Genomic DNA, 55,575 nt, shown 5'->3' with positions numbered 1-55,575 from the left:
CCGTGTCTTGCAGCATTTGCTGCTCTTCGGTCAGTTTGAAGTCCATGGTCAGAGCCCCTTACAGTTCGAGAATCATCTTGGAGACGATATTTTTCTGAATTTCGTTGGAGCCGCCGAAGATCGACAGCTTGCGCAGGTTGAAATACTGGCTGGCCAACGCCACGCTGTAGTCGGCGTGCAGGGGTTCGCCCGGGTAATCCAGGTCCAACTCTTCTTCCAGAAACGGCAACGCGTACGGCCCGATCACCTTGCGCAGCAAGTGGCTGATCGCCTGGCGGACTTCAGTGCCCTTGACCTTGAGGATCGAACTTTCCGCCCCCGGCACCCCACCGTCCTTGGCCGCAGCCAGGGTGCGCAGCGTGCTCATTTCGGTGGCCATGAGTTGCATCTCCACTTCCGCGACCTGGGCGCGAAACAGCGGATCGTCGAATATCGGCCGGCCTTCGCTCATCTGCTTGCGGGCAATGCGCTTGAGGTGGGCCAGCGCGGCCTTGGACGCGCCGATCCCCGCCAGGCCCGTGCGCTCATAGGTGAGCAGGTATTTGGCGCACGTCCAGCCATGGTTTTCTTCGCCAACCAGGTTCTGCACCGGCACTTTGACGTTGTCGAAAAACACCTCGTTGACTTCGTGCTCGCCATCCAGGGTGATGATCGGCCGCACGCTGATGCCTGGGCTGCTCATATCGATCAACAGGAAGGAAATACCCCGCTGTTTCTGCGCCTGCGGGTCGGTACGCACCAGGCAAAAAATCATGTTGGCGTACTGGCCCAGGGTGGTCCAGGTTTTCTGGCCATTGACGATGTAAACGTCACCCTCGCGCACCGCACGGGTTTTCAGCGAAGCCAGGTCAGAACCGGCGCCTGGCTCCGAGTAACCCTGGCACCACCAGTCCTCGCCGCTGAGGATGCGCGGCAGATAGTGGTCTTGTTGCTGTGGCGTGCCGAACTTGATCAGCACCGGGGCCACCATGTTGACCCCAAACGGAATGCTGCGCGGCGCCCCCACCAGCGCGCATTCCTCTTCGTAAATGTGTTTCTCAACTGCACCCCACCCAGTCCCACCAAAGGCCACTGGCCAATGGGTGGCATACCACCCCTGAGCGTTCTGCACCGCCTGCCAGCGCAAGTGGTCATCCTTGGACAAGGGCTTGCCCAGGCGCACCTTGTCGGCCAGATCCCGGGGCAGTTTGTCCTTGAGGAAGGACCTGACTTGATCGCGAAACGCCAGTTCTTCAGCGGTAAAATGAATATCCATGTTGTTTCTCCAAGCCGTTGATAGACCGTGAAGCAGGCCGTTATGAATCCAGTTTCCAGTCGGCGAAGCGCCGCCCTTGCGCTGCCAGTTCTTCCAGCAGCGGCGCCGGCTCCCACCAGGCGCCAAAACGTTGGTGGAACTCGCGAATGCGGGCCAATACCTTGTCCAGGCCAAGGCTGTCGGCATAAAACATCGGGCCTCCCCGCCAGGCGGCAAAACCGTAGCCGTTGAGGTAGATCACATCGATGTCGCTGCTGCGCCGGGCGATGCCTTCCTGAAGAATTTTTGCGCCCTCATTGATCAAGGCGAACACGCAGCGCTCGACGATGTAGTCATCACTCAAGGCGCGGCGCTCGATGCCTTTCTCGCGGGAGACGGCTTCCAGCAACGGCAACAGTTCAGGGTTCGGCTCGGGACGGCGGGAGCCGGAGGCGTAGCAGTAGAAGCCCTGGCCGGTCTTCTGGCCGAGCATCCCGGCCGCGTACAACGTGTCGAGGACCCCGGGCAGCGGGTAGTTCGATGGCAGCGTGGCGCGCTGGCGTTGGCGAATGCTCCAGCCGATATCCAGCCCGGACAGGTCGCGCATGGCATGCGGGCCCATGGCCAGGCCGAAGTTGCGCAAGGCTGTATCGACCTGCTCCGGGGTGGCGCCCTCCTCCAACAAGAACTCGGCCTCACGGCCATACTGGAAGATCATCCGGTTGCCGACAAAACCATCACAGACGCCCACCACCACGGCAATCTTGTTCAACCTCTTGCTCAGTTGCATCACCGTGGCCAACACCTCAAGACCGGTGTACCGACCGCGCACGACTTCAAGCAGCCGCATGACGTTGGCCGGGCTGAAAAAGTGCAGGCCCACCACGTCTTCAGCCCGTGAAGTGAAACTGGCGATAACGTCCAGATCCAGCGACGAAGTGTTGCTGGCGAGGATCGCGCCGGGCTTGCACACCTGATCCAGGCGTTCAAACACCTGGCGCTTGACCTCCAGGCTTTCAAACACCGCTTCGATCACCAGGTCGGCAGTGGCCAGTTCGCGGTAGTCCACCCCGCCATGCAGCAGTGCCAGGCGCTGCTCCATCACGGCAGGGCTCAAGCTGCCACGGGCGACGCTGGCTTCACAGGTTTCTCGGGCACGCTGCAAGGCGCGCTGCAGGGCGGGCTCGTCGACTTCCATCAAGATCACGGCAATACCCGCGCTGACAAAACTCAAGGCGATGCCCACGCCCATGGTGCCGCCACCGATGACTCCGACACGCTCAATGGCACGCACGGGTGTGTCCTTGGGCAAGCCGTCGATATGAGCGCATTGGCGCTCGGCAAAAAAACCGTGTACCAGGGCCGCACGTTGCTCGGAGGCCAGGCATTCCTGGAACAGTGCGCGCTCGCGCTGCAAACCTTCGGTCAGCGGCAACAAAGTCGCCGCTTCTACGGCGGCGACACAACGGGGCGGAGAAAAGAACCCCGGTAAACGCTTGGCGACGTCGGCGCGCTTGGCGGCGATCAATGCGGCGTTGTCGACGCCCTCGAGTGCCGCAGCCTGCTCGCCGGTACGCCGCACGCCTAGGCCGCTGTCCAGGATCCGTTGAGCAAAAGCGATTGCGGCGGCGCGGGGATCGCCGTCAAACAGCTCATCGACAATGTGATGTTCGTAGGCTTGAAGGGCATTGATGGGCTGGCCTGAGACAATCATCTCCAGCGCCTTGGCCACCCCCGCCAAACGGGGCAAGCGCTGCGTGCCACCCGCCCCCGGCAGCAACCCGAGCTTGACCTCCGGCAGGCCGACCTTGGCATCGCGGCGCGCGATTCGATAGTGACAACCCAGAGCCATTTCCAGACCGCCGCCCAGGGCCGTGCCATGGATCACCGCTACGCAGGGCTTGTCGCTGTGTTCGTAGGCATTGACCACTTCCGGCAGGCTCGGCGCCTGAGGGGGTTTGCCGAACTCCTTGATATCCGCCCCGGCAATGAACGTGCGGCCACTGCACAGCAACACCAGTACCTTGGCCTGCGTGTCGATCTGGGCCTGGTGCAAGGCCCGCAGCAAACCTTCGCGCTGGGCCTGGCCAAGGGCGTTGACCGGCGGGTTGTTGAGGGTGATCAGTGCAACCTCGCCTTGACGCTCGTAGTTGACGCTGGAATTCATCTGAGCCTCGACACATTGTTTTTATTGGAACCATATTCCGCGCTGCGGAACATATGAGTCAATATTATCAAAGAGACATGTTTTGGCAAACGGTTTATGGAAAGATCTCCGCTTAAAAAAAAGCTGACACCTCGGAAGGTGTCAGCTTGGCCAGCGGGAGAAATTGAAGGCTCAGGCGTCAGCCGCCGGCACCTGCCGGCCAGGCACCACCACGGTGGGATCCTTGGGTGCCCAGCTTTTCAGGCGCTCCAGACTCTCGCGGTATGAGCGCAGGCCAACCGTCAAAATCACCACCGCCAGCACCAGGGAGATGCCGGTCACCACGGCCAACGAATAACCCAGTGCCGAATCACTGCCAAACACGTAATCCGTCCCCAAGGCTACGGCGGTCGGGCCGATGCCCAGGCCGATCAGGGTCACGGCAAACTGATAGAGCGCCGATGCCTGCCCGCGCATCGGGCTGGGCACGACTTCCTGGACCGCCAGGGGGCCGACACCGAACGGCATGCTCACGGTAAACACGTGAAACGCCATCAGCACCAAAGCCAGGTTCTTGTCATCAACCAGGTAGCCCAGGTTTGATGGCAATGTCAGCACTGCGGCGAGGATCGCGATGCGCAGCGGTGCATCCCGATGACCACGCTTGACCAGCCAGTCACACAGGCGCCCACCCACCAGCAGGCCGAGGGAGCCGCAGATCGCCAGCATGCTGCCGTAGATCACCCCGACTTGCGGCACGCTCATATCGAACGAACGCACAAAGAACGTCGGGATCCAGGCACTGCTGCCGTAGGCCGTGAAGGTCAGGCAGGCAAACCCGAGGTTGTGGCAGAGCATGGTCCGACGGTTTTTACGCAGGTAGTCGACAAACTCCGAGAACGGCAATTGCAGCCCCGCGCCAACCCCCTGGCGCACCGGCTCGCGCAGCAACAGCAGGCACAATGAGAAGACCACGCCAATGGCGCCAAGAATCAAAAACACCATCTGCCATGGGCGTACGATGCCAATCAGCGGCAACGTCATATCGCCCTGGCTGGTTGCAAAATGCACCGCGACGCCGCCGAGCAACAGCGCCACGCCCGATCCCAGGTAGATCGCCGTGGAGTACACGCTAAAGGCAGTGCCGCGACGCTCAGGCGTAAAGCTGTCGGAAATCATCGAGTAGGCACAAGGCGCCAACGATGCCTCGCCCGCCGCCACCCCGATACGGCAAAACAGAAACTGCCAGTACCCCTTGGCCATCCCGCACGCGGCGGTCATGCCACTCCACACCAGAATCCCGCACATCAGCAGATTGCGCCGGCTCTTGCTGTCGGCAATCCGCCCCAGGGGAATCCCGCAAAAGGTATAGAAGATCGCAAACGACAGGCCCATCAGCAGGCTCATCTGGGTGTCGCTGATGTCCATGTCTTGACGAATGGGCCCCACCAGCAGGTTGAGAATCTGCCGGTCCACGAACGATAAAACGTAGGCCAGCATCAGCACGCTGACAGTGAACCAGGCGCGTACCCGTGATGGATAAAGTGTGTTCTTCATAGCCGCTACGACCTCATTGTTGTTATGGACCCGCCCGGAAGGCTGTCATCGACTCGACTACAGGAGTGGCAAGGTGTAACTGATGATCAGGCGGTTATCGTCCAGATCACTGCCAAAGTGATTCATGCGCAGGGACGAGTTACGCCACTTCAGCCCCAGGTTTTTCAAGGTGCCGCTCTGGAATACGTAGGCGATATCGGTATCGCGCTCCCATTCCGAACCGCTCGGTTTGCCAGCACCCAGCTCAATCCCGCTGCCATAGATGTAGCGGGTCATGAAGGTCAGGCCCGGGATACCGACAGCGGTGAAGTTGAAGTCGTAGCGCGCCTGCCAGGACTGCTCGTCCCGATTGGCAAAGTCGTTATTGGAAACAAAGTTGGGCAGGAAGGCATCGGCGCCATGGATATAGGCATAGCCGGTGTCGCCACTCATTTTCTGATAGGCCAGGCCAAAGGCATGGCCGCCCAGGGTGTAGGTGAACATCGCCGCCAGGGCCGTGTTGTCGATATTGCTGTTGCCCTGGTTGGTCGACCTTGCGTAGCGCACGTCACTCTTGAGCGACTGGCCTTCGCCCAGCGGCAATAGATGCAACAGGCTGAAATTGTGCTGGCGGTAGAAACTGTCGAGCTCACCGTAGAAGTAATTGCCACTTAACTGGTTGCTCCACTTGTAGCCGACACCGGCGAAATTGAACTCATCGGTGGTCGCGCCCTTGGTCACACGGATGCCCTTGGCGTTGGCCACCGACGGCGCCAGGTCTTCACGGTTGGTCGAATCGCGCTGGGTCACCTGGCGGATCTGGCCCGCATCGACGGTCACATTGGCAAACTCCTGGGAGTTCAAATGCACGCCCTCGAACGTTTGCGGCAACAAGCGAGTGTCATTGAATTGCACCACCGGCAAACGCGGATGCAGCGTACCGATCCTGAGCAGGCTCCTGGACGCCCGCACCTTGGCCGTCAGGCCAAGGGCGCCACTTTCATCGACTGAACGGCCATCTCGTTGACGAGGCAACAAACCAGAACCGGCACGGTCCAGGCTGGAGTCAAGCTTCAAACCGGCCAAGCCGATTGCATCCAGCCCAAAGCCGACAGAGCCTGCCGTGAATCCTGATGCGTAACGCAGCAAAAAGCCCTGGGCCCACTCTTCTTGCTTGGACTGAGTGGTACTGGTCTGGCTGAAGTCGCGGTTGATGTAAAAATTGCGCAGCTCAATGCTGGCCTTGCTGTCCTCGAAAAAACCGGCCTGCGCCGATGCTGGCAGGCCGATCTGCCCAATGGAAAACAGCAGGCACGTGGCAATAACGCGGGAATGGCGTTCCATGATGCAGCCCTATTTTTGTTGTTATGTATGAAGCTCCTGCGGCTCCTTGCCAGGGGCAAAGGCACGCTACAGCTTTTACAACTCAATCAGTTTCGCTATGCGAAATCATGTTTTGAATTAACAACAAAATATAAGCACTTCAAAAAATTTAAGTAAAGCGCTCGCAGGAAAAAAGAATCGATTAATAGGTAACTCATTGTTTTATATTTATTATTTTTAATAAAAGCCTGGACATCATTTGACCGAGCATTTCGCCAGGCAAAACACTCAACGGTTTTAGACGAAAACCTGGAAGCCACAGCGCACAAACAAAAAACCCCTGAAAGGCTCAACCATTTCAGGGGCTATTGATTCAAGCCAGAACCCGCCAGGCGCAGTGGCGATTTAAATCGTCACAACAGGGCTTCGCGCCAAAAAATCAGCGCCCCTTGATCGCTCGGGTCACGCTCGCACTTAATAATGTCCTCCAGGGCACTGAGCAATGCCTCTGCCTGCTGGCGATGCCCCAATAAACACAAGGATTTGAGGATGCGAGTAATCCGTAGGTCGTTGTGGCTCTTCTTGAATGCCCAGTTCGGGCTACGCCTATCCCACTCGCGCGCCTTGTTGATGACTCCCGACGCCTCCTGACGCAGGCCGTAGAAACGCAGCATACGGTGCATAGCACGCTCCACCCCGGCCCTGACGCGCTTGTCGACGCCAAGCGCTTCAAACTCCGCATGACTCGCCACCGGCGCATGGAGGTTGAAAGCACTGGGTTCGGTCAGCGGAAACCACCACTGGACAAAATCATGGGTGCTTTCAAGCATCTCATCATCCCAAGCCAGAGACTCGTCCAATGTGCGATGCAAGTGATCCGGGCCTCCGTAGCCCAGATAACGACAAATGGAGTCCTTTGCATTCATAGCCTGTCCTTGCATTACGTTTTATTGGCCACCAGCTCTAGCGTCTTACGGATGCTTGCAAGCGTCACATCCGGCGAATCCAGCGGCGTTTTCTGGAAAACAACGATCGTGATTTTTTTGCGGCTCTGTCGGCCAACGCCATACCGAACGCCCTCCGCCAGTGCCAACACCAGCCCCGCGAGTGCCAGCGGCGGATCAATACCACCGTGTCCGGCCCCCAGCACAGGCATCACTACTTCATTGATCCGTTTGTCCGCCAATAACTTGAACAACTCCCCTACACCATCGAACACATAGGACATTCGCGCAGCCAGCCCCTGCCCGGCCGTTTGCGTCGTGGTAGAAACCAAAGCGATGCCCGCTACGTTATGCGAGGGGTCAGAAACAAAAATAGAGCGGCCCGAGCCATAGCTTTCGCTTAACTCACCCTCAGCCTTTTCCTTTAGAGTTCCTTCACCGAACTTCTCCTGACACTGCTGCCTGACCGATGCAAAAAAAACCGATGCGGTTGCAGCGCAATGTCGCTGGATATAGACACCCAGTGCGGTTCGGCTATCAGTCGCGCAGTGGTCTTCAAAATACTCATTGCAAGGCAATACGACGGCGGTTTCCCGCCCGGCCGGATACTCTTCGATACGCCCGAGCACAATGCTGATTTCGCTCTCGCCCACACGAGTGCGGTAACCACCTGCGCATTCCCAGACATTGTTGGAGTTATCTATAAACCGCACGATTTTTTCGATGAAATCACACAAGGTTCGGTGCTGGAGTGCCTGGGCACCCTCGGGCTTGGCGATGGAGAAATGATCCGACTGCGGCACCTTCAGCGCCTCGCCAAAATACGTAGCGCCACTGAACGGAGGCACGACTTGTTCGGCTCGAAACAAGCGCTTGAACGCCACAAACTGGTCTTCCACCAGTTCCCGGCCATGAATGACCAATTTGCGCAGTGCCAGTAGATTACGGAAGTCGCTATTAAGATCATTGAGCCAGGCATTGCTCTGGCAAAACGTCAAGGCCCGTCCCTGAGCATGCCCCATGACCTTGGCGATCGGCTCAAGCCAAGTGGCATAGGACGAACCCAATGAAGGCGAGGCAATCAGGAAAAGCCCCACCTGCGCACCACGCTCTACCAATTCATCAGAGCGTTGCACGATATAACGCCGCGCCACGATGCCGCCCATGCTGTGAGCGACAAGGATGATTTTTCGCGCCTGGTTGACACCATCAAGGTGCAGGCACTCCTTCAGGGCACTCACTACATCGCTCAGGCTGTAGGAACCACTAAAGATATCCGTGTGGTAGGTAAACTCGTAAACGCCAACGCCAGCCATGGTTGGGTGGTTGGAAAGCAGTTCTGGCCAGTAAGTACCATTCTCATGGCGCCAGCACGCTTCACCATCGGACAGCACCCCGTGTAAAAACACCACGGCCACTGGCGACACGGTATCGCCCATGCCCTTGATCCATCTTCCAGCCATTACGCGCCTCTCATTTCCATTTGATAGATGGGTAAATAGTTAAAATGCTTGCCTGATCAATTCAGGTAATAACTCCCCGGCCCGCCCCCTCAGGTTCCATGTGCAAACACCATCAAGTGCGCTTTCGACCAGGTTGATCTGAATGACCTTACGCCCTGCTTTTTTCGCATCCCTGGGAAGCCTCGCGGCCGGGTCAACCTTCCCCGAACAACCGACTACGATCAACAGATCGGATGAACGAGATGAGTTGAATGCCCCATCAAGAATGTCCGCAGGCAAATACTCGTCAAACCAGACGACGCCTGGCCGGACCAGCCCTCCACACGCCTGGCATTTTGGCGCAGGCACCCGCCAACCACCTGCGGGCTCTTCGGGAATACCATCAGGCAACACAAAAGGGTGCGCGCAATCGAAACAGCGCGGATGATGGAGGGAGCCGTGAAGGTGTTGCACATCGACGCTTCCTGCCCGCTCATGCAGGTTGTCCACGTTCTGGGTGAACAATGAAAGTTGCGGGACGCGACGAGCAAGCTCGGCGAGCGCCCGGTGAGCCGCATTTGGCTGCGCTGCAAGCACCTGCGAGCGCCGCCACTCATACCATCCCCAAACCAGGGACGGGTCGCCTAGGAACGCATCGGCGGTAGCAAGCGTGTGCGCATCAAAATTCTGCCAAAGGCCAGTTAATGCATCGCGGAATGTCGGGATGCCGCTTTCAGCGGATACACCCGCCCCTGTCAGCACGGTAATCCTGCGCGCACTTTGCAGAGCAGCGATTAATACGGGGTCAAAATCAGCGGACACTAGGGTACCTCCCTGACATTTTGCGCCACACATCAGGATGTGGAGCATCAGAATCCATTCTTGGAACCTGTGCGAATCAATCTAAAATCCGAACCTGCTTGCGCTTTTACAACCCGAGTGCAAATGGGCATACATTGTCAAGCAAGAAACAAAAAAGCCCCGTAAATCTTCATTTACGGGGCTTTCATTTGTATGGCGGAGAGATAGGGATTCGAACCCTAGGTACCGGTGAAGGTACAACGGATTTCGAATCCGTCCCATTCGGCCACTCTGGCATCTCTCCAACGGCGCGCATCATAACAGTCTGTTTCGTGGAAGCAAAGCGCCGAAGCAATTTTTTTCCGTGCTATCAGATGCTTGCGTCGATTACAGCGGTACGCCAAGACGGTTGGCGACTTCTTCGTAGGCTTCGATCACGTCACCGAGGCCCTGGCGGAAGCGGTCTTTATCCATCTTCTTGCGGGTGTCCTTGTCCCACAGGCGGCAGCCGTCCGGGCTGAATTCGTCGCCCAGGACGATGGAGCCGTCGTGGAATACGCCGAATTCCAGTTTGAAGTCCACCAGCAGCAGGCCGGCGTCGTCGAACAGTTTGCTCAGCACGTCGTTGACCTTGAGCGACAGTTCTTTCATGCGCGCCAGTTGCTCAGCGGTGCCCCAGCCGAATGCCACGACGTGGGATTCGTTGATGAACGGGTCGCCCTTGGCGTCGTCCTTGAGGAACAGCTCGAACGTGTAAGGGTTGAGCTTGAGGCCCTCTTCTACGCCCAGGCGCTTGACCAGGCTGCCGGCGGCGTAGTTACGCACGACGCACTCGACCGGGATCATGTCGAGTTTTTTCACCAGGCATTCGTTGTCGCCCAGCAGTTTGTCGAATTGGGTCGGGATGCCGGCCGCTTCGAGTTTCTGCATGATGAAGGCGTTGAACTTGTTGTTCACCATGCCTTTGCGGTCGAGCTGTTCGATGCGCTTGCCGTCGAACGCCGAGGTGTCGTTGCGAAACAGCAGGATCAAGCGGTTGGCGTCGTCGGTCTTGTATACCGACTTGGCTTTGCCGCGGTAGAGTTCTTCACGTTTTTCCATGATGGGCTCCGCTTGGTAAGTAGGTGGGCTAGGCGATATGTCGCCAGTCGAGCCCTGAATCTTGATCGGCCAGTTGCAGCCAGTCCGGGTCGCACCCGAGGGTGTCGACAAAACATTGCCGGGCAAGCTGCGGCAGGTTGTTCTTGCTGCTCAGGTGGGCCAGGACCAGGTGTTGCAGGTCTTGCCAGCCCAACTCATACACCAGGTACGCCGCCTGGTGGTTGTTCAAATGTCCCCGTTCGCCGCCAACCCGCTGCTTGAGAAAGTACGGGTAGTGACCGCGTGCCAGCAGGTCACGGCAATGGTTGGACTCGATCATCAAGGCATCGAGATCCCGATAGCCTTCGAGCACCTTGGCACAGTAGGAACCCAGGTCGGTCAGCAGGCCAAAACGGCGCTCGCCATCACTGAAGACATATTGCGTGGGCTCGTGGGCATCGTGGGCCACGGCAATCACGTCGATGCTCAAGGCCCCCACCTGCAGTTGCTCGCCACCGGCCAGGAAACCTGCGGGTTCAATGGGTTTGCGCATCCCGCGCAAGGTGCCGCGACTCAGGTACACCGGAAGATTGTAGCGCCGAGACAGCAAACCCACGCCATGCACGTGGTCGGCATGTTCGTGGGTCACTAGAATCGCGCTCAACTGCGCCGGGTGAACCCCCAGGCGCAGCAGGCGGCGCTCGGTTTCCCGCAGGGAGAAACCACAATCGACCAGGACATACGTGTCGTCGTGGGCTACAAGCGTGCCGTTCCCTTGGCTACCGCTGCCGAGAATAGCAAAACGCATCGGATCAGCCCAGGTTGTCCTGAATCACGCCCAACACTTTGCGCGCCGTTTCTGCTGGCGCCACGGTGTTGATGTTCTTCTCGACGGTGACTTGCACGTTGTCGCCGACCTTGCTCAGGCGAACCTGATAACGCTCGGCGCGGGTCTCGATCTCTTCCTTGGTCGGCTCGCTGCCGAACAACTTGCTGAAGAAACCACGCTCGTCGTCTTTCTTCTCGGCCTTTTCCGCCACGTTGATGTAGTACAGGCCCAGGCTGCGGTTGATGTCTTCGACACGCCATGGCCCTTGCTCCAGGGCACGGCCGACGCTGGCCCAGGCACGATCCAGGTCTTCACCCAGGTTGAGCACGACGTTACCGCTGCCGTCCTCGGTGAGGCTGACACGGCTAGGGGTGTCGTAGTCACGAGCGGCGAGCAGGGATACGGAACCGCCCTTCTCGGAGATGCGGCTCATGCTGGCAAGCATCTCGTCGACCAGCGCAGCATCGACACCGCTGTTGACCGAACGATTGGTGAACTCGACGTTGGCGGTGCTGCCGGCAGGACGCTCGGCGCTGACCACGTAGACTTCACTGGTATTGCGCTGCACGCCTGGCTCGATGCGCACGCGGATGCGGCTTTCGCCATCGGCGGCGACACCACCGGATTGCAGGCGCTTGGCCATGTTGGCCGATAGTTCGCTCGGTTGCTGCCACGCCGTGGTGAACTCACCGGTCTGCGGGCGTTGCTCGTCGAGGCGGAAGCCATTGTCCTGGAAGAACTGCACCGCCACCGGCCAGACTTCGGCAGGTGGGCGCTGGGCCATGATCCAGCGCGAATCGCCGCTTTTTTGCAGGCTGTAGTCGCTGGCATCGGCCTGGGCCGAAATCGGTTGCGGACGCGGCACTTCGTACTCGCCCTTGACGGTGTCGTCGGCCACGTTGCGCGGGATCGGCAACAGCGGGTCAAGGCGCTTGGCGACATTGACGTCCGGCGGCAATTGCATCGGTGCGGTTTGTTGTGCTTCCAGGTAATCGCTGCCGCGGTCACGGAAGTAGCCTTCCGGGCCCCAGATCCAACCGCAGCCACTGGTGCTGGAGATAATCAAGGCAAGTGCGGAAAGTCCGGCCAATCGCTTCATGCGTAGTGCTTCCTCAATTAAACCAGGACGCCGGACTGGCGCAGGGCCTGTCGCAGCGGTTCGTGACAGGCTGGGCTGAGCGGGGTGAGCGGCAGACGGATACCGTCCGGCATCAGGCCCATCTCATGCAGCGCCCATTTCACGGGAATTGGATTGGATTCGATAAACAGGGTTTTGTTGAGCGGCATCAGTTGCTCATGAATCGCCCGGGCCTTTACGGCATCACCGGCGATTGCGGCGGCACACAGTTCGCTCATGGCACGCGGGGCCACGTTGGCGGTCACCGAGATATTGCCCTTGCCACCCAGCAGGATCAGCTCCACCGCCGTGGCGTCGTCGCCGGAGTACAGCAGGAAGTCGCTGCTCACGCCGGCCAGGATGTCCTTGGCGCGTTGCAGGTCGCCCGTGGCTTCCTTGATACCGATGATGTTCGGCACGGTGGACAGGCGGATCACGGTCGCGGCCTGCATGTCGCACGCCGTGCGACCCGGCACGTTGTAGAGGATCTGCGGGATGTCGACGGCTTCGGCGATGGCCTTGAAGTGCTGGTACAGGCCTTCCTGGGTCGGCTTGTTGTAGTACGGCGTCACCAGCAGGCAGGCATCGGCGCCGGCTTTCTTGGCGTTTTTGGTCAGCTCGATCGCTTCGCGCGTCGAGTTGGCGCCCGTACCGGCAATCACCGTGATACGCCCTGCCACGCGCTTGACCACAAACTCGATCACCTTGATGTGTTCTTCCACATCAAGCGTGGCCGATTCACCTGTGGTGCCGACGGCCACAATGGCGTTGGTGCCTTCTTGCAGGTGAAAGTCCACCAGTTTGCCCAGGCTGTCCCAGTCGAGATTACCTTGTGCATCCATGGGTGTGACCAGTGCCACCATACTGCCCGCAATCATGCAACCGCTCCTGCCGGAAAAAGAGAGCCGTAATGGTACTGGCGCCAAGATGCTTGCACAAGCGAAGTACCCTCTGAGGAGGTGTTCTGGATCAACTTAGTTGCCAGCAACGCCCTCATTGGGCCAAAGCACGGCCAGATGCCGCTGAAGATGCAATGAAAACGCCACGTCCTAGCCCTTGGCGGCGCTTTTCGCTACCCTTGATCCTTTGATCGGTACCGCTCGTTCGTATCGACCGCTCATCGCTTTAGGAAGGCTGCATGTCCACCCCCACAGTCCGCGAACAATTCCTTGTTATCAGTGCCCTTGGCGCCAACCCCATGGAGCTGACTAACGTCCTGTGCCGCGCCAGCCATGAAAACCGCTGCGCCGTCGTGACCTCCCGCCTGACCCGCCATGGCGAGTGCAGCGCGCTGGTCCTGCAGATTTCCGGGAGCTGGGACGCCCTGGCGCGCCTGGAAACCGGCTTGCCGACCCTGGCCAAGAAGCACGACTTCACCGTCAATGTGGTGCGCAGTGCCGCCCTGGAGAACCGTCCCCAGGCGCTGCCGTACGTGGCTTATGTCAGTTCGGCCTACCGGTCGGACATCGTCAATGAGCTGTGCCAGTTCTTTATCGACCATAACGTCGAGCTGGAAAACCTGACCTGCGACACCTACCAGGCCCCCCAGACCGGCGGCACCATGCTCAATGCCACCTTTACCGTGACCTTGCCGGCCGGCGTACAGATCAGCTGGTTGCGCGACCAGTTCCTGGATTTCGCCGATGCGCTGAACCTCGATGCCCTGATCGAACCGTGGCGCCCACAGAACCCAATGTAAGGAAGTTTTTCATGGCGGTAGTCATCGACACACCGGTCGCCGATATCCAGGCCCCGGCGACCAGCGGGCAGACGTTCAGCCTTGCCGGGCTCAAGGGCAAGCAAGTGGTGCTGTATTTCTACCCGAAGGACAGCACCCCGGGCTGCACCACCGAAGGCCAGGGTTTCCGCGACCAGTACGCCGCCTTCCAGGCCGCCAACACCGAGGTGTTTGGGGTGTCCCGGGACAGCGTGAAGTCCCATGAGAATTTCAAGGCCAAGCAGGCCTTCCCCTTCGAGCTGATCAGCGACAAGGATGAGGCAGTTTGCCAGCTGTTTGATGTGATCAAGCTGAAGAAGCTGTACGGCAAGGAATACCTGGGTGTGGACCGCAGCACCTTCCTGATCGACAAGGATGGCGTACTGCGCCAGGAATGGCGTGGCGTGAAGGTGCCGGGGCATGTGGATGTGGTGTTGGCGGCGGCGCAGGCGCTGGACAAGGCTTGATGTTGTGGGTGGCAGTTAGATAGCTATCGCAGGCAAGCCAGCTCCTACATGGGATCGGTGCTCGACCAGACAACTCGGTAGTGGTGGGAGCCGGGCTTGCCCGCGATGGGGCCATCAGGCCTTGCGCAACCAGTAACGATACACACCGTTATCGGCTTCCTCGTGCAACAGCACATGCCCCGCCAGCCTGGCAAACGTGCGGAAGTCGCGCTGGGAACCCGCATCCGTGGCGATCACCTTGAGCACCGCACCACTGGCCAGCCGATTGAGTTCCATCTTGGCCTTGAGCAGTGGCAACGGGCAGTTGAGGCCACTGGCATCAAGCTCGGCGTCGTGGTTTACAGCAGCGGTCATGGTTTTGCTCCAGGCGGCGTCAGGGGCGCTTAGAATATCTGGTCCCGGGCTCAGTGTCCGGCTACAGTAATGTCTTTGTCGAAAGGCTTTGTGCATGACTTTTTTGCGCCCTACCCTGCTGACGCTCGCTTGCCTGCTTGCCTCTCCAGGCTTCGCCGACGACCTGCCGTCACTTGGCGACGCCAGTTCTGCCATTGTCTCGCCACAACAGGAACACCAACTGGGGCGAGCGTGGCTGGCGTTCCTGCGCGGCCAGGTCTCGGTCCTCAATGACCCGCAACTCAAGGATTACGTCGAGACCAGCGTCTACAAGCTGGTGGAGACCAGCCAGGTCAACGACCGGCGCCTGGAGTTCATCCTGATCAACAGCCCGCAGCTCAACGCGTTTGCCGCGCCGGGCGGGATTGTCGGGGTCAACGGCGGCCTGTTCCTCAACGCCCAGACCGAAGGCGAATACGCCTCGGTGATGGCCCACGAATTGGCGCACTTGTCCCAGCGTCACTTCGCCCGCGGCGTGGAAGCCCAGCAACGGATGCAGATCCCGATGATGGCCGCGTTGCTCGGCGGGATTATCGCCGCCGCCGCCGGTGCCGGGGATGCCGGGATTGCCGCGATTGCCGGCAGCCAGGCCGCCGCGATCCAGGAGCAGCGGCGCTTCTCCCGGCAGAACGAGCAGGAAGCCGACCGCATCGGCATCCTCAACATGGTCAAGGCCGGCTACGACCCGCGCTCGATGCCGACCATGTTCGAGCGCTTGATGCGCCAGTACCGCTTCGATGCCAAGCCACCGGAATTCCTGCTGACGCACCCGGTTACCGAATCGCGGATCGCCGACACCCGCAACCGCGCCGAACAGGCCAAAGCCGGCGGCACCGAAGACAGCCTGCGCTATCAACTGATCCGCGCCCGGGTCCAGCTGTATTACGAAGACACGCCCGGGCTGGCCGCCAAGCGCTTCCGTGCGCAGTTGGATGAGAACCCGAAAAGCGATGTAGCGCGCTATGGCCTGGCCATCGCCCAGATCAAGGGCACCCAGCTCAATGAGGCGCGCGAGACCCTCAAGCCGCTGCTGGCCAAGGCGCCCAACGATATCACCTACAACCTGGCGCAGATCGAGCTGGATATCACCAACAACCGTATGCCCGATGCGCAGCAACGCACTGACCGCATGCTGGCCCAGTACCCCAGCAACTACCCACTGAACCAGGTGCGTGTAGACCTGCTGCTCAAGCAGAACCGTACCGCCGACGCGGAAAAAGCCCTGGAAGGCCTGCTCAAGTCGCGCGCCGACGATCCCGATGTGTGGTACCAGGTGGCCGAGACCCGTGGCCTGTCTGGCAATATCATCGGCTTGCACCAGGCCCGCGCCGAATACTTCGCGCTGGTCGGCGACTTCCAGCAGGCGATCCAGCAATTGGACTTCGCCAAGCGCCGGGCCGGTAGCAACTTCCCGCTGTCGTCCCGCATCGATGCACGCCAGCGCGAGCTGATCGAACAGGAACGCATCGTCAAAGGCATGATGAGCTAAATCCGGTGCCACAAAAAAGCCCCGCTCTCGGCTTTCGAGAACGGGGCTTTTTATTGACCTGCCGCTAGCGGATTACTCAGCCAGCTTGAAGGTAATGAAGCTGGCACGCCCTTGACGCAGGACTCGCATCGACACCGAGCGATTCTTCGGCAACGCCTTGGCGATGTCGGTGAACTCCTTGGTGGTGTTGATGGCCTGGTTGTTCAAGTGGGTAATCACGTCGCCCGGCTGCAGGCCGATCAGGGCGGCCGGGCCGTCCTGGACTTCCTTGATTACCACACCGCTCTTGAGGTCGAAGCTCTTCTTCTGCTCGTCGGTCAACTCGACCACGGCGATGCCCAGGCGGTTGCTGCTGCGCTCGGCACCCGACTTGTTGAGGGCTCCCAGCTCCTGACCTTCCTCGGGAATGGCACCCACGGTCAGCTCAACGTTCTGGCGCTTGCCTTCGCGGATCACTTCCAGCCTGGCCTTGCCGCCAGCCTTGAGTGCGCCCACCAGGTGCGGCAGGTCGGCCGACATGACAATCGGCTGGCCGTTCATGCTCAGGATCACATCACCCACCTGCAAACCGCCTTTGGCAGCCGGGCCGTCGTCCTGGATCTGCGCGACCAGGGCACCGGCCGGTTTGTCCAGGCCAAAGGACTCGGCCAGGTCTTTGTTCACTTCCTGGATCACCACGCCCAACCAGCCACGGCTGACCTTACCACCGGCTTTCAATTGGTTGGAGACGTCCATGGCCACATCAATCGGGATGGCAAAGGAGACGCCCATGAAACCGCCGGAACGGGTGTAGATCTGCGAGTTGATCCCCACCACTTCGCCCGCCAGGTTGAACAGCGGGCCGCCGGAGTTACCCGGGTTGATCGGCACGTCGGTCTGGATGAACGGCACGTAGTTTTCGTTCGGCAGGCTGCGGCCGATGGCACTGACGATACCTTGGGTCACGGTGTGGTCGAAGCCAAACGGCGAACCGATGGCCACCACCCATTGCCCGGCCTTCAGGTCCTGGGACTTGCCCAGTTTCAGCACGGGCAGGTCCTTGCCTTCGATCTTCAGCAGGGCCACGTCGGAACGTGGGTCGGTGCCGACCAGCTTGGCCTTGAGTTCACTGCGATCAGCCAGGCGCACGAGGATTTCGTCAGCGTCGGCGATCACGTGGTTGTTGGTCAGGATGTAGCCATCAGGCGAAATGATAAAGCCCGAGCCCAGGGACTGGGCTTCACGCTGGCCACCACCGCCGCCACGCGGCGAACGTGGCTGGGGCATGCCGCGCTCGAAGAACTCCCGCAACATCGGCGGCAGGCCTTCAAGGTCGGGCATCTGCTGGTTCGAGACTTTACGATCCGGCAGCTTCTGGGTGGTACTGATGTTCACCACCGCAGGCGATGCCTGCTCTACCAGTTGGGTGAAGTCAGGCAGCTCCGCCGCTTGCGCGGTAACGGCCTGACCCAGCACCAGCACCGTGGCGACTATGGAAAGGTAAGACTTCAAACGTGGTATCGACATACAGCTCCCGTTACGACGAGCAGGGTTGGGCGACAAGGTTCAATAAACGCCAGAGACTACTGCTACCAGCGTCAAGATTGCGTGAACAAAACAAGGCCAGGGCCGAGAAGTTCTGACCTATAAAAAACATAAGGAGATTTTGCAAGTGAAAATACTCTCCAGACATTTCATGTTCTGTGCAGCAAAGCAGGCATTTCCTGGATCACTGTGAACGATCTGGATGAGCATAGGATTAACGGCTCACGGTTTTTCGGGCGCCGGGCCGCTGCGAACCGACAGGGCGATCCGTTCGGCGGTGCCCAGGGGAATCTCCCCGACCACCGTCGCCACGACCTCGCCTTGCGGGGTGTTCATCCGGCGCGAAACTGCAACCGTTGGCCCCAGTTGAACCCGACTCTCTGTCGCGGCCTCGCCACTGACAGGTTCAAGGAACAGCGAAAAACGCGCCAACCCATCCTCGTACATCTGGCTGTTTACCACCGCCTGGGTCCGGGAATCCTTGCGTGTCGTGCTGCGGACCAACTGGAAGCCCGGCGGCAGCCAGCTCGGATGCCACGCCTGGGCGGCCGGCACGTCATCGGCCTGGCTACTGGCGACCGACAATGGCTTGCAGTCCTTGCCGGGCTGCAAATCCCGCTCATCCGGGGCCTGGGTGCTCAATTGAGTGAACTGGAAACGTTCCAGCAACTGCCCTTTGTCATTGATCAATAATGATTTGAGCGGCAATGCGGTTTCTCGATCCAGGTGCAGCTCGAATCCGTAGCGGTACTGATCCCGTGGCGCCAGCGAGATAATCACCGCCTTGCGGCCAGCCACGCGTGATTCGCCGATAACGGCAAGCGTATAAAAAGAATTGAGTTTTTGTGGATCAAGAACCTGGGCTGAAGCGCCCGGGGAGTTGCCAAGCCCCGCCACCAGGCTGCCACTGACGCACTGGGTGCGCCCATCGACCCGGACAACTTCCTGGGCCGAACCATCGAGCTGCAACAGGCGTTCGCGGACCTGGCCATCCTGGACACGGTGCCAGATGTCATGGGTTGAGAAACTACCGTTACGCTCGTAGATAAACGTACCTTGGTAGCTTTGCTGCTGCTCTGCCCGCCCAAGACGCTTGAGCCAGTCTTGGGCTTCATCGGCATGGGCAGGTACGGCAAACCAGCCACTGAGCAAAAGCGCAAGGAGCGGTATGGCACGCATAAGGCTCCTTAGCGGTTTAGCGGTTTTCCAGGCTTGCAGCACGAGCGTATGGCAGCGCGCTTTCGGTGCCTTTTACCGCCGATTCCTGAGCGTGCTGGCGAAGGTAGCCTGGCAGACGCTGATCCTGCCAGCCGGACTGCCCCTGAAGCACACCATTGGCCATCGGGCCAGTTGCCTCAGCGCTTTCCTTGTAGCCCGCCAGAACCGCCGGACCCTTGACCTGCGGACCGGCCATGACCGGCTGCTGGGTTTGCTGGGCCAGTTCGGCACCGGCGATTTCGTCCTGGTTGTACAGGCGCACACCGGCCAGTACGGCCACAGTCACCGAAGCAGCGACTGCCAGGCGACCGAGGCTACGCCAAGGGCCACGTGCAGCTTTTGCCGGAACGGCTTCATCGGCCAGCGCAGCAGAAACGGCCGCAGCAATATCCAGACGAGGGATTAGTAGATCCTTGTGCATCACCGCCCGAGCGACTTGGTAACGAGACCAGGTATCACGGGTTTGGGCATCATCAAATGCGCTGAGCACTCGACGAAGTTCCAGTTCATCCGCTTCGTTATCCATCACTGCGGACAGCGATTCCTGCAGGGCATCACGACTCATGGCGGTTCCTCTCTTGGCTGTCGCCGCTGTCTTTAGTTTTCCTGCAACAACGGTTGCAGGGCTTTATCGATGGCTTCCCGAGCCCGGAAAATCCGGGAGCGTACGGTCCCCACCGGGCATTGCATGACGCTCGCAATGTCCTCGTAACTCAGACCATCGAATTCACGTAAAGTTAACGCCGTACGCAAATCTTCTGGCAGTTGCTGAATAGTACGGTGGACGGTGCCTTCGATCTCATCGCGCAGCAATGCACGCTCCGGCGACTCGAGATCTTTGAGGCCGTGATCACCATCGTAAAATTCTGCATCTTCCGAACTCACATCACTATCGGGTGGGCGGCGGCCGCGAGACACCAGATAGTTCTTCGCCGTGTTGATGGCGATGCGGTACAGCCACGTGTAGAACGCACTGTCACCGCGAAAATTACCGAGTGCACGGTAGGCCTTGATAAAGGCCTCCTGTGCAACGTCCTGCGCTTCATGGGTGTCGTGCACGAACCGCACGATCAACCCGAGAATTTTGTGCTGGTATTTCAGCACTAGCAGATCAAATGCGCGCTTGTCGCCGCGTTGAACGCGCTCGACCAGCTGCTGATCCTCTTCCTGGGTTAGCATGAACACTCCTCGTTGTACTTGCAGGAGGCGTGCATAACTAAACGATCAGGCTTGCAAACATAGACTAGGACTTTTCGCAAAAGTTCTCCCCCTTCAAGCAAGTTTCCGGTGGGCTCTGTTTTGGCACACACGAAAAACGCAGCGCGGGCATAGCCGGCTGCGTGAATAATCTTGTCGCCGGTTTTCTGACGCCCCATGTTCCAGGCCAATCAGTAAAACCAACGTTTTCCCAGCTTTCGGGCATCCTGTTATGGAGTCGGGGCGGATGCAAAAGTTCCCATCTCGACACCCGAGCGCCTCATCAAAGCCGTGCAGTTCGTTCACCGTAGTCTCACAATGCCACGAATGCCCGGCTATTGTGCCGATAGCCCCCTCTATATACTAGTGGGCCGTGTGACCCTTTGATTCGCCGATCCAGGCGTCCTGTTTGCGCCACCCCTCGGATCGCTTTTTGCGGAATCCCATAAATGAGCCAACAGTTTCAACACGATGTCCTGGTGATTGGTAGCGGCGCCGCAGGCCTGAGCCTTGCACTGACCCTGCCGAGCCATCTGCGCATAGCCGTACTGAGCAAGGGCGACCTGGCCAACGGTTCGACGTTCTGGGCCCAGGGTGGGGTTGCCGCCGTGCTCGATGACACCGACACGGTGCAATCCCACGTTGAAGACACCCTCAACGCCGGCGGCGGCCTGTGCAATGAAGACGCGGTGCGTTTCACCGTCGAGCATAGCCGCGAAGCCATCCAGTGGCTGATCGACCAGGGGGTGCCATTTACCCGCGATGAACATGCCGGCAGTGATGACGGCGGTTTCGAGTTCCACCTGACCCGCGAAGGCGGCCATAGCCACCGGCGCATCATCCATGCCGCCGACGCCACCGGCGCCGCAATCTTCAAGACCCTGCTCGCCCAGGCCCGGCAACGGCCGAATATCGAACTGCTGGAGCAACGGGTCGCCGTCGACCTGATCACCGAAAAACGCCTGGGCCTGGCGGGCGAGCGCTGCCTGGGGGCCTACGTGCTCAACCGCGCCAGCGGCGAAGTCGATACCTACGGCGCGCGCTTCACCATCCTGGCCTCAGGGGGCGCCGCCAAGGTCTACCTCTACACCAGCAACCCCGATGGCGCCTGCGGGGATGGCATCGCCATGGCCTGGCGCTCGGGCTGCCGGGTGGCGAACCTGGAGTTCAACCAGTTCCACCCCACCTGCCTGTATCACCCCCAGGCCAAGAGCTTCCTGATCACCGAAGCCCTGCGCGGTGAAGGTGCGCACTTGAAGCTGCCCAACGGCGAACGCTTCATGCAGCGCTTCGACCCGCGGGCCGAACTGGCGCCACGGGATATCGTGGCCCGCGCCATCGACCACGAGATGAAGCGCCTGGGCATCGACTGCGTCTACCTGGACATCAGCCACAAGCCCGCCGACTTTATCAAGACCCACTTCCCGACGGTCTACAAGCGCTGCCTGGCTTTCAATATCGATATCACCCAAGGGCCGATCCCGGTGGTGCCGGCGGCGCATTACACCTGTGGCGGGGTGATGGTCGACCAGCGCGGCCGTACCGACGTGCCGGGTCTGTATGCCATCGGCGAGACCAGCTTCACCGGCCTGCACGGCGCCAACCGCATGGCCAGCAACTCGCTGCTCGAATGCTTCGTCTACGCCCGCTCCGCCGCCGCCGACATCCTCGAACAACTGCCACGCATCCCGGTGCCCGCCGCCCTGCCCCGCTGGGATGCCAGCCAGGTCACCGACTCGGACGAAGACGTGATCATCGCCCACAACTGGGACGAGCTGCGGCGTTTCATGTGGGACTACGTGGGGATCGTGCGCACCAACAAGCGCTTGGCGCGTGCCCAGCATCGGGTGCGCTTGCTGCTGGATGAAATCGACGAGTTCTACAGCAACTACAAGGTCAGCCGCGACCTGATCGAGTTGCGCAACCTGGCCCAGGTCGCCGAACTGATGATCCGCTCGGCCATGGCGCGCAAGGAAAGCCGGGGCCTGCATTACACCCTCGACTACCCGCAGATGCTGCCCAAAGCCCTCGACACTATCCTGGTGCCAACCACCTACGGCGGCTGAACTTCAAGCGCACCCGCAGGCGCCGATGCACATCGGCGGCCTGCGAATCGCGCGGCACACAGATCGAGCGCACCCGCCAATCACCCGGCAACCGGTAGCGCAGCACCACCATCAGCGGCAATGCCAGGCTGTCGGGGCGCAACTGCACGGCGTGCCAGCCCCGTGCCGCGCTCCACAATTGCCAGCCGTCGGCATTGCGCCGCAGGCCACGAACCGACGAAGGGTGGGTCAAGCGAATATGCCGCGGTAGCGTCCACAGCCCATGAGCCAGGCACGCCAGCACACCGAGTGCAGCCATCGAGAAAGGTACAGCCAACAGGCACAGCGCACCGAGCGCAAGCACCTGGGCGAGGAGATACGCCGCCAGCAAGCGCCCACTGGCCTGCCAGCGGCACTCGAAGGTATTACTTGGGCTGGACACGATCCAGGATCATCCGCACCATGCGCTGCAGCTCCGGGTCTTCTGATTCGGCACGCTCCATAAACCAGCCGAACATGTCCTGGTCTTCGCAGGTCAGCAGCCGGACGTAGAGGTCGCGATCGACCTTATCGAGGGTCGCGTACACCTCTTTGGTGAACGGCACCAGCAACACATCCAACTCCAGCATGCCGCGACGGCTGTGCCAGTACAGGCGATTGATTTCTACATCTTCGACCATGGAGCGCTCCTCAAATAGGGCGCAAGTATACAGGCCCGCGCCCCTCGGAACAGTCGGCTTTGGTCGGGCTGATGAAACTACCCATTTGCCGGGCACCCCTCTATGATGCACCCATGACTTTCCAACTGCGATGACCCATGGCTGACTCTGCTTTCTTCTGTCCCCTGTCCCACGAAGGCGTCCTGGCCGTTCGCGGCGCTGACGCGGCCAAGTTCCTCCAGGGGCAACTGACCTGCAACCTCAACTACCTCAACGACACCCACGCCAGCCTCGGCGCGCGCTGTACCCAAAAAGGGCGTATGCAGTCGAGCTTCCGTATCGTGCTGCAAGGTGACGGTGTGCTGCTGGCCATGGCCAGCGAGCTGCTGGAACCGCAGTTGGCGGACCTGAAGAAATACGCGGTCTTTTCCAAGTCCAAGCTGACGGACGAAAGCGCTGCCTGGGCCCGCTTCGGCCTGGCCGATGCCGACCAGGCCCTCGCCAGCCTGGGCCTGGAACTGCCCGCCGAGACCGACAGCGTGGCGCGCCATGAAGAGCTGCTGGCCATTCGCGTCTCCCCCGGCCGCGCCGAACTCTGGGGCCCTGCGGCGCAAGCCGACACCCTGCGCAGCCAACTGGCCGCAACCCTTGCCGAAGGCGACCTCAATGCCTGGCTGCTGGGGCAGATCCGCGCCGGCCTCGGCCAGGTCATGGCCCAGACCCGCGAGCTGTTCATCCCGCAGATGCTCAACCTGCAGGCGGTCGGCGGCGTGAGCTTCAAGAAGGGCTGCTACACCGGCCAGGAAATCGTCGCCCGTATGCAATACCTGGGCAAACTCAAGCGCCGCCTGTACCGCCTGAGCCTGGACGGCACGGCATTGCCCGAGCCGGGCACGCCACTGTTTGCGCCCAGCCATACCAGCGCCATCGGTGAGGTGGTGATCGCCGCCCGGGCCGACGAAGGGATTGAACTTCTGGCGGTGCTGCAAGCCGAAGCAGCCGACAGTGGCGATGTGCATTTAGGTACGCTGGAAGGCCCGGGCCTCATGTTGCTTGACCTGCCTTACCGACTGGACCGCGATCGCGAGATCCAGCGTTAATTGCCGCACCCTTTTGCAACACCCTAGAGAGCATGAATGAACAAACTGGCGGAAAAAGTCCAACAGGCGTTGGTGACGGCCATCGATAACGATGACCTGGTTCTGCCCACGTTACCGGAAGTGGCCCTGAAAATTCGTCAGGCCGCCGAAGACCCCGAAGTCAGCATCAGCCATTTGAGCAAAGTCATCGGCCGCGACACCGCCCTGAGCGCGCGCCTGATCAAAGTGGTCAACAGCCCGCTGTTGCGGGCATCCCAGGAAGTCACCGACCTGCACACCGCCATCACCCGCCTGGGCACCAACTACAGCAGTAACCTGGCGATTGGTTTGGTGATGGAGCAGATATTCCATGCCCGCTCCGAAGTCGTCGAACACAAGATGCGCGAAGTCTGGCGCCGCAGCCTCGAAGTCGCGGGCGTCTGCTACGCCTTGTGCCGCAACCACAGCCAGCTCAAGCCGGACCAGGCGGCACTCGGCGGGCTGGTGCACCAGATCGGCGTGCTGCCGATCCTGACCTACGCCGAAGATCACTATGAACTGCTCTCCGACCCGGTCAGCCTCAACCATGTGATCGATAGCATCCACCCGCTGCTGGGGGACAAGCTGCTGCGCGGCTGGGACTTCCCGGAAATGCTGGTGAATGTGCCCGCGCACTACCAGGACCTTGAGCGCGAATCGGCCAGCCTGGACTATGTCGACCTGGTGCAAGTGGCCGTGCTGTATTGCCACAAGAACACCGAGCACCCGCTGGCCAATGCTGTGCTGTCGAACCTGCCGGCCTTCAAGAAATTGCGCATCGACCCGCTCAATGAAGCGGTGCGCACCGAACTGGACGAAGCGCGCTCGATGTTCGACTGAGCCCCCGTAGCCAGGCAGGTTTAACCTGCGATAAAGCTCACCCGCACCTTGAGCCCTTTGCGCTCGCCATCATGCAGGCTGATCTGGGCCAGGTGCGCGCGGCAGATTTCGCCGACAATCGCCAAGCCAAGGCCCGAACCTGCGCCCTGCTGATTACGCCGGTAGAAGCGCTCGAACACCCGATCCCGCTCGTCCAGTGGAATGCCCGGGCCATCGTCTTCCACTTCCAGCACCGCCGGCGCCGTGACCCGCAATATCACATTGCCGCCTGACGGTGTATGCGCCAGGGCGTTATCCACCAGGTTGCTCAACAGTTCATTCAGCAAGGTCGGCTCGCCACGCAACCACACCGGCTCATCGGCCTCCAACGCCAGCGCCACGCCCCGCGCATGCGCCAGGGGCGCCATGGCCATGCCCAACTCACGGGCCAATTGGCTGAGGTCGAGCAACTGCGCGCCACCTTCGGCAATCGCCCGCGCACCGTTTTCGATGCGGGCCAGGGACAGCAACTGATTGGCCAGGTGGGTCAAGCGATCCGTGCCTTGCGCCGTTGTTTCCAGGGTGCTGCGCCAGATCGCCGGTTCCTCGGCGCGCAGGCCCAACTCCAGCCGGGCCTTGAGGGCCGCCAGCGGGGTGCGCAATTCGTGGGCCGCATCGGCGATAAACTGGGCCTGGCGCTCGAACTGCCCGCGCAGGCGTTCGGTAAAGTGATTCAACGCTCGCACCAGCGGCCCGAATTCGTGCTGCACCTCAACCAACGGCAAGGGGCGCAGATCATCCGGCTGGCGCTCTTCCACTGCCGTGCGCAAGCGCTCCAGCGGGCGCAACGCCGCACTCACCGCGAACCACACCAGCAACAAGGCACCGACGGCCAGCATGCCCAGGCGCAGCAGAGTGTCGGCCATCAGGCTGCGGGCCATGCTGACGCGGGCTTCGTCGGTTTCGGCCACACGGATTTCGGCCATGCCGTTCATGTTCGGCTCCGACACCGCCTTGAGCAGGCTCACCACCCGCACATTCTGCCCCTGGTACTTGGCGTTATAGAACCGCGCCAGGGCCGGGTAATCGTCGGTGCGTGGCGTACCGGGCGGCGGGCCAGGCAGGTGTTCGTAGCCAGAAATCAGCTTCTGGTGAATATCATTGACCTGGTAGTAAATCCGCCCGGCACTGTCGTAGGCGAAGGTGTCCAATGCCACGTAGGGCACATCGGCGCTCAGGGTGCCGTCACGCTGGGACAACCCGGCAGCGATGGTGCGGGCCGAGGCCAGCAGGGTGCGGTCGTAGGCGGTGTCGGCCGCCTCGCGACCGTTCCAGTAGGCACTCAAGCCGCTGGCCAGCATCAGCACCACCAACAGCAATGCCAGGTTCCACAGCAAACGCCAACGCAGGCTGCTGTGCTTACGCATCGCGGGCTTCCAGCAAGTAACCAAGGCCGCGGAAGGTAACGATGGCAACCGGCTGGCCATCGAGTTTCTTGCGCAAACGGTGCACATAGATTTCGATGGCATCCGGGCTGGCTTCCTCGTCCAGGCCAAATACCTGGGACGCCAGTTGTTCCTTGCTCATGACCCGGCCAGGACGGGCGATCAGCGCTTCAAGCACCGCCTGCTCGCGGGAGGTCAGCGTCAGCAGTTCACCGCCGAGGGTGAAACGCCGGGTTTCCACGTCATACACCAGCACCCCACAGGTCTGCTGCCGCTCGCCGCCCAGTACACTGCGGCGCAACAGGGCCTTGACCCTGGCTTCCAGCTCGGTCAACTCAAAGGGCTTGGCCAGATAGTCATCGGCCCCCAGGTTAAGGCCATGCACCCGATCCTTTACATCGCTGCGGGCGGTGAGCATCAACACCGGCAGGTTTTTCCCACGGGCCCGCAAGCGCGCCAGCACCTCGAAGCCGTCCATGCGCGGCAGGCCCACATCGAGAATCGCCACCGCGTACTCCTCGCTGCTCAAGGCCAGGTCCGCAGCCACGCCATCGTGCAGCACATCCACCGTCAAGCCCGTGCTCTTGAGCGCTTGGGCCACACTTTCGGCGAGTTGCAAATGGTCTTCGACGAGCAGGACACGCATGGATTCTTACCTCGTTAAGGGGTGGCCGACGCCGCCCCGGGTTGACCAACTCGCGGCGCAGTTTACAGCCGCAGCCTGTGCTGTGAAGCCCGAAAACATGGAAAGGGCGTTGAAAGGTTAGTGAAAGGTTCGCCCATTAGCATCCAAAAACGGATGGTTATACCTTCCGAGCTATCTGACCTATAGCGCCCGAAAAACGCCCTGATGCGTTTTCGCCAAATAAAAACAATAAACGGAGTACACCCCGATGCTGCCTACACGGCCCAATACTTGCCCGTCTGTTCGTTTTTCCCGCCTGACCCAGACCGCCCTCGCCAGTGCCGCTACCCTTGCCGGCTTTTCGCCGCTGGCCCAGGCTGCCTTCTTTGAAGACAGTAGCGCGACCCTGGAAACCCGCAACATGTACTTCAACCGCGACTTTCGCGACGGCACCAGCGCCCAGCAATCCAAGCGCGACGAGTGGGCCCAGGGCTTTATGCTCAACCTGCAGTCGGGCTACACCGACGGCACCGTCGGCTTTGGCGTGGATGCGCTGGGCATGCTCGGGGTCAAGCTCGACTCCAGCCCGGACCGCACCGGCAGCGGCCTGCTGCCGACCCACGATGATGGCCGCGCCGCCGACGAATACTCGAAGCTGGGCCTGACCGGCAAAGTGAAAATCTCGGCCACCGAGCTGAAAATCGGTTCGCTGATCCCTGAGCTGCCAATCCTCAAGCCCAACGACGGGCGCATCCTGCCGCAGACCTTCAACGGCGGCCTGCTGACCTCCAAGGAGTTCAAGAACCTGACGTTCACCGGCGGGCGCCTGGACAAGGTCAAGGACCGCAACGACAGCAACTATGAGGATATCGCCCTCAACAACAAGAACGGCCGCTTCGTCAGTGGAGCCACCGGCAAATACTTCAACTTCGGCGGCGTGGACTACAAGTTTGCCGAAAAAGTCACCGGCAGCTACCACTTCGCCCAACTGGACGACGTGTACCGCCAGCACTTCCTCGGCCTGCTCACTTCCAGCCCGATGGGCCCCGGCACCTTCGCCGCCGACATGCGCCTGGCCATCAGCGATGACGCCGGCAGTGCACGCGCTGGCAACATTGACAACAAATCCTTCAGTAGCATTTTCAGCTACGGCCTCAACGGCCATAAACTGAGCGCCGGCTACCAGCGCATGTTCGGTGACAGCGCGTTCCCCTATGTGGATGGCAGCAACCCGTACCTCATCAACTTCGTGCAGCTCAACGACTTTGCCGGCGCCGAAGAACGCTCCTGGCAGGCCCGCTACGACTACGACTTCGCCAAGCTGGGGATTCCCGGCCTGAGTTTCATGAGCCGTTACATGTCCGGTGACAATATCCAGCTCAAGAACGGCGACACCGGCAAAGAGTGGGAACGCGACACCGAGATCAAATACGTGGTGCAAAGCGGCACCCTCAAGGACGTGGCCGTGCGCCTGCGCAACGCCACCTACCGCTCCAACTACTCGGCCCGGGACGCAGACGAAGTGCGCGTGCTGGTCAGTTACAGCGTCGCGCTGTGGTAACCGCTGAAAGTCATCTCCCCAATAACAACAATGACGGAGTTCCTCATGTCTTCATCCCTACGTAAATTTGCCCTGGCCGCCGGCTGCATGCTGTTTGCCGGTCAACTGCTGGCCGCCGAAGAACCCAAGCGCCCGGAATGCATCGCACCGGCCTCCCCCGGCGGTGGTTTTGACCTGACCTGCAAGCTGGTGCAAAGCGCACTGATCAACGAAAAGCTGCTGAGCAAGCCGATGCGCGTGACCTACATGCCCGGCGGCGTCGGGGCGGTAGCCTACAACGCCGTCGTGGCCCAGCGCCCCGCCGATGCCGGCACGCTGGTGGCCTGGTCCAGCGGTTCGCTGCTGAACCTGGCCCAGGGCAAGTTCGGGCGTTTTGATGAGAGCGCCGTGAAATGGCTGGCCGCCGTCGGCACCAGTTATGGCGCGATTGCGGTCAAATCCGACTCGCCCTACAAGAGCCTCGACGACCTGGTCCAGGCCTTGAAGAAAGATCCGAGCAAAGTGGTAATCGGCTCCGGCGGCACCGTCGGCAGCCAGGACTGGATGCAAACCGCACTGATCGCCAAGGCCGCCGGGATCAACCCGCGTGACCTGCGTTACGTGGCCCTCGAAGGCGGCGGTGAAATCGCCACCGCCCTGCTCGGCGGGCATATCCAGGTCGGCAGTACCGATATCTCCGACTCCATGCCACATATCCAGAGCGGTGATATGCGCCTGCTGGCGGTGTTCTCCGAACAGCGCCTGGACGAGCCGGAAATGAAGGATATCCCGACGGCCAAGGAGCAAGGCTACGACATCGTCTGGCCGGTGGTGCGTGGTTTCTACCTCGGGCCAAAAGTCAGCGATGAAGACTACGCCTGGTGGAAAGCCGCGTTCGACAAACTGCTGGCCTCCGAGGACTTCGCCAAGCTGCGCGACCAGCGCGAGCTGTTCCCGTTCGCCATGACCGGCCAGGAGCTGGACACCTACGTGAAGAAACAGGTGGCTGACTACAAAGTGCTGGCCAAAGAGTTCGGCCTGATCCAGTAATCGCCCCTCTGTGGGAGCGGGCTTGCTCGCGAAAAACTGCAACGATGACGCGTGCTGCCTGGATACACGCGATGTCCTGGCGTTCTTCGTGAGCAAGCTAGCGCCTACACGAGTCGCAAAGGAGTCCCTTATGCTCTTACAACGCATTTTCGCTGGCGTGATGTTGTTGGTCTGCATCGGCCTGGCGCTGATGGCCTGGCCCTATCAGGCGGCCTTTTCCTACGAACCCGTAGGACCCCGGGCGTTCCCGCTGCTGCTGCTCGGGCTGATGGGCCTGGCGTTGATCTACATGCTGATTCGTCCGCAACCCACCAAACATACTGAAGATGAACCGGCGCTGGACCGCCCGACCCTGGTCAAGATCGGGATCTGCGTGGTCTTGCTGCTGGTGTTTGCCGCCACGTTTGAACCCCTGGGTTTCATGCTCAGCAGCATGCTGATCGGTATTCCGATGGCACGGCTGTATGGCGGCCGCTGGCTGCCCAGTGCGGTGGTCATCACCTTGATGAGCGTCGGTCTTTATCTGCTGTTCGATAAAACCATGGACGTGCCGCTGCCCCTCGGTCTGCTCGACGTTCTGGAGAACTGATATGGATACTTTTGGCTATTTGGGCCAGGGTTTCGGCGTCGCGCTGAGCCCCTATAACCTGGTGACCGCACTGATCGGCACCCTGATCGGCACCGTGGTTGGGCTATTGCCAGGCCTGGGGCCGATCAATGGCGTGGCCTTGTTGATCCCCATCGCGTTCGCCCTGGGCCTGCCGCCCGAGTCGGCGCTGATCCTGCTGGCAGCGGTGTACCTGGGCTGCGAATATGGCGGGCGGATCAGCTCGATCCTGCTGAACATCCCGGGCGAAGCCTCCACCGTGATGACCACCCTCGACGGCTATCCGATGGCCCGTAAAGGCATGGCTGGTGTAGCGTTGTCGTTGTCGGCCTGGAGTTCGTTCATCGGTGCGTTTATCGCCACCTGCGGCATGGTGCTGTTCGCACCGCTGCTGGCCAAATGGGCGATAGCCTTCGGCCCGGCGGAATATTTCGTCCTGATGGTGTTTGCGATTGTCTGCCTGGGCGGCATGGCCGGTGACAAACCGCTGAAAACCTTTGTCGCAGCGCTGATCGGCCTGTTCCTGTCGGCGGTGGGTATCGACGCCAACAGTGGCGTGTACCGCTTCACTGGCGACAATATTCACCTGACGGACGGCATCCAGTTCGTGGTCCTGGTACTGGGCCTGTTCTCTATCAGTGAAATCCTCCTGCTCCTGGAAAAAACCCACCGCGGCCAGGAAGCCGTGAAAGCCACCGGACGCATGATGTTCAACGTCAAGGAAGCTTTGTCGGTGTTGACGGTGAACATACGTTGCGGCATCTCGGGCTTTATCATCGGCGTGCTGCCCGGTGCCGGTGCGACCATGGCCTCGGCCGTGGCCTACATGACCGAGAAACGTATCGCCGGCGCCAGTGGCAAGTTCGGCCAGGGCGACATGCGCGGCCTGGCCGCCCCGGAAACCGCCATCGGCGCTTCAGTCTGCGGCGCCATGGTGCCAATGCTGACCCTGGGCGTTCCAGGCTCGGGCACCACGGCGGTGATGATCGGCGCCCTGTCGCTGTACAACATCACACCTGGCCCGCTGCTGTTCCAACAACAACCGGACATTGTCTGGGGCCTGATCGCTTCGCTGTTTATCGCCAACATCATGCTGGTGGTCCTCAACATCCCGATGATCCGCATCTTCACGCGCATCCTTGCCGTGCCGAACTGGGCACTGGTGCCGGTGATTGCCATCATCACCGCCATTGGCGTCTACGCGGTCCACGCCACCACCTTCGATCTGTTCCTGATGATCGGCATCGGCATCTTCGGCTATATCCTGCGCAAGTTGGATTTCCCGCTGTCGCCACTGCTGCTGGGCTTTATCCTCGGCGGCCTGATGGAGCAGAACCTGCGTCGGGCGCTGTCGATCTCCAACGGTGCGCTGGAGATCCTGTGGTCCAGCCCGATCACCTTTGGCGTGTGGGTGCTGACTGCAATCATGCTGTTCGTACCGCTGCTGCGCATCTGGCGCAAGCGCGCCCTGCAGCGTCGTGCTGTAGCCGATGTCTGAGGTTAGCCTCAGACATTGGTGGGGAACACCGCTGGTCGGCCTGGCCGGCGGTTACCTGGCCAGCCTGATCGGCTGGCCTTTGCCGTATATGGTCGGCTCGTTGTTGGCGATCATCCTGGTGCGTTGCCTCACCCCTTGGCAGTTGGCCGAGATTCCCGGCGGGCGCAAATGCGGGCAATGGGTGGTGGGCATCGGCATCGGTCTGCACTTCACCCCGTTGGTGGTCGAGCAGGTGATGAGCCACTTTGGTCTGATCTTCTTCGGTGCGCTGGTCACCAGCCTGTCGAGCATTGTCGGTGTGTGGCTGATGCGCCGCAGCGGTGAAGACCGCGCCACCGCATTTTTTTCGAGCATGCCGGGCGGTTCCGGCGAGATGGTCAACCTGGGCGCGCGCAATGGCGCAGTGCTCAGTCGCGTGGCCGCTGGCCAGAGCCTGCGGGTATTGCTGGTGGTGCTGTGCGTGCCGGCGATCTTCAAGTACTTGCTGGGCGGCGGTGCGCCACAGTTTCACCCGGCGCCCGTGGATTGGGCCTGGCTGGCCCTGTTGTTTCCCGTCGGCGCCCTGGTCGCCTGGGGTTGGCAGCGCCTGCGCCAACCCAACCCCTGGTTGTTCGGGCCGTTGCTGGTCAGCGCCATCGCCAGTATCACCTGGGATCTGCACATCGGCCTGCCCGACGGCGGCAGCCAAATCGGCCAATGGTTGATCGGCAGCGGCCTGGGTTGCCACTTCAACCGGCAGTTCTTCCGCCGGGCGCCGTCGTTCATGGGCCGTACGGTGATTGGCACACTGCTGAGCATGTTGATCGCCACCCTGGCGGCGCTGGGCTTGAGTGCGTTGACGCAGTTGGATCTGCGTTCGCTGACGCTGGGCATGATGCCCGGCGGGATTGCGGAGATGAGCTTGACGGCGCAGACCCTGCAACTGTCGGTGCCGTTGGTGACGGCAATGCAGGTGATGCGGCTATTGTTTGTGCTGTTCCTGGCGGAGCCGTTATTCCGCCACTGGAACCGCCAGCCGGGCACCGTCTAAAAGCTGGCACCTCTCTACTGTGGGAGCGAGCAAGCCCGCTCCCACACACCCATTGGCGTTGAGCCTTAGATAGGCGGCAACCGCCACTCGATCGGCGTCTCGCCATTTTGCTCAAGAAACTTGTTGGTCCGGCTGAAATGCCCACACCCCAAGAACCCGCGATACGCCGACAACGGCGATGGATGCACCGAGGTCAGCACCAGGTGCTTGGTCGCATCGATCAGCTTCTGCTTGCCCTGGGCATGGGCGCCCCACAGCAGGAACACCAAATGCGGCTGATGCTCACTGACCACCTCGATCACCCGGTCGGTAAAGAACTGCCAGCCCTTGCCCGCATGGGCGTTGGCATTGGCGCGCTCCACGGTCATGGTGGTGTTGAGCAGCAACACGCCCTGGTCAGCCCAGCTTTGCAGGCAGCCGTGGCTGGGGATATCGATATTGAGGTCGCGCTTGAGTTCTTTATAGATATTGACCAAGGACGGCGGCGCCGGCACGCCCGGCTGCACCGAGAAGCACAGGCCATGGGCCTGGCCGGGGCCGTGGTACGGGTCCTGACCGAGGATCACCACCTTGACCTTGTCCAGCGGTGTGGAGTTGAGCGCGTTGAAGATCAGCGGGCCCGGCGGGTAGATTTCCTTGCCCGCCACGTGCTCCTGGCGCAGGAACTCGCGCAGCTCGTTCATGTACGGCTGCTCGAACTCCTCGCGCAGGGCGTGTTTCCAGCTCGGTTCGAGTTTGATACGGTCGTCGGCAGTCATCAGAAAAGCATCATGTAAAAAAGAATGGGCGAACCCTAGGAAAGCCCACCCCACTTGTCAATTGATCTGACGCAGAACCGGCACTTTCCCACGAAGGGATCATACTCAACGTTCAATTTACCGATTGAGGTCATGATGAATCTGCACTTTGAAGAGCTCACGGGCACAGACGGTGCCCGTATCGGTATCGCCAGCCTGGACGCGCAAGCATCCCTCAATGCCCTCTCCTTGCCGATGATCCTGGCCCTGCACGAGCGCCTGGACAGCTGGGCCAAGGACCCGCAAATCGTCTGTGTGCTGCTGCGTGGCAACGGCGCCAAGGCGTTTTGCGCTGGCGGCGAAGTGCGCAGCCTGGCCCAGGCCTGCCGTGAGCACCCGGGTGAAGTGCCCACCTTGGCCGCGCAGTTCTTTGCCGCCGAGTATCGTCTCGACTATCACCTGCACACCTACCCCAAGCCACTGATTTGCTGGGGCCATGGCTATGTGCTGGGCGGTGGCATGGGCTTGCTGCAAAGCGCCAGCCTGCGCATCGTCACCCCGAGCAGCCGCCTGGCCATGCCGGAAATCAGCATCGGCCTGTACCCGGATGTCGGCGCCAGTTGGTTTCTTTCGCGCCTGCCCGGCAAACTCGGCCTGTTCCTGGGCCTCACCGGCGCCCATATGAATGGTCGCGATGCCCTGGACCTGGGCCTGGCCGACCGCTTCCTGCGCGATGAGCAACAGGACGAAATGCTTGAGGGCCTGTTGCAATTGAACTGGCAAGAACAGACCGCGATGCAGCTCAACAGCCTGTTCAAGGCCCTGGCCCAGGAAGCGGCCAGCCAGCAGCCCGAGCCACAGTGGCTACCGCGACGCCCGCAGATCGACGAATGGCTGGATGTCGGCGATGTGCGCTGCGCCTGGCGGGCCTTGAGCCAACTGCGCGAGCATAGTGACCCGCTGCTGAGCCGGGCCGGCAAGACCCTGAGCGAGGGCTGCCCGCTGACCGCGCACCTGGTCTGGGAGCAGATCCGACGGGCACGGCACTTGTCTCTGTCAGAGGTGTTCCAGATGGAGTACACCCTAAGCCTCAATTGCTGTCGGCATCCAGAATTCAGCGAAGGGGTCCGCGCGCGCCTGATCGACAAGGACCAGCAGCCACACTGGCATTGGCCGGATATCAACCACATCCCCGACGCCGTGGTCGAGGCCCACTTTCACAAGGCCTGGGAAGGACGGCATCCGCTGGCAGACCTGTCTGATTTATGACAGGCCGCAGTCAGCGGCCGGGCCAGGACTTTGAGCGTTTGAGCGTGAACGAACAGTTGTCGGGCTGGCTGTCCGTGCAAAGGTAGATGTCCTGCTCAAAAGGCCCCCGGGCCGGGACCCAGTGCAGGGAATCGGTCAGTGACATACTGAAGTGGCGTTCAGGCGCCTGGAACCTCAGGTTGACCCATTGGTTATTGCCCGCCTTGTAAAGGCAATACTCCACATAGCCTTGTTGGCGCTGTTGCCCCTCGAGCGGAACAAAAACCGCCCCGACAAACCGGTCCAAAAAGCTTGCCGCCTCCACTTTGAGGCTTTTCCATTGGCCATTTTCGCTTTGGAAATGGCCATCCCGGAATTTGATCGACGAAGGGTATGGGCAACCCAATTGCTCGCTACCCTGAGCAATGGAACAACTCCCCAGCAAAAATAAAAAAAGTGCCCGGGCAATCATGTGTCGTTCCGTTGAGAGACTGAGGTACTGCCGCTCAGTAAAGTCCTAGAAGAGCCTTTAAGATAGCTGTGAAATATGACAGTGCCGACAGACGTTCACCCAAAAAAAACGGCGCATTTCGCGCCGTTTCAAGGAAAAGCTGATTACCGGTGCCCGCCACGCCCCCGGCCATGATCACCGCCACGGCCATCGCCTCGACCGTGACCACCGTAACTTCGATGATCACCCCACCCCTGGCTGGGATGTGGACGGTAGCCCGCCCTTGGTCCGGCTTGATAGTAACGGGGCGCCGGCTGGTAATAACGCGGCGCCGGGTAGTAACGTGGCGGCGGGGCATAATAGCCGCGCCGGTACTGGTAAGACGGGCCACCGCCGTAGTAATAGACCGGCGCCGGCGCGGTATAGACTTCGGATCGGTAGTAGCGGGAGCCTCCATCGTAATAAGGCACGCAGGCAGAAAGGGTCAGGCCGAGCACAGCGATAAGGAGCATTCGACGATACATGGCGGCCTCCTGGACCGCGGAAGAGCACACCCCAGCGACGCTGGGAGGCGACAAACAGCTTTCACTGAATGACAAAGGATCAGACATCGAAAACCAAATCTGGTGCGATTTGGACATAGATTGATACATGTACATCAAGCAACCGTTCGCGCCATCACAGTGCAATCGCGCACCACGACCACGCACAACAGCGCCCTGCCCCCCCACTCCCCCGCCACGCGCCCCTTATAAAACGGCCTTTGCCTGACTTGGCACGACTCTCGCTTTACCTCTTCCCGTGCAGGAGTCATCACAGGTTCGCGGCACCACAATTTGCAATGGCCGACTAGGGTTCCGGCTCGCATGTGCGAGTGGCTGGTCCGAGAGTTGGCGACCTCCAGTTGAGGTTACACGGCGGGATAAAAGCCCGGGAGACAAGCCACCGTTCACGGTGCCGCGTTGTTCCTGTCCGCCCTTGATCAACTGGAGAAGCATCCATGCCTTCGATACGTCTACCCACCTTGCTCGCCGCAGCCTTCACTGTCCTGATGAGTATGCAGGCCCCGGCTGCGCCCAAAGACCACTTCAGCGTGTGCTGGACCCTTTACGCCGGCTGGATGCCCTGGGAGTACGCCGGCAGCCAAGGCATCCTCGACAAGTGGGCAAAGAAGTACGCTATCAAGATCGATATGGTGCAACTCAACGACTACGTCGAATCCATCAACCAATACACCGCCGGCCAGTTCGACGGTTGCACCATGACCAACATGGATGCCCTGACCATCCCCGCTGCCGGCGGTGTCGAGAGCACCGCGCTGGTAGTCAGCGACTTCTCCAACGGCAACGATGGCGTGGTGATCAAAGGCCAAGGCAAAACCGTCGCCGACCTCAAGGGCATGCACGTCAACCTGGTGGAGCTCTCTGTCTCCCACTACCTGCTGGCACGGGCCCTGGACTCGGCCGGTCTGAGCGAAAAAGAGCTGAAAGTGGTGAATACCTCCGACGCTGATATTGCCGCAGCCTTCAACACCGATCAGGTACAAGCCGTCACCACCTGGAACCCGATGTTGTCTGAGATCAAGGCCAAGCCCGGGACCAGCCAAGTCTTCGACTCCAGCAAAGTGCCTGGCGAAATCATGGACATGATGGTGGTCAACACCCAGGTACTCAAAGACAACCCCGCCCTGGGCAAGGCTCTGACCGGTGCCTGGTTTGAAGTGGTGGCGCTGATGAATGCCCAGACCGCAGCCGGCACCAGCGCCCTTGAACACATGGCCAAGGCGTCCGGTACCGACCTCAAGGGGTTCCAGGCACAACTGGGCACGACCAAACTGTTCGCCACCCCCAGGGAGGCGCTCGACTTCGCCACCAGTGCGCAGTTGCCAGCGACCATGGGCAAAGTCGCCGAGTTCTCCTTTGCACACGGCCTGCTCGGCGAAGGTGCCCGGGACACCAACGCCGTAGGCATGAGCTTCGCCAACGGCGTGACCCGCGGCGACATCGCCAACCTCAAGCTGCATTTCGACCCCGGCTACGTGCAGATGGCCGCCGACGGCACGCTGTAAGAGGACACGGCCATGCGCCTGATCAATCGTCATCCGGATCGTTCCAGCCGCCTGTTGTTGGTGCTGTTGCCGTTCGCCCTGCTGTTGCTTGCCTATTTCGTGGGCTCGGCCGAGCGCCTGGCCGAAAACCCCAACGACAAATTGCTGCCCAGTGCCGGGCAAATGAGTGATGCGGTGAAGCGCCTGGCCTTCACCGCTGACACCCGCACCGGCGAATACCTGCTGTGGCAAGACAGCGCTGCAAGCCTGCGCCGCCTGGCCATCGGCCTGGGCATCAGCGCCCTCGCCGGCCTGTGCCTGGGCATGGCCGCTGGCACCTTGCCATTGTTCGGGGCACCGCTGTCTCCCTTGCTGACGGTACTGTCGATGGTGCCGCCCTTGGCGATCCTGCCGATTTTGTTCATCGCGTTTGGCCTCGGGGAGCTGTCGAAAGTAATGCTGATCGTGATCGGCATTACCCCCTGCCTGGCCCGTGACCTGGAGCAACGGGCGCGGGAAATACCCGTCGAGTTGCTGGTCAAGGCCCAAACCCTCGGCGCCTCGACCTGGACCCTGATGCTGCGAGTGGTGCTGCCGCAGTTGCTGCCTCGCCTGCTGATCTCCTTGCGCCTGATGCTGGGGTCGGCGTGGCTATTTCTGATCGCCGCCGAGGCCATCGCGTCCACCGACGGCCTGGGCTATCGGATCTTCCTGGTACGCCGCTATCTGGCCATGGATGTGATTCTGCCGTACGTGATGTGGATCACCCTGCTGGCGTGGCTGATGGACTGGGGTCTCAAGGCCCTGACCCGGCGTGCATTTCCCTGGTATGAAGGAGCACGGGCATGAGCTTTATCAGCGTCAACAACGTGTGGCAGCGCTACGGCGAGCAGGTGGTGCTCGAAGGCCTCAATCTGCAGGTTGCCGAGGGGGAGTTCTGCACCTTGGTCGGCACTTCGGGCTGCGGCAAATCGACCTTTTTGCGCTTGTTGCTCGGACAGGAAACCGCCAGCCGAGGCGAGATCCTGCTGGACGGCCAAGCCCTCGCCGCCGAGCCCGATGCCAGCCGTGGCGTGGTGTTTCAACGCTATTCGGTGTTTGCCCATTTGAGCGTGCTCGACAATGTCACCCTGGGCCTCGAACTACCGAAGTCCGCATGGCTGGGGCGGCTGTTTGGCAACGCCAGAAAAGCCGCCCGCGAACAGGCCGCCGCGTTGCTGCACAAAGTCGGTCTCGGCCACGCCCTGGACAAGTACCCGGCACAGCTGTCCGGCGGCATGCAACAACGCCTCGCCATTGCCCAGGCCCTGATCATGAAGCCCCGTGTGTTGCTGCTGGACGAACCCTTCGGCGCTCTCGACCCGGGCATTCGCAAAGACATGCATCAGTTGCTGCTGGAGCTGTGGCGTGAAACCCGGCTGACGGTGTTCATGGTCACCCACGACCTCAGCGAGGGCTTCAGCCTCGGCACACGCCTTCTGGTCTTTGACAAGGTGCGCGTCGACCCCCACGCCCCCGGCGCCTATGGCGCCCGTATCACCTATGACATTCCCTTGAACAGCGAGCGTCGCAAGGCACTCGCCGCCGAACTTGGAGCGACGTGCCAATGATCGATGCCACTCAACTGTTTCCACCGTTCGCCGAAGAAATGCTGCCCGGCGGCGGCCACCGCTCCTTCGTGCTCAAGCGTGGCCAACTGCTGCGCCTGACCGATATTCGCGGTGGCGCCAATGTCAGCCTGACCCTGCTTAATGCCAATGAAAAAACCGAACGGCTGAACCTGCCCGACAGCCTCAAATGCCAACACACCGCCAAGCTCACTGCCGGCCACTGCCTGTACTCGGACATGGGCCGCGTACTGGCTGCTATCACCGCCGATACCTGCGGCTGGAGCGACAGCATCGGCGGCGTGCTCTGCGCCTCGGAAGTGGCCGAAAAGTATGGCCAGGGCCGCTTCCAGGAACGGCGTAACGGCTTCTTGCGCAACGGCACCGACAACCTGCTGGTGGAACTGGGCAAATGGGGCCTGGGGCTTTGCGACCTGTTGATGACCCTCAACCTGTTCAGCAGAGTCCGCGTGGACGGCGACGGTGGCCTGCACTTTGTACCGGGCAACGCCAAGGCTGGCGACTACATCGAACTCTACGCGCCGATGGACACTCTGGTGGTGCTCACCGCCCTGCAACATCCGCTGGACCCCAACCCTGACTACGCACCACAACCTTTGAAACTGAGCTGGATGAACGCCGATAAAAGCGTCGCCGAGCACTGCCGCACTTCGCGCCCGGAAAACGAGCGCGGTTTTATCAACACTGACCGTCTGTTCGCCTGAGGCCCTGCCATGTCTATTGCACTTGCCAAACAACCGGACACCGCGATCTACCGTGCAACCATTCCCGCCGGCGAACCCTGGCTGATGGAGGTCAAGGCCGGACAGACCTTGCGCATCCTTGATCTGGAGGGCAACCAGGCGGTCGACACCCTGTTCTACAGCCTGAAAAACCCCAGGGAACGCTATGACGTGCAACGCACTCTGCGCCGGCAAAACAACATCTACCTGGGCACCGGCAGCGTGCTGTATTCCAACCTCGGCCAGCCAATGCTGACCATCGTCGATGACACCTGCGGGCGCCACGACACCCTCGGCGGAGCCTGCGCCCAGGAGAGCAACACCGTGCGCTACGCCCTGGAAAAACGCTACATGCACAGTTGTCGCGACAACTACCTGCGGGCCTGTGCCCATGACGGGCGCCTGGGCAAAAAAGACATTGGGCCGAACATCAATTTTTTCATGAATGTGCCGGTTACCGCCGACGGCGGCCTGACCTTTGAAGACGGCATCAGCGCCCCCGGCAAGTACGTCGACCTGCGCGCAGAAATGGACGTGATTGTGCTGATCTCCAACTGCCCACAACTGAACAACCCCTGCAACGCCTACAACCCCACCCCTGCGGAGCTACTGGTATGGAACTGAAACTCAAGCGCCTGCGTAGATGGTTTTTTGCCCTGTGCCAGTCCCGAAGCGGGCAGTGCCTGCAAAAACCCTGAAGCCCTGGAATCTGCGCCATGGACGACCCTGGCGCCACGCCCACTGTGCGGGACGGCCCGCATCCCAGGACAAGGCTGAGCCGTTGTCAGCCTGTGGGGTTTAGCCATGTTCAAAAAACTCTTGATCGCCAACCGTGGCGCTATCGCCTGCCGTATCCTGCGCACCTTGCGTGACCTGCAGGTCGAAGGCATTGCCGTCTATTCCCAAGCCGATGCCACCAGCCTGCATATCCAGCAGGCTGATGAGGCTTATAGCCTGGGCGACGGGGCGGCACCAGGCACCTACCTGTCGGTGGAGAAAATCCTCGCCGCCGCCAAGGCCTGCGGGGCCACCGCGATTCATCCGGGCTATGGGTTTCTTGCAGAAAATGCCGCCTTTGCCGAGGCCTGCGAAAACGCGGGTATTGCCTTTGTCGGGCCAACCCCACAGCAACTGCGTGTGTTCGGCCTCAAACACACGGCCCGCGCCCTGGCCAAGCAACACAGGGTCCCGCTGCTGGAAGGCACTGAGCTGCTCGACAGCCTGGAGGCCGCGCTGCTGGCCGGTGAGCGCGTGGGCTATCCGGTCATGCTCAAGAGCACCGCCGGTGGCGGTGGCATCGGCATGCGGGTCTGTCGCGACGCCGCGGAGTTGAGCGAGTCCTTTGACGCGGTCAAACGGCTGGGGCAGAACAACTTCAGCAACGCCGGCGTGTTTATCGAGAAATACATCCAGCAGGCCCGCCATCTGGAAGTCCAGGTATTTGGTGACGGCGCGGGTGAGGTTATCGCCTTGGGCGTGCGCGACTGCTCCGTACAACGGCGCAACCAGAAAGTCCTCGAAGAAACCCCGGCGCCGAACCTGCCCGAGGGCCTGGCCGACGCCTTGTGTTCGGCGGCCATCAGCCTGGCCAAAGCCGTGAACTACCGCAGCGCCGGCACGGTGGAATTTATCTTTGATCGCGCCGACGGGCGCTTCTACTTCCTGGAAGTGAACACCCGCTTGCAGGTAGAACATGGCGTCACCGAACAGGTATGGGGCGTGGATCTGGTGCGCTGGATGGTGCAATTGGCGGCGGGAGAGTTACCCCCCCTGCACACACTGGTGCTCAAACCCCAGGGGCATGCGATTCAGGCCCGCCTGTACGCAGAGGATCCTGGTCGGGATTTCCAACCGAGCCCGGGGCTCTTGACCCAAGTCGACTTCCCCTGCGCCGAAGGTCTGCGGATCGACACCTGGGTCGAAGCCGGTTGTGAGATCCCGCCTTATTTCGACCCCATGATCGCCAAGCTCATTGCCTGGGCACCGACCCGTGAACAGGCACGCCTGGATCTGCACCAGGCCCTGGGCGACAGCCAACTGTACGGCGTGGAAACCAACCGCGATTACCTGCGCCAAATCCTCTCGGCCGCCCCTTTTGTCAGCGGCCAGCCATGGACCCGCTGCCTGGAAGACCTGGTCTACCACGCCGATACCTTTGAGGTGCTAAGCCCCGGTACGCAAACCAGTGTCCAGGACTATCCCGGCCGCCTCGGCTACTGGGCCGTCGGTGTACCACCGTCAGGCCCGATGGACAGCCGTGCACTGCGCCTGGGCAATCGCTTGCTGGGCAACGAAGACGGTGCCGCCGCACTGGAAATCACCATGAGCGGGCCGCTGTTGCGTTTCAACTGCACGGCGGTGGTGGCCGTGACCGGGGCTCCCATCACGCTGTTGCTGAACGATCAAAGCGTGCCGATGAACACTGCCTTGTTGATCCCCGCCGGCGCCACCCTAAGCCTGGGCATGCTCACTGGCGCAGGAGCCCGCAGCTACCTGTGCCTGCGTGGTGGCCTGCAAGTGCCCGACTACCTGGGCAGTAAAAGCACGTTTACCCTTGGGCAGTTTGGCGGTCATGGCGGGCGGGCGTTGCGCGCCGGCGATGTGTTGCATCTGTCACCGCTGCTCGATACCAGTGCCGGCCAGACGTTGCAGCCACAACCACTTGCCCACGTTCGCACACTGCGGGTGATCTACGGCCCCCATGGCGCGCCGGAATACTTCAAGCCGGAGTACATCGACACCTTCTTCGCCACCCGTTGGGAGGTACACTTCAACTCCAGCCGCACCGGCGTGCGGCTGATCGGGCCCAAGCCGCTGTGGGCGCGTACGGATGGCGGTGAAGCGGGTTTGCATCCCTCCAATATCCACGACAACCCCTACGCCATCGGGGCAGTGGACTTTACCGGTGACATGCCGGTGATCCTGGGGCCGGATGGCCCGAGCCTGGGTGGGTTCGTATGCCCGGTGACGGTGATCGAAGCGGACCTTTGGCAATTGGGCCAGCTCAAGGCCGGTGACACACTCCAGTTCACCCCCATCGATCTCAAGACCGCCCGCGATCTCGCCCGGGACTGGGATCAACCGTGGAAACCGAACGTACCCCCACACTTGATCGCCTCACCTGTGGTTGTGGATATTGGCAAAGACGACACCCGCCTCGTCGCCCGTCTCGCCGGCGACACGCACCTGCTCCTGGAAATCGGCGCGCCCGAGCTCGACCTGGTCCTGCGCTTTCGTGCCCACGCACTGATGCAAGCGCTGCAAGCGCTATCCCTGCCCGGCGTGATCGACCTGACACCGGGCATTCGTTCCCTGCAAATCCACTACCAGCCCGAGCAACTGCCTCTGGCTGATCTGCTGCCCCTGATCACCCGCCAATGGCATGCCGTGTGCGCCACGCCCAACCTGCAAGTACCCTCGCGCATCGTTCATCTGCCCTTGTCATGGGACGATCCGGCCTGCCAACTGGCCATCGAAAAATACATGACGACCGTGCGCAAGGACGCGCCCTGGTGCCCAAGCAACCTTGAGTTCATCCGCCGCATCAACGACCTGGCCAACCTTGATGAAGTGCGCCGCACCGTGTTCGACGCCCACTATCTGGTGATGGGCCTGGGCGACGTTTACCTCGGTGCTCCAGTCGCCACGCCACTGGATCCGCGCCATCGCCTGGTGACCACCAAATACAACCCGGCGCGCACCTGGACCGCCGAAAACAGCGTGGGCATCGGCGGCGCCTACCTGTGCGTCTACGGTATGGAAGGCCCCGGTGGTTATCAGTTTGTCGGGCGCACCTTGCAGATGTGGAACCGCTACCGCGAAGTGGCGGCGTTCGACGGCAAGCCCTGGTTGCTGCGTTTCTTCGACCAGATCCGCTTTTATCCGGTCAGTGGCGAAGAACTGCTGAGGATTCGTCGGGACTTCCCGCTTGGGCGTTTTGAACTGAACATCGAACACAGCCAGTTGAACCTGGCGGATTACCAGGCCTTTCTGGCGCAGCAGGCCCAGAGCATTGGTGCGTTTCGTGAACAACAACAGCATGCCTTCAACGCCGAACGCGAGCGCTGGATCGCCAGTGGCCAGGCACATTTCGACAGCGAGGAACGCCCCTCCCCCCTGGCAGAAGACACACCGCTTGAGGCCAAGCAAGCGAGTATCGACAGCCCCATCGCCGGCAACCTCTGGCAGGTCCAGGTGACGGCGGGCGAGCGCGTCGCGGCCGGTGCGGTGCTGGTCGTGCTGGAGTCAATGAAGATGGAAATCCCCGTGTTCGCGCCATTCGCCGGCACAGTGCGGGAAATCCCCGTGCAACCTGGCAGTGGCATCGGCGCCGGGCAACGTGTGGTGGTGCTGGAGCGTGACTGATCTCTACTTTCCTACAGGCGGACAAGCCATGAATCTGCAACTCGATAACCTGCGCAGCGCTTACCTGAGTGGCGACATCACCCCGCGTCAACTGCTGCTGCAACTACGGGAAAAAGCCATACAGTTGAACCCGGACTATCACCTGTTTATCCACCTGCTCAGCGTTGCAGAACTCGAACCTTATCTGCGAGCACTGGAGGGCCAGGCGATAGCCGACCTGCCGCTGTTCGGCGTGCCATTTGCGATCAAGGACAATATCGACCTGGCCGGTGTGCCCACCACGGCGGCGTGCCCGGCATTCGCCTATACACCGTCGCGCTCGGCGACCATCGTCGAGCAGTTGATCGCCCTCGGTGCGGTGCCACTGGGCAAGACCAATCTTGATCAGTTCGCCACAGGGCTCAACGGCAGCCGCTCACCGTATGGCGCCTGCCCCAACAGTGTGCTGGCGCAGTATCCGTCGGGCGGCTCCAGTGCCGGGTCTTCGCTGGCCGTCGCGCTGGGCGTGGCAAGTTTTGCCTTGGGCACCGACACTGCCGGCTCCGGTCGTGTACCGGCAGCCTTGAACAATCTGCTGGGGCTCAAAGCCACCAAAGGGCTGATCTCCACAGCGGGGGTGGTGCCGGCATGTCGCACCCTGGATTGCGTCACCACGTTTACCCACACGGCGCAGGAAGCCAGCCACCTGTTGGCGCTGACCGCAAGGCTTGACCCTCTGGACGCCTACAGTCGCCGTAACCCTGCCTGGAATGATGCCTCGGCCTTTGGGGCGCCACGGCCTTTTCGTTTCGGTGTGCCACGGGATCAGGACCTTGAATTCTTCGGCTGCGAGCAAGGCCCGCGCCTGTTTCGCCAAGCCATTTCTCGCCTGATCGCCTTGGGTGGCGAGCCGGTCAGCCTCGACCTGTCGCCGTTCCTCGAAGCCGCCCGCCTGCTGTATGAAGGGCCATGGGTCGCGGAGCGCTACAGCGTCGCGGGCGATTTGATGGAGTGCCAGCCTGAGGCAGTCCTGCCGGTGATTCGTGCAGTATTGGCCAAGGCACCGGCCGTCACGGGTGTCGACACCTTCCGCGCCCAATACCGCCTGCAAATGCTCAAGACCCTGTGCGACCAGGCACTGCAAACCCTTGATTGCGTGTTGACGCCGACCATCGGTCGCCCCGTGACTCTCGACGAGTTGCACGAAGAACCCGTGCTACGCAACGCCGAACTGGGCTACTACACCAACTTCATGAACCTGCTGGATTACGCCGCCGTCGCCGTGCCCAGCGGTTTTATGGACAACGGCTTGCCTTGGGGCGTGACACTGTTTGGTCGAGCGTTTACCGATCAGTACCTGCTCAGTGTGGCGCACGCGCTGCAGCGCCAGCAGGCCTCGGCTGCGTCAGCAATCGGCACCGCCAGCCATGACCGCACGCGCCTGGTGGTCTGCGGTGCGCACCTGGAAGGCCTGGCACTCAACGGGCAACTGACCCGGCGTGGCGCACGCCTGTTGGAGCGTACCCACAGTGCAGCCCACTACCAACTCTTTGCCCTCGCCGGCGGCCCCCCCTACCGGCCCGGCATGCTAAGAGTGGCGCAAGGCGGCGTGGCGATTGCAGTCGAAGTCTGGGAGATGCCCAGCAGCGAACTGGGCTCCTTTGTCCACGGCATCCCCGCCCCCCTGGGCCTGGGCAAGGTGCAACTGGCCGATGGACGCTGGGAAAGCGGCTTTATCTGCGAACCCTACGGACTCGCCGGTGCACTCGACATCAGCCACTTTGGCGGCTGGCGCCAGTACCTGGGCAGTTTGCAATAGCGGGCCTTGGCTGTATCGTGCAAGGCACACCGGGTTCCACCGGGACTTGTCCGATACCGCCTGAACCGACCGATGACCACACCTCAACTTTGCCCTGCCTGTGGCGCCCGCAACGACTGCACCCTGGCCGACCCACGTACCGTCGACCAGGCCTGCTGGTGCTACAACGTCAGTATCGACCCGGCGGTGCTTGAGGCGTTGCCCGAGGCACTGCGCAACAAGGCCTGCCTGTGCCCACGCTGTGCCCAGGTCGATGAGCAATTGCGCAAGGCCGAGGCCCGGTAATGCGTCTCGACCGGTTCCTCAGCAACCTGCCCCGTTTCAATCGCCAGCAAGTGCGCCTGCTGCTGGCGGAGCGCCGGATCCACGTCGATGGGCTGCCGGTTGCCGACCCCCACCATGACGTTCGCACATTCAGCCGCGTGGAGTGTGATGGTCAAACCCTGCAAGCAGGCAAACCCGCACGCTATTTCATGCTGCACAAGCCGCCAGGCTGCGTGAGTGCCACCCTCGACCCGCAACACCCCACCGTCCTCGACCTGCTGGATGAACCGGACAAGGGCGACCTGCATATCGCCGGCCGCCTGGACTTCAACACCACCGGCCTGTTGCTGATCACCAATGATGGCCAGTGGTCGCGACGCCTGACCCAGCCTCGGACCAAGCTGCCCAAGGTCTACTACGTCGAGACCGAGCAAGAGATCGGCCCGGATTACGCCGCAACATTCAGCGCCGGCCTGTACTTCGCCTTCGAGGACCTGACCACCCAACCGGCCGACCTGCAAGTGCTGAGCCCCAAAAGCGCGCGCCTGAGCATCATTGAAGGGCGTTATCACCAGGTCAAGCGCATGTTCGGGCACTTCGACAACAAGGTGACGCGCCTGCACCGCGAACGCATAGGGCCGCTGGTGCTGGATGAACAGCTCGCCCCCGGCCAGTACCGGCCGCTGACCGACGCCGAAATCCAGCAGATATGACCGCTCAGCCGGTGATCGCCAAAACCCCAGGGTGAAACGGGCGACCTGGCCCGCCTCCTGCTTGAATCAAAACGCCAGCCGTAATCTGACTGGCGAGTCACTCTACCCTCCAAGAAACACCTTGCCCGCCATAACAACAGCCGTCGGCCAGCCTCATCGGACCAACATGGGCCTCCTTTCCAGGCGTATGCCTACCTGTCACAAAGCTCGTGCAGAGTGATCTGCGCGCACCACCCGCTTGCCAGGAGTCTTACGACATGAGGCCAGAAATCGCTGTGCTGGATATACAGGGGCAGTATCGGGTTTACACGGAGTTCTATCGCGCGCAGGCTGCTCAAAAGACCATCATCCTGGTCAACGGCTCCATGGCCACCACTGCGTCTTTCGCCCAGACCGTGAAAAGCCTGTACCCGCAATTTAATGTGGTTTTGTACGATCAGCCCTACGCCGGTCGCTCCAAAGCCCACAATCGCCATGAGAAAATGCTGACGAAGGACATTGAAGGCCAGATCCTCCTGGAACTCATCGAGCACTTCGCCGCCGAGCATGTGCTGTCGTTTTCCTGGGGCGGCGTCGCCACCCTCGTCGCCCTGTCCCAGCGCCCTCGCCGCGTGGAGAAAGCCGTCATCAGCTCATTCTCCCCGGTGATCAACGCACCGATGCGCGACTACCTGGAGCGCGGCGTCGACTACCTGGGCAACCTCGACCGCCACAGCGTCGGCCACCTGGTCAACAGCACCATCGGCAAACACCTGCCGCCGCTGTTCAAGCGCTTCAACTATCGGCACGTCAGCACCCTGGCCGAGCACGAATACGGGCAGATGCACTACCACATCAGCCAGGTGCTCAACAGCGACCGCCAGTGCTACCTCAAGGCCGCACGGCAGATCGACATTCCGGTCCTGTTCTTGAATGGGGAGTGGGACGAATACACCAGCGCCGAGGATGCCCGGCTGTTCGGGCAACATGTGGCCAACAGCAGCTTCGGCACCATCCAGGCCACCGGGCACTTCCTGGACATGGAGCACAAGGCCGCGTGCAATGACAGCCGGCAGGCATTGATGGGCTTTTTGCAACCGCAACAGTCGGTGAACCGACTGCGGTATCACCAGGGCCAGGCCCCGCAGGCGTTTGCCATTTGAAAGCAAAGCCCTGGAGCGACACCCCAGGGCTGGCTCAAACGTCGGCTGACGCTCGCAACTTGCACATTTTTCAAAGAAAAACTTCAAATTGCCGCGCACATCTGGTACAAAGTCAGCCGCTCTGAGCGGGTATAGTTTAGTGGCAAAACGAAAGCTTCCCAAGCTTTAGTTGAGGGTTCGATTCCCTCTACCCGCTCCACTTTTGTTTTCTCTCGTTTTTCCGCCTTATCCCCCCCACGTTTTTACATCGGCGACCAGCCCAGGCGGTACGGGGCTTTCAGCGATTCTGCATGTTCCCTAGCATTCCGCCGCTTGTCTTTTCAGTCTGGAATTTTTTGTATAGCGGTTTGTAGAGTGGAGTTAGATCGAACCACACTCACTGATTGCTCGTACGTATGCCTGACACCCGCCAACACAATCAATCCCTCATCCCCCTCCTCGGCAATTCTGACAATTCGTTGAGCAAACACTCGGCCAAGTTCGGCTCTCTCTTCTCCGTAAACCCGCCGGAGCTGGTGGCGACAGGCACTGCATCGGTGACTGCAAAGGGCGGGGTGGCAAGGCAGGACGGCCATCGCCGTTCAGATCCAAGCCCTTGGTTCCAGTGCTGATAGGGTCGTAGGCCTGTCCCTGCCAGATGATCGTGCCATTCTGCATATGGCCGTGAAAGCGCATCACGTCGCCTCCCAGGTGGGTGGAGTCGACTTCGTACAAGCGAACGGCATCACCCGGCTCCAGCAGTTGGGCATCGGTGTTGATAGCCATAGTTAAAACCAACCATTCGTCGGAACTGTTATTTCTAACAGTATTTTATAAAAAATAATCGGCGAAAAATCAGACATCAAATACGACTAAAACGACGTCAGCCACTTGATGAAACATCAAAAAATTGAGGCCTACAGCACTTAACCCCAATCAGGTAGTAACTCCTAAATTCTGTACAAACAAGGTGAACGAAATGAGCAAAGTCAAACTTACAACCACCCTTGGTGAAATAACCATAACGTTGTTCGACGAAAAAGCTCCTATCTCAGTAAATAGCTTTTTAGATTACGTTAAAAACGGCCACTACAACGGAACAATCTTCCACAGGGTAATTAGTGGCTTTATGGCTCAAGGCGGAGGCTATGAACCGAACATGATTCAAAAACCGACTAATGCACCAATAAAAAATGAGGCGAACAACGGATTAAAAAACGATATGTATACAGTTGCCATGGCACGTACCCAAAACCCCGACTCAGCCGCTGCTCAATTTTTTATTAATTTCTCAAACAATAGCTTCCTCAACTACTCTTCTAGCACACCACAGGGCTGGGGCTACGCCGTTTTTGGCGAAGTTACAGAAGGACAAAACGTAGTAGACGAAATTCAAAAAACCAGAACGGGTAAAAAATCGATGTACTCAGATGTCCCCGTAACCGATATCATAATTACAGAGGCGAAAATCATTCAATAAACCTATAACAACTCTGATTATTGCCATCGTCCGGGTTTCCAGAACTTTACGGTCAGACGCCCACCCTATTCGGGTTGTTGAAAAAGCCGTCGCGGTCGCCTACTTCGGTCAACCAGGAATGGCAGGCATAAAAATCCGGTGCTCTTATGGGGAGCCCGGATTTTTCAGCGGATAAAACTAGCTCAGTGCTACAGAGTTTTTAGCGGTTTAATCAAACTTTCCGCCGGAATCCCAAACATCTCATGCAGTTTCCAAATCATCGGCAGCGTAAGAGCCCGCTTCCCGTTCAACACCTCATAAACCCGATTCTTCCGCCCGATGGCAGGCACAAGATCTGTCGCTGACAAACCGGACTGCTCCATCCTGAAACGTATAGCATCTACCGGACTGGGCAGGTCAACCGGAAAGTGCTTCGCTTCGTAAGCCTCGATCAGCGTAATCATTACCTCAAGGTAATCCCCTTCAGGAGTCCCTGGCTCTGGTTCATTATCGAACAGCGGCGAGACAGCCTTTAGCGCTTCTTGGTAATCCTGTTCGGTATGAATGGGTCGAATGTTCATGGGTTACTCCATTTCAACAGCATCTGCGTCAACGGCGGCGTACTGCTTATGTGTGCCGACAAATTTGATAGAGAGCGCGCCGTAGCGGTAGGCCACAGCGACCACTACAGAACACCGAGGCCTCTTGTGGGAGTCCTAGCAGGTTTAGCCCAGTAAAACCTCGCAATACCTGCGTCCTGCAGCCTCGCCCCGTGCTCATACACTGCTTGCACCACCTGCCCTGTTTTGTTGGTGGGTAGAGTGTTGATAATTTTAATTTAGTGGTTATAGTCACTACCAACACACCACAAGGAGGTGATGTGGATAGCCGATACTTGATAGGCCATATCGTCGCAGATGGCTGGTACCTGGTGCGCGTCAGGGGCAGTCATCATCACTTCAAGCATCCCACCAAGCCCGGGCTGGTGACCATTCCCCATCCCCGCAAAGACCTGCTGGACAAGACCGCCAAGAGTATTTTGAAACAGGCCCTGCTCAGTTAAAAAGTCCGTGGAGGACAACGCACATGCTGTATCCAATTGCAATTTCAACCGGCGACGACCACCACGCCTGGGGCGTAGAAGTCCCCGACATCCCTGGTTGCTTCTCTGCCGGCGATGATCTGGACGACGCCATGGCCATGGCGCGGGAGGCCATAGAAGGTCATTTCGAGCTTCTGGCGGAGGACGGTGCGCCGATTCCCAGCGCGCAAAAGGTCACGCTCCACGCGGCCAACCCCCTGTACGCCGGCTGCACCTGGGCGGTGGTGGATATTGATGTGACCAAATACCTGGGCAAGGCGCAAAAACTCAACATCACGCTGCCTGGCTATTTGCTCAACCGCATCGATGAGTATGTGCTGCATCACCCAGAAGAAAAAAGCCGCTCGGGGTTTCTCGCTTCGGCTGCGCTGAAGGTGTTGCAACAAGAACGGTAATACCGCCGAATTTGACCGCAAGAAACGTAGTTCACCCCAAGGCGATGAGCGCTAAAGTGCTGCCCTACCCGGTCAATGATCCACCCAACAAGGAGCCCGCTCATGCCGTGTGAATATAAACTCATGCCCTCTCCCGTCGGCGAACTGACCCTGGTTTCCCGCAATGGCAAGCTCGCCGCCATCTTGTGGGAAACCGAGCGCGCTAACCGTGTGCGCCTGGGCGAGTTGGTAGAGGTCAACCACAGCCCGGTGCTGTTGGAGGCCGAACGCCAGTTGAACGAGTATTTTGCCGGTACCCGCGACCGCTTCGAGCTGGAACTGGACTTTGCCGGCACCGAGTTCCAGAAAAAAGTCTGGGCCGCACTGTTGACCATCCCTTTCGGTGAAACCCGCACCTACAGCCAGATCGCCCAGCAGATCGGCAACCCGAAAGCCGTGCGGGCGGTAGGCGCGGCGAACGGGCGCAATCCCATTTCAATCATCGCCCCCTGCCATCGGGTGATTGGGGCGTCGGGCGGGCTGACCGGGTTTGCCGGTGGGCTTGAAGCCAAGCAGTATTTGCTGAGCCTGGAAGATGGCGAGGCCTCACGGTCGCTGTTTTGATGACCCCGTAAATGGTGGGCCCACCTCTTCATCGGGATTGGGCCCAAGAGATGTAAAAAGAAATCTCAACATGCCGCCACGGTCACACTCTATACATTCGCATCGCCTGGGCTGTTGGAGAAAGTTCTGCGTGATGACGTGCACCACCAGGCGCAGAGCGCGGAGAAAATCTGTGCCCCCTCAAACCCCAACCGCCGTGTTCATGAAAGGGCTAGCGCTCAACCGTCGCCATTGCGGCTCTTGCCATAAGACGAAGCCAGCGCCCGGGCTTTTTCCAGGCGGGTTTCCAGCTTGGGCAGGGTTTCGTCGACCAGCGCCTTGATTTCGGGGATATCCGACGCTGCACCTTCCTGCTTGAACAGCGCAATGGCCTCTTCGTTGGCCTTGACCTGCTGGGCGGTGTAGGCGGCGTCGAAGGAGTCACCGTCGGTCAGCTGCGGCATCAGGGTTTCGGCCTTGTCGGCGATCTGCTCGCGTGGCGCTACCGGTAGGTCGAGTTTTTTCGCAATGGCCGCCAAATGCTGATTGGCCAGGGTGCGTTCATTGATGACCTCGATGGTGTAGTCCTTGATTTCCTGGGACGAGGTCTTGGCGTGGGCCATGCGGCTGGTTTCGATATCGGCCATGCCCTTGGCCGAGGCTTGCTCGATGAATTCGGCCGGCCCTTGGGCCAAGGCATTGCTGGCGCCGAGGCCCAGCAGCATCGCGAAAGTGGCGGTGCGTAACCGGATAGCCATGCGGCTCATGATGGGTTCCTCCAGGTCATAAATACAGGCCGGGGAACGAGCCCCGCCCTGAATCTGAATTTTCAGGGCGGCAAAGGTTTAGAAAAAACTTGCCAGTGCGACGAACGGTCGTCGTCGCTCAGGTCGTTTTACTGCCCAGTAAACCCGGCAACGCATGGGCCAGGGCATTGATGGCAAAGCCGATAAACATCACGCCACACAGCTTGGTGATCAGCACTTCATGGCGCTGATACACGGTACGCACTTGGCGGGCGCCGACGATGCCGATCAAGATGGCATAGGCCAGCAGGCCACCGACAAAGCTCAAGACAATCAGCCACGGCAACATGCCCCAGGTCAGCAATTCGGCCCGGCTCGACAGCAGCGCGGTGAACGTGGCCACGGCCACCGGGTACGCCTTGGGGTTGGTCAGGCCAAACAGGATGCCGTGCCAGAACGGCTGGCGCGCCGCGCCCTGAGGTGCTTCGCCGCTGCGACTACGGCTGCGGATAGCGCGGATGCCCAGCCAAAACAGATACAGGGCACTGAGCACACCCAGCACATCAAATGCACTGCTGCCGATTTCCCGCGCACCGACAATCGCCACCAACGCGGTGCTGCACCACACCACATCGCCCAACAGGTGCCCGCACAGAAAACCCGCGCCGGCCCGACGCCCGCGCGCCGCACCGATGCCAAATACCGCCAGCACCCCGGGGCCCGGCGTGATGCCATAGATAAAGCCCGAGGCAATGACGGCAAACAGCAATGATGAAGTCATGGGTAACACGCTCTGACAAAAAAGGAGGGGCGCGTCGATTGTGCACAATCCACCCGGCACTGCAATGCTAGGCCACGGGTTTGGCCAACACGTCTTGCACTTGAGCGATCAACCACTGCAAGGCGCCATCCCCACCGCGGCGTTTATGCCAGGCCAATACAAAACCGAAGGACGGGATATAAAACGGCGGCGGCACCACCATCAGGTGCCGGGGATCGATATTGAGCAGCCCTTGTGAAGACACGGTGAGAATCAGGTCGGTGCCCTGGATCAACTGCGGCGCGATGCCCCAATGCGGCAGGCTGATCGCCACATGGCGCCGCTCACGGATCGCGGTCAGGGCCCGTTCGATTTCCGGGGTGCCACTGCCGCGCATTTCCAACAGCACATGGGGCCGCGCCAGGTAGGTGGGCAAGTCGAGCACGCCACCTGGGGGCAAGCTGTCGCGGTCGACCAGGCAGGCATAGTGCTCCTCGAACAACGGTGTGCTGCGCAGCTCGGCCGGCAGGTCGGGAAACACCCCGGCCGCCAGATCGATCTCGCCACTGAGCACCCCTTCCTGCATACCTTCGCGACTGGCGTGGGAGATGACCAGGTCAATCCCCGGCGCCTGCTCGCGCAGCGCCCTCGCCAGCCCGGGCAACAGCAGCGCCGCGCCGTAATCGGACATGGCCAGGCGAAACGTGCGCCTGGCCGACGCCGGGTCGAAACGGTTCGGCGCCAGCAACGACTGCACCTGGGCCAACGCATCGGCCAGCGGCGCCGCCAGCTCCAAGGCGCGAGCGGTGGCAACCAGGCCGCCCCCCTGGCGCACCAACAACGGGTCGTCCAGCAGGTCACGCAAGCGTGCCAGCGCATGGCTGACCGCCGGCTGGCTCAGATGCAGACGCTCGGCGGCGCGGGTGACGTGCTGCTCGCTGAGCAAGGCGTCAAGGATCACCAACAGGTTGAGGTCGATGCGGCGCAGATCATTCATAGCATGCATGTTCAACATAAGAACTTGGCATTTAAATCTGCGCGACGAATACCGTACAGTCCAGCAAAACCTTTGGGAGATGGATCATGAGTACGTTGCATTGGCTGGGCTTGTTACTGTTGGCGGTGCTTGCCGGGGCGGTGGTGCCGTTTCAAAGCGCGATCAATGCCAACCTCGGGCGCGGCCTCGGGCATCCGTTGTGGGCAACCCTGGCTTCGCTGCTGGTGAGTATCCTGGTGTTGTTGCCGGTGATCCTGGCGTTACGGTTGCCGCTGCCCAGCCTCGGCTTTATCAGCAAGGCACCGCTGTGGATGTGGACCGGAGGGGCATTCGGCGTGTGTTTTATCTCCCTGGCCCTGGTGCTTTTGCCCAAACTCGGGGCATCGGGGTTTATCGCCCTGGCCATGACTGGGCAAATCCTCGCCTCGTTGTTGCTCGATCACTTTGGCTTGTTTGGCTTGGTGGAGCGACAACTGACGGCGCCCCGCCTGCTCGGGGTACTGATGCTGATCGCCGGGGTGGCGTTGATTCAGTTCAGCGCCGCGCCCGCCAAGGCTCTGCTTGGAACTACGGTGGCAAGCAGAGGGTTATAAGTTTTTAGCTACAAGCTGCAAGCCAGAAGCTTGTAGCTTGCAGCTTAACTACCAGCTTTCTCAAAACGCGCTACGGAAAATCTCCTCGATCTGGCGCTGATCCGCCCGCCGTGGGTTGGTCAGGCCGCAGGCATCCTTGAGGGCGTTGGTGGCCAGCAGCGGGATGTCTTGCAGCTTGGCCCCCAGTTCACGCAGGCCGGCCGGGATGTCGACATCCTGGGACAGGCAACGGATCGCCGCGATGGCCGCCTGGGCGCCCTCTTCGGGGCTGGTGTGTTTATCGGTCACGCCCAGGGCACGGCCAACGTCGCTCAGGCGCGCTGCGCTGACGCTGGCGTTGAAGCTTTGCACGTGGGGCAGCAGCACCGCGTTGCACACTCCATGGGGCAGGTCGTAGAGGCCGCCCAATTGGTGGGCCATGGCGTGGACAAACCCCAGGGAGGCGTTGTTGAAGGCCATGCCGGCGAGAAATTGCGCATAAGCCATGTTTTCCCGGGCCGCCATATCGCTGCCGTCGCGCACAGCCAGGCGCAGGTTGGCGCTGATCAATTCGATCGCCTTGATTGCGCACGCATCGGTGATCGGGTTGGCCGACGTGGACACATAGGCTTCGATGGCGTGGGTCAGCGCGTCCATGCCGGTGGCGGCGGTCAGGCCCTTGGGCATGGCGACCATCAGTGCCGGGTCATTGACCGACAACAGCGGCGTGACGTTGCGGTCGACGATGGCCATTTTCACGTGGCGGGTTTCGTCGGTGATGATGCAAAAACGCGTCATTTCGCTGGCAGTGCCGGCCGTGGTGTTGATCGCCACCAGGGGCAGCTGTGGCTTGCTCGATTGGTCCACCCCTTCGTAATCGCCGATATGCCCGCCATTGGTGGCACACAGGGCGATGCCCTTGGCGCAGTCATGGGGCGAGCCGCCGCCCAGGGACACCACGAAATCGCAGGCACT

At 60.7% G+C, this 55,575-nt stretch carries 57 protein-coding genes, 2 tRNA genes, 1 pseudogene and 1 riboswitch (2 of these 61 running past the window's edge); of the genes and pseudogenes, 28 read left to right on the top strand and 32 right to left on the bottom strand.

Annotated elements, in window-relative coordinates:
• The 13 genes from AO268_RS03630 to dapA form a co-directional block, all read right to left on the bottom strand.
• Positions 1–46: the 5' portion of an acyl-CoA dehydrogenase family protein gene (locus AO268_RS03630; protein WP_099167925.1), read on the bottom strand. The gene continues 1,094 nt to the left of window position 1, outside the view; only the first 46 of its 1,140 coding nucleotides appear in the window; its start codon is at positions 44–46; its stop codon lies off the left edge, out of view.
• A 12-nt stretch (positions 47–58) separates the two neighbouring features.
• On the bottom strand, positions 59–1,255 hold the full coding sequence (locus tag AO268_RS03625; RefSeq protein WP_099167924.1) for an acyl-CoA dehydrogenase family protein: 1,197 nt from the start codon (positions 1,253–1,255) through the stop codon (positions 59–61).
• A 40-nt stretch (positions 1,256–1,295) separates the two neighbouring features.
• Positions 1,296–3,401 carry a 3-hydroxyacyl-CoA dehydrogenase NAD-binding domain-containing protein gene (locus AO268_RS03620; protein ID WP_099167923.1) on the bottom strand — a complete coding sequence of 702 codons (2,106 nt, stop codon included), beginning with the start codon at positions 3,399–3,401 and terminating at the stop codon, positions 1,296–1,298.
• A gap of 171 nt (positions 3,402–3,572) precedes the next feature.
• Positions 3,573–4,937: a spinster family MFS transporter gene (locus tag AO268_RS03615; protein ID WP_076962497.1), complete on the bottom strand. Its 1,365-nt coding sequence runs from the start codon at positions 4,935–4,937 to the stop codon at positions 3,573–3,575.
• 57 nt (positions 4,938–4,994) lie between these two features.
• A complete protein-coding gene (locus tag AO268_RS03610; RefSeq protein ID WP_099167922.1) occupies positions 4,995–6,260 on the bottom strand; it encodes an OprD family porin in 1,266 nt (421 codons plus the stop codon).
• 392 nt (positions 6,261–6,652) lie between these two features.
• Entirely contained in the window at positions 6,653–7,165 is a 513-nt protein-coding gene (locus AO268_RS03605; RefSeq protein ID WP_176561331.1) for an opioid growth factor receptor-related protein, read from the bottom strand.
• Positions 7,166–7,179: 14 nt separating this feature from the next.
• Positions 7,180–8,622: an alpha/beta fold hydrolase gene (locus AO268_RS03600; protein ID WP_169898284.1), complete on the bottom strand. Its 1,443-nt coding sequence runs from the start codon at positions 8,620–8,622 to the stop codon at positions 7,180–7,182.
• 63 nt (positions 8,623–8,685) lie between these two features.
• Positions 8,686–9,447 carry an SIR2 family NAD-dependent protein deacylase gene (locus AO268_RS03595; protein WP_236309608.1) on the bottom strand — a complete coding sequence of 254 codons (762 nt, stop codon included), beginning with the start codon at positions 9,445–9,447 and terminating at the stop codon, positions 8,686–8,688.
• A gap of 193 nt (positions 9,448–9,640) precedes the next feature.
• A tRNA-Ser gene (locus AO268_RS03590) sits at positions 9,641–9,730 on the bottom strand.
• Positions 9,731–9,813: 83 nt separating this feature from the next.
• The gene (purC, locus tag AO268_RS03585) at positions 9,814–10,527 is read right to left on the bottom strand and encodes a phosphoribosylaminoimidazolesuccinocarboxamide synthase (protein ID WP_003211975.1); all 714 of its coding nucleotides are present in this window, start codon (positions 10,525–10,527) and stop codon (positions 9,814–9,816) included.
• A gap of 28 nt (positions 10,528–10,555) precedes the next feature.
• Complete coding sequence (locus AO268_RS03580; protein ID WP_099167919.1) at positions 10,556–11,314, bottom strand: MBL fold metallo-hydrolase; 759 nt, start codon at positions 11,312–11,314, stop codon at positions 10,556–10,558.
• A 4-nt stretch (positions 11,315–11,318) separates the two neighbouring features.
• Positions 11,319–12,434 (bottom strand): outer membrane protein assembly factor BamC, encoded by a 1,116-nt coding sequence (bamC, locus tag AO268_RS03575; protein ID WP_076962503.1) that lies wholly within the window; start codon positions 12,432–12,434, stop codon positions 11,319–11,321.
• Positions 12,435–12,451: 17 nt separating this feature from the next.
• Positions 12,452–13,330, bottom strand: coding sequence for a 4-hydroxy-tetrahydrodipicolinate synthase (dapA, locus tag AO268_RS03570; RefSeq protein WP_076962504.1), 879 nt, complete (start codon positions 13,328–13,330; stop codon positions 12,452–12,454).
• Between the two features lie 260 nt (positions 13,331–13,590).
• On the opposite strand from dapA, the gene AO268_RS03565 reads away from it, so the two are divergent.
• Both AO268_RS03565 and AO268_RS03560 read left to right on the top strand, forming a co-directional pair.
• Complete coding sequence (locus AO268_RS03565) at positions 13,591–14,151, top strand: glycine cleavage system protein R (RefSeq protein WP_076962505.1); 561 nt, start codon at positions 13,591–13,593, stop codon at positions 14,149–14,151.
• A gap of 11 nt (positions 14,152–14,162) precedes the next feature.
• Positions 14,163–14,636, top strand: a complete 474-nt coding sequence (locus tag AO268_RS03560; protein ID WP_099167918.1) for a peroxiredoxin — start codon at positions 14,163–14,165, stop codon at positions 14,634–14,636.
• A gap of 114 nt (positions 14,637–14,750) precedes the next feature.
• Here the strand turns inward: AO268_RS03560 and AO268_RS03555 are convergent, their stop codons facing one another.
• On the bottom strand, positions 14,751–14,990 hold the full coding sequence (locus AO268_RS03555) for a sulfurtransferase TusA family protein (RefSeq protein WP_099167917.1): 240 nt from the start codon (positions 14,988–14,990) through the stop codon (positions 14,751–14,753).
• Between the two features lie 94 nt (positions 14,991–15,084).
• On the opposite strand from AO268_RS03555, the gene AO268_RS03550 reads away from it, so the two are divergent.
• The gene (locus tag AO268_RS03550; protein ID WP_076962508.1) at positions 15,085–16,518 is read left to right on the top strand and encodes a M48 family metalloprotease; all 1,434 of its coding nucleotides are present in this window, start codon (positions 15,085–15,087) and stop codon (positions 16,516–16,518) included.
• A gap of 72 nt (positions 16,519–16,590) precedes the next feature.
• Here the strand turns inward: AO268_RS03550 and AO268_RS03545 are convergent, their stop codons facing one another.
• The 4 genes from AO268_RS03545 to rpoE all read right to left on the bottom strand — a co-directional run bounded on the left by AO268_RS03545 (position 16,591) and on the right by rpoE (position 20,439).
• A complete protein-coding gene (locus AO268_RS03545; protein ID WP_076962509.1) occupies positions 16,591–18,024 on the bottom strand; it encodes a DegQ family serine endoprotease in 1,434 nt (477 codons plus the stop codon).
• 240 nt (positions 18,025–18,264) lie between these two features.
• Positions 18,265–19,221: a MucB/RseB C-terminal domain-containing protein gene (locus tag AO268_RS03540; protein WP_099167916.1), complete on the bottom strand. Its 957-nt coding sequence runs from the start codon at positions 19,219–19,221 to the stop codon at positions 18,265–18,267.
• 16 nt (positions 19,222–19,237) lie between these two features.
• Positions 19,238–19,825 (bottom strand): sigma-E factor negative regulatory protein, encoded by a 588-nt coding sequence (locus AO268_RS03535; RefSeq protein WP_099167915.1) that lies wholly within the window; start codon positions 19,823–19,825, stop codon positions 19,238–19,240.
• Positions 19,826–19,857: 32 nt separating this feature from the next.
• A complete protein-coding gene (gene rpoE, locus AO268_RS03530) occupies positions 19,858–20,439 on the bottom strand; it encodes an RNA polymerase sigma factor RpoE (protein ID WP_003172477.1) in 582 nt (193 codons plus the stop codon).
• A 467-nt stretch (positions 20,440–20,906) separates the two neighbouring features.
• On the opposite strand from rpoE, the gene nadB reads away from it, so the two are divergent.
• On the top strand, positions 20,907–22,523 hold the full coding sequence (nadB, locus tag AO268_RS03525; protein ID WP_099167914.1) for an L-aspartate oxidase: 1,617 nt from the start codon (positions 20,907–20,909) through the stop codon (positions 22,521–22,523).
• Here nadB and AO268_RS03520 read toward each other — a convergent pair.
• Both AO268_RS03520 and AO268_RS03515 read right to left on the bottom strand, forming a co-directional pair.
• Complete coding sequence (locus AO268_RS03520) at positions 22,492–22,944, bottom strand: protein YgfX (protein WP_099167913.1); 453 nt, start codon at positions 22,942–22,944, stop codon at positions 22,492–22,494. The two genes, nadB and AO268_RS03520, sit on opposite strands and share 32 nt — an antisense overlap.
• Positions 22,928–23,182 (bottom strand): FAD assembly factor SdhE, encoded by a 255-nt coding sequence (locus tag AO268_RS03515; RefSeq protein ID WP_017736358.1) that lies wholly within the window; start codon positions 23,180–23,182, stop codon positions 22,928–22,930. Before AO268_RS03515 ends, AO268_RS03520 begins: the two co-directional genes overlap by 17 nt.
• 137 nt (positions 23,183–23,319) lie before the next feature.
• On the opposite strand from AO268_RS03515, the gene ygfZ reads away from it, so the two are divergent.
• Positions 23,320–24,261 carry a CAF17-like 4Fe-4S cluster assembly/insertion protein YgfZ gene (gene ygfZ, locus AO268_RS03510; RefSeq protein ID WP_076962514.1) on the top strand — a complete coding sequence of 314 codons (942 nt, stop codon included), beginning with the start codon at positions 23,320–23,322 and terminating at the stop codon, positions 24,259–24,261.
• A gap of 36 nt (positions 24,262–24,297) precedes the next feature.
• Positions 24,298–25,119, top strand: coding sequence for an HDOD domain-containing protein (locus AO268_RS03505; protein WP_076962515.1), 822 nt, complete (start codon positions 24,298–24,300; stop codon positions 25,117–25,119).
• A 20-nt stretch (positions 25,120–25,139) separates the two neighbouring features.
• Here AO268_RS03505 and AO268_RS03500 read toward each other — a convergent pair whose 3' ends face one another.
• Both AO268_RS03500 and AO268_RS03495 read right to left on the bottom strand, forming a co-directional pair.
• The gene (locus tag AO268_RS03500; protein WP_076962516.1) at positions 25,140–26,525 is read right to left on the bottom strand and encodes a sensor histidine kinase; all 1,386 of its coding nucleotides are present in this window, start codon (positions 26,523–26,525) and stop codon (positions 25,140–25,142) included.
• Complete coding sequence (locus tag AO268_RS03495; RefSeq protein ID WP_029299087.1) at positions 26,518–27,189, bottom strand: response regulator; 672 nt, start codon at positions 27,187–27,189, stop codon at positions 26,518–26,520. Before AO268_RS03495 ends, AO268_RS03500 begins: the two co-directional genes overlap by 8 nt.
• A 247-nt stretch (positions 27,190–27,436) precedes the next feature.
• On the opposite strand from AO268_RS03495, the gene AO268_RS03490 reads away from it, so the two are divergent.
• The 5 genes from AO268_RS03490 (at position 27,437) to AO268_RS03470 (ending at position 32,893) form a co-directional block, all read left to right on the top strand.
• The gene (locus tag AO268_RS03490) at positions 27,437–28,729 is read left to right on the top strand and encodes an OprD family porin (RefSeq protein WP_076962517.1); all 1,293 of its coding nucleotides are present in this window, start codon (positions 27,437–27,439) and stop codon (positions 28,727–28,729) included.
• 45 nt (positions 28,730–28,774) lie between these two features.
• Positions 28,775–29,758, top strand: a complete 984-nt coding sequence (locus AO268_RS03485; RefSeq protein ID WP_076962518.1) for a Bug family tripartite tricarboxylate transporter substrate binding protein — start codon at positions 28,775–28,777, stop codon at positions 29,756–29,758.
• A gap of 130 nt (positions 29,759–29,888) precedes the next feature.
• Positions 29,889–30,347, top strand: coding sequence for a tripartite tricarboxylate transporter TctB family protein (locus AO268_RS03480; RefSeq protein ID WP_076962519.1), 459 nt, complete (start codon positions 29,889–29,891; stop codon positions 30,345–30,347).
• Position 30,348: 1 nt separating this feature from the next.
• Positions 30,349–31,863: a tripartite tricarboxylate transporter permease gene (locus tag AO268_RS03475; RefSeq protein WP_076962520.1), complete on the top strand. Its 1,515-nt coding sequence runs from the start codon at positions 30,349–30,351 to the stop codon at positions 31,861–31,863.
• Positions 31,856–32,893, top strand: a complete 1,038-nt coding sequence (locus AO268_RS03470) for an AbrB family transcriptional regulator (RefSeq protein ID WP_099167912.1) — start codon at positions 31,856–31,858, stop codon at positions 32,891–32,893. Before AO268_RS03475 ends, AO268_RS03470 begins: the two co-directional genes overlap by 8 nt.
• Before the next feature lie 65 nt (positions 32,894–32,958).
• Here the strand turns inward: AO268_RS03470 and ung are convergent, their stop codons facing one another.
• Entirely contained in the window at positions 32,959–33,654 is a 696-nt protein-coding gene (gene ung, locus AO268_RS03465; protein ID WP_176561332.1) for a uracil-DNA glycosylase, read from the bottom strand.
• Between the two features lie 132 nt (positions 33,655–33,786).
• On the opposite strand from ung, the gene AO268_RS03460 reads away from it, so the two are divergent.
• Positions 33,787–34,899 carry an enoyl-CoA hydratase/isomerase family protein gene (locus tag AO268_RS03460; RefSeq protein WP_099167910.1) on the top strand — a complete coding sequence of 371 codons (1,113 nt, stop codon included), beginning with the start codon at positions 33,787–33,789 and terminating at the stop codon, positions 34,897–34,899.
• 10 nt (positions 34,900–34,909) lie between these two features.
• Here AO268_RS03460 and AO268_RS03455 read toward each other — a convergent pair whose 3' ends face one another.
• Both AO268_RS03455 and AO268_RS03450 read right to left on the bottom strand, forming a co-directional pair.
• Positions 34,910–35,350: a DUF3757 domain-containing protein gene (locus AO268_RS03455; RefSeq protein ID WP_099167909.1), complete on the bottom strand. Its 441-nt coding sequence runs from the start codon at positions 35,348–35,350 to the stop codon at positions 34,910–34,912.
• Between the two features lie 143 nt (positions 35,351–35,493).
• A complete protein-coding gene (locus AO268_RS03450; RefSeq protein ID WP_076962525.1) occupies positions 35,494–35,853 on the bottom strand; it encodes a hypothetical protein in 360 nt (119 codons plus the stop codon).
• A 314-nt stretch (positions 35,854–36,167) separates the two neighbouring features.
• Positions 36,168–36,268: riboswitch (guanidine-I (ykkC/yxkD leader) on the top strand.
• 61 nt (positions 36,269–36,329) lie between these two features.
• Between AO268_RS03450 and AO268_RS03440 the strand changes: the two genes are divergently transcribed.
• The 11 genes from AO268_RS03440 (at position 36,330) to AO268_RS03390 (ending at position 48,207) form a co-directional block, all read left to right on the top strand.
• Positions 36,330–37,397, top strand: a complete 1,068-nt coding sequence (locus tag AO268_RS03440) for a putative urea ABC transporter substrate-binding protein (protein ID WP_076962526.1) — start codon at positions 36,330–36,332, stop codon at positions 37,395–37,397.
• A 12-nt stretch (positions 37,398–37,409) separates the two neighbouring features.
• Positions 37,410–38,225, top strand: a complete 816-nt coding sequence (locus AO268_RS03435) for an ABC transporter permease (protein ID WP_099167908.1) — start codon at positions 37,410–37,412, stop codon at positions 38,223–38,225.
• Positions 38,222–38,986: an ABC transporter ATP-binding protein gene (locus tag AO268_RS03430; protein ID WP_076962528.1), complete on the top strand. Its 765-nt coding sequence runs from the start codon at positions 38,222–38,224 to the stop codon at positions 38,984–38,986. The genes AO268_RS03435 and AO268_RS03430 overlap by 4 nt, the downstream gene beginning before the upstream one ends.
• Positions 38,983–39,708 carry an urea amidolyase associated protein UAAP1 gene (locus AO268_RS03425; protein ID WP_099167907.1) on the top strand — a complete coding sequence of 242 codons (726 nt, stop codon included), beginning with the start codon at positions 38,983–38,985 and terminating at the stop codon, positions 39,706–39,708. The genes AO268_RS03430 and AO268_RS03425 overlap by 4 nt, the downstream gene beginning before the upstream one ends.
• Positions 39,709–39,717: 9 nt before the next feature.
• Complete coding sequence (locus AO268_RS03420; RefSeq protein ID WP_038446620.1) at positions 39,718–40,350, top strand: urea amidolyase associated protein UAAP2; 633 nt, start codon at positions 39,718–39,720, stop codon at positions 40,348–40,350.
• Positions 40,351–40,530: 180 nt separating this feature from the next.
• Positions 40,531–44,091: an urea carboxylase gene (gene uca / locus AO268_RS03415; protein ID WP_099167906.1), complete on the top strand. Its 3,561-nt coding sequence runs from the start codon at positions 40,531–40,533 to the stop codon at positions 44,089–44,091.
• 28 nt (positions 44,092–44,119) lie between these two features.
• Entirely contained in the window at positions 44,120–45,889 is a 1,770-nt protein-coding gene (gene atzF / locus AO268_RS03410; RefSeq protein WP_099167905.1) for an allophanate hydrolase, read from the top strand.
• A 72-nt stretch (positions 45,890–45,961) separates the two neighbouring features.
• Positions 45,962–46,174, top strand: a complete 213-nt coding sequence (locus tag AO268_RS03405; RefSeq protein ID WP_076962532.1) for a cysteine-rich CWC family protein — start codon at positions 45,962–45,964, stop codon at positions 46,172–46,174.
• Positions 46,174–46,866 (top strand): pseudouridine synthase, encoded by a 693-nt coding sequence (locus tag AO268_RS03400; RefSeq protein WP_099167904.1) that lies wholly within the window; start codon positions 46,174–46,176, stop codon positions 46,864–46,866. Before AO268_RS03405 ends, AO268_RS03400 begins: the two co-directional genes overlap by 1 nt.
• Before the next feature lie 257 nt (positions 46,867–47,123).
• Positions 47,124–48,008, top strand: a complete 885-nt coding sequence (locus tag AO268_RS03395; protein WP_099167903.1) for an alpha/beta fold hydrolase — start codon at positions 47,124–47,126, stop codon at positions 48,006–48,008.
• A gap of 125 nt (positions 48,009–48,133) precedes the next feature.
• A tRNA-Gly gene (locus AO268_RS03390) sits at positions 48,134–48,207 on the top strand.
• A 227-nt stretch (positions 48,208–48,434) separates the two neighbouring features.
• Here the strand turns inward: AO268_RS03390 and AO268_RS32305 are convergent.
• Positions 48,435–48,773 (bottom strand): hypothetical protein, encoded by a 339-nt coding sequence (locus AO268_RS32305; RefSeq protein WP_130898243.1) that lies wholly within the window; start codon positions 48,771–48,773, stop codon positions 48,435–48,437.
• A 193-nt stretch (positions 48,774–48,966) separates the two neighbouring features.
• On the opposite strand from AO268_RS32305, the gene AO268_RS03385 reads away from it, so the two are divergent.
• Complete coding sequence (locus AO268_RS03385) at positions 48,967–49,467, top strand: peptidylprolyl isomerase (protein ID WP_099167902.1); 501 nt, start codon at positions 48,967–48,969, stop codon at positions 49,465–49,467.
• A 188-nt stretch (positions 49,468–49,655) separates the two neighbouring features.
• Here the strand turns inward: AO268_RS03385 and AO268_RS03380 are convergent, their stop codons facing one another.
• Complete coding sequence (locus AO268_RS03380; protein WP_076962536.1) at positions 49,656–50,027, bottom strand: helix-turn-helix domain-containing protein; 372 nt, start codon at positions 50,025–50,027, stop codon at positions 49,656–49,658.
• Positions 50,028–50,030: 3 nt separating this feature from the next.
• Positions 50,031–50,135 (bottom strand): annotated as a pseudogene (locus AO268_RS03375) (type II toxin-antitoxin system HigB family toxin); the annotation flags it as partial.
• Positions 50,136–50,326: 191 nt separating this feature from the next.
• Here AO268_RS03375 and AO268_RS03370 point away from each other — a divergent pair.
• The 3 genes from AO268_RS03370 to AO268_RS03360 all read left to right on the top strand — a co-directional run bounded on the left by AO268_RS03370 (position 50,327) and on the right by AO268_RS03360 (position 51,546).
• Positions 50,327–50,509, top strand: a complete 183-nt coding sequence (locus AO268_RS03370) for a type II toxin-antitoxin system HicA family toxin (RefSeq protein ID WP_076962537.1) — start codon at positions 50,327–50,329, stop codon at positions 50,507–50,509.
• 23 nt (positions 50,510–50,532) lie between these two features.
• A complete protein-coding gene (locus tag AO268_RS03365) occupies positions 50,533–50,943 on the top strand; it encodes a type II toxin-antitoxin system HicB family antitoxin (protein ID WP_076962538.1) in 411 nt (136 codons plus the stop codon).
• Positions 50,944–51,045: 102 nt separating this feature from the next.
• The gene (locus AO268_RS03360; protein ID WP_076962539.1) at positions 51,046–51,546 is read left to right on the top strand and encodes a methylated-DNA--[protein]-cysteine S-methyltransferase; all 501 of its coding nucleotides are present in this window, start codon (positions 51,046–51,048) and stop codon (positions 51,544–51,546) included.
• Positions 51,547–51,764: 218 nt separating this feature from the next.
• On the opposite strand, the gene AO268_RS03355 is transcribed toward AO268_RS03360, so the two are convergent.
• From AO268_RS03355 to AO268_RS03345, 3 genes are all read right to left on the bottom strand, one after another.
• The gene (locus tag AO268_RS03355) at positions 51,765–52,292 is read right to left on the bottom strand and encodes a DUF4142 domain-containing protein (protein ID WP_099167901.1); all 528 of its coding nucleotides are present in this window, start codon (positions 52,290–52,292) and stop codon (positions 51,765–51,767) included.
• Between the two features lie 118 nt (positions 52,293–52,410).
• Positions 52,411–53,052 carry a LysE family translocator gene (locus tag AO268_RS03350; RefSeq protein WP_099167900.1) on the bottom strand — a complete coding sequence of 214 codons (642 nt, stop codon included), beginning with the start codon at positions 53,050–53,052 and terminating at the stop codon, positions 52,411–52,413.
• A 67-nt stretch (positions 53,053–53,119) separates the two neighbouring features.
• Entirely contained in the window at positions 53,120–54,037 is a 918-nt protein-coding gene (locus AO268_RS03345) for a LysR family transcriptional regulator (RefSeq protein ID WP_420876155.1), read from the bottom strand.
• A 77-nt stretch (positions 54,038–54,114) separates the two neighbouring features.
• On the opposite strand from AO268_RS03345, the gene AO268_RS03340 reads away from it, so the two are divergent.
• Positions 54,115–54,621 carry a DMT family transporter gene (locus AO268_RS03340; RefSeq protein WP_099167898.1) on the top strand — a complete coding sequence of 169 codons (507 nt, stop codon included), beginning with the start codon at positions 54,115–54,117 and terminating at the stop codon, positions 54,619–54,621.
• Between the two features lie 60 nt (positions 54,622–54,681).
• Here the strand turns inward: AO268_RS03340 and yiaY are convergent, their stop codons facing one another.
• On the bottom strand, positions 54,682–55,575 hold the 3' portion of the coding sequence (gene yiaY / locus AO268_RS03335; RefSeq protein WP_099167897.1) for an L-threonine dehydrogenase. Its footprint extends 255 nt past the window's final position; only the last 894 of its 1,149 coding nucleotides appear in the window; its start codon lies beyond the right edge, outside the window — the gene reads right to left on this strand; it ends in the stop codon at positions 54,682–54,684.

This window comes from Pseudomonas sp. ICMP 8385 (genome assembly GCF_002699915.1).
Classification (GTDB): Bacteria; Pseudomonadota; Gammaproteobacteria; order Pseudomonadales; family Pseudomonadaceae; genus Aquipseudomonas; species Aquipseudomonas gessardii.
The sequence above is the reverse complement of the archived record's forward strand: the minus strand, read 5'-3'. Positions and strand labels throughout refer to the sequence as shown.

Bases quoted from the DNA above. Each gene is read 5' to 3' on its own strand.
- AO268_RS03455 (WP_099167909.1), bottom strand. From the start codon at position 35,350: ATGATTGCCCGGGCACTTTTTTTATTTTTGCTGGGGAGTTGTTCCATT.
- AO268_RS03515 (WP_017736358.1), bottom strand. From the start codon at position 23,182: ATGGTCGAAGATGTAGAAATCAATCGCCTGTACTGGCACAGCCGTCGC.
- AO268_RS03340 (WP_099167898.1), top strand. From the start codon at position 54,115: ATGAGTACGTTGCATTGGCTGGGCTTGTTACTGTTGGCGGTGCTTGCC.
- AO268_RS03490 (WP_076962517.1), top strand. From the start codon at position 27,437: ATGCTGCCTACACGGCCCAATACTTGCCCGTCTGTTCGTTTTTCCCGC.
- ygfZ (WP_076962514.1), top strand. From the start codon at position 23,320: ATGGCTGACTCTGCTTTCTTCTGTCCCCTGTCCCACGAAGGCGTCCTG.
- nadB (WP_099167914.1), top strand. From the start codon at position 20,907: ATGAGCCAACAGTTTCAACACGATGTCCTGGTGATTGGTAGCGGCGCC.
- AO268_RS03540 (WP_099167916.1), bottom strand. From the start codon at position 19,221: ATGCGTGCCATACCGCTCCTTGCGCTTTTGCTCAGTGGCTGGTTTGCC.
- AO268_RS03425 (WP_099167907.1), top strand. From the start codon at position 38,983: ATGATCGATGCCACTCAACTGTTTCCACCGTTCGCCGAAGAAATGCTG.
- AO268_RS03380 (WP_076962536.1), bottom strand. From the start codon at position 50,027: ATGAACATTCGACCCATTCATACCGAACAGGATTACCAAGAAGCGCTA.
- AO268_RS03560 (WP_099167918.1), top strand. From the start codon at position 14,163: ATGGCGGTAGTCATCGACACACCGGTCGCCGATATCCAGGCCCCGGCG.
- AO268_RS03550 (WP_076962508.1), top strand. From the start codon at position 15,085: ATGACTTTTTTGCGCCCTACCCTGCTGACGCTCGCTTGCCTGCTTGCC.
- AO268_RS03430 (WP_076962528.1), top strand. From the start codon at position 38,222: ATGAGCTTTATCAGCGTCAACAACGTGTGGCAGCGCTACGGCGAGCAG.
- AO268_RS03505 (WP_076962515.1), top strand. From the start codon at position 24,298: ATGAACAAACTGGCGGAAAAAGTCCAACAGGCGTTGGTGACGGCCATC.
- AO268_RS03555 (WP_099167917.1), bottom strand. From the start codon at position 14,990: ATGACCGCTGCTGTAAACCACGACGCCGAGCTTGATGCCAGTGGCCTC.
- AO268_RS03485 (WP_076962518.1), top strand. From the start codon at position 28,775: ATGTCTTCATCCCTACGTAAATTTGCCCTGGCCGCCGGCTGCATGCTG.
- AO268_RS03620 (WP_099167923.1), bottom strand. From the start codon at position 3,401: ATGAATTCCAGCGTCAACTACGAGCGTCAAGGCGAGGTTGCACTGATC.
- AO268_RS03365 (WP_076962538.1), top strand. From the start codon at position 50,533: ATGCTGTATCCAATTGCAATTTCAACCGGCGACGACCACCACGCCTGG.
- AO268_RS03435 (WP_099167908.1), top strand. From the start codon at position 37,410: ATGCGCCTGATCAATCGTCATCCGGATCGTTCCAGCCGCCTGTTGTTG.
- AO268_RS03605 (WP_176561331.1), bottom strand. From the start codon at position 7,165: ATGAATGCAAAGGACTCCATTTGTCGTTATCTGGGCTACGGAGGCCCG.
- AO268_RS03500 (WP_076962516.1), bottom strand. From the start codon at position 26,525: ATGCGTAAGCACAGCAGCCTGCGTTGGCGTTTGCTGTGGAACCTGGCA.
- AO268_RS03355 (WP_099167901.1), bottom strand. From the start codon at position 52,292: ATGAGCCGCATGGCTATCCGGTTACGCACCGCCACTTTCGCGATGCTG.
- AO268_RS03615 (WP_076962497.1), bottom strand. From the start codon at position 4,937: ATGAAGAACACACTTTATCCATCACGGGTACGCGCCTGGTTCACTGTC.
- uca (WP_099167906.1), top strand. From the start codon at position 40,531: ATGTTCAAAAAACTCTTGATCGCCAACCGTGGCGCTATCGCCTGCCGT.
- AO268_RS03350 (WP_099167900.1), bottom strand. From the start codon at position 53,052: ATGACTTCATCATTGCTGTTTGCCGTCATTGCCTCGGGCTTTATCTAT.
- AO268_RS03460 (WP_099167910.1), top strand. From the start codon at position 33,787: ATGAATCTGCACTTTGAAGAGCTCACGGGCACAGACGGTGCCCGTATC.
- AO268_RS03565 (WP_076962505.1), top strand. From the start codon at position 13,591: ATGTCCACCCCCACAGTCCGCGAACAATTCCTTGTTATCAGTGCCCTT.
- AO268_RS32305 (WP_130898243.1), bottom strand. From the start codon at position 48,773: ATGGCTATCAACACCGATGCCCAACTGCTGGAGCCGGGTGATGCCGTT.
- AO268_RS03400 (WP_099167904.1), top strand. From the start codon at position 46,174: ATGCGTCTCGACCGGTTCCTCAGCAACCTGCCCCGTTTCAATCGCCAG.
- AO268_RS03545 (WP_076962509.1), bottom strand. From the start codon at position 18,024: ATGTCGATACCACGTTTGAAGTCTTACCTTTCCATAGTCGCCACGGTG.
- dapA (WP_076962504.1), bottom strand. From the start codon at position 13,330: ATGATTGCGGGCAGTATGGTGGCACTGGTCACACCCATGGATGCACAA.
- AO268_RS03535 (WP_099167915.1), bottom strand. From the start codon at position 19,825: ATGAGTCGTGATGCCCTGCAGGAATCGCTGTCCGCAGTGATGGATAAC.
- AO268_RS03580 (WP_099167919.1), bottom strand. From the start codon at position 11,314: ATGCGTTTTGCTATTCTCGGCAGCGGTAGCCAAGGGAACGGCACGCTT.
- AO268_RS03405 (WP_076962532.1), top strand. From the start codon at position 45,962: ATGACCACACCTCAACTTTGCCCTGCCTGTGGCGCCCGCAACGACTGC.
- AO268_RS03385 (WP_099167902.1), top strand. From the start codon at position 48,967: ATGAGCAAAGTCAAACTTACAACCACCCTTGGTGAAATAACCATAACG.
- AO268_RS03440 (WP_076962526.1), top strand. From the start codon at position 36,330: ATGCCTTCGATACGTCTACCCACCTTGCTCGCCGCAGCCTTCACTGTC.
- AO268_RS03480 (WP_076962519.1), top strand. From the start codon at position 29,889: ATGCTCTTACAACGCATTTTCGCTGGCGTGATGTTGTTGGTCTGCATC.
- AO268_RS03395 (WP_099167903.1), top strand. From the start codon at position 47,124: ATGAGGCCAGAAATCGCTGTGCTGGATATACAGGGGCAGTATCGGGTT.
- AO268_RS03345 (WP_420876155.1), bottom strand. From the start codon at position 54,037: ATGCATGCTATGAATGATCTGCGCCGCATCGACCTCAACCTGTTGGTG.
- AO268_RS03450 (WP_076962525.1), bottom strand. From the start codon at position 35,853: ATGTATCGTCGAATGCTCCTTATCGCTGTGCTCGGCCTGACCCTTTCT.
- bamC (WP_076962503.1), bottom strand. From the start codon at position 12,434: ATGAAGCGATTGGCCGGACTTTCCGCACTTGCCTTGATTATCTCCAGC.
- AO268_RS03625 (WP_099167924.1), bottom strand. From the start codon at position 1,255: ATGGATATTCATTTTACCGCTGAAGAACTGGCGTTTCGCGATCAAGTC.
- AO268_RS03600 (WP_169898284.1), bottom strand. From the start codon at position 8,622: ATGGGCGATACCGTGTCGCCAGTGGCCGTGGTGTTTTTACACGGGGTG.
- AO268_RS03420 (WP_038446620.1), top strand. From the start codon at position 39,718: ATGTCTATTGCACTTGCCAAACAACCGGACACCGCGATCTACCGTGCA.
- AO268_RS03360 (WP_076962539.1), top strand. From the start codon at position 51,046: ATGCCGTGTGAATATAAACTCATGCCCTCTCCCGTCGGCGAACTGACC.
- AO268_RS03495 (WP_029299087.1), bottom strand. From the start codon at position 27,189: ATGCGTGTCCTGCTCGTCGAAGACCATTTGCAACTCGCCGAAAGTGTG.
- rpoE (WP_003172477.1), bottom strand. From the start codon at position 20,439: ATGCTAACCCAGGAAGAGGATCAGCAGCTGGTCGAGCGCGTTCAACGC.
- atzF (WP_099167905.1), top strand. From the start codon at position 44,120: ATGAATCTGCAACTCGATAACCTGCGCAGCGCTTACCTGAGTGGCGAC.
- AO268_RS03475 (WP_076962520.1), top strand. From the start codon at position 30,349: ATGGATACTTTTGGCTATTTGGGCCAGGGTTTCGGCGTCGCGCTGAGC.
- AO268_RS03610 (WP_099167922.1), bottom strand. From the start codon at position 6,260: ATGGAACGCCATTCCCGCGTTATTGCCACGTGCCTGCTGTTTTCCATT.
- AO268_RS03470 (WP_099167912.1), top strand. From the start codon at position 31,856: ATGTCTGAGGTTAGCCTCAGACATTGGTGGGGAACACCGCTGGTCGGC.
- purC (WP_003211975.1), bottom strand. From the start codon at position 10,527: ATGGAAAAACGTGAAGAACTCTACCGCGGCAAAGCCAAGTCGGTATAC.